The following is a 57061-nucleotide window of genomic DNA, read 5'->3' on the forward strand; positions in this document are numbered from 1 at the left end:
GCCTAATTGTATATTGATTCCATTGGCCGTGGCAACTTCTCGAATAGTTTTATTCAGCAAACCTCGTTTTAGTTGTACCGTTTCGGCACCGTATAATTCTTTTTGGTTTACATTATCAATTTCCACAATATTCTTATTCTTGGCATTGAAGAAAGTCATTTTCCCCGGTGTGAAATCGGTGAGAATGGATTCAAGCGAAATAAATTCTTTCAGGATGTTTAAGCCATTGGGCGTAATTCCTAAAAAAGCACCAGCATCATCTCTATGCTGTGTTTGGGCTTCATAAATAGTGGCTTCAATTCCGATTTGTTTGAGAAACAGCGCCATCATAGGGCCAGCAATTCCACACCCAATCAGGATTGCTTTTTTCGTGTTGATCGCCATCGATTTTCCTAGCGTTGCTGGTTCACTAACTTCTGATATTCTTCCTCAATCATCGAGCGTTCATTGCTGTGATAGACGCCCAAATAATGAGAAGTTAGGCCAATGCCCCAACCAATCATGGGGAAGAAAGGCCAGGGTAAAATAGAGCCGTAGTGCCCCGACGAACGGAATGCAAAATTGGTAAAGGCCCAGATGAGCCACAGGCCAGCATTGATGATTAGATACGTACGAAGATGAATCCGAAAGCCGACACGGGCTTTGGCTTTTTTCCAGAGGTAATTATCGCGCTCAGGCATTGTTGTCGTCGATTCCATAATCTTAAGTTTAAGTTGGTTTGACTGTCAGTGAATTAGCGTGCTGACGAAGTAAAGGTAGACGCACGTTGGTAGTGATTCCCCCGAAAATCTGACCGATTGCCTAACTTGCGGAGTAAATGACCGTTTTCTCATGACTAATTCCGAAATCGTTGACCTGCTCGAACTAACGGCCCGGTTAATGGAACTCCACGACCGCGATCAATTTAAGACTCGTACATTCCAGACAGCCGCGTTTAACCTGGATAAATCCACTGCCGATCTGGCTAACCTACCTGTAGACGAGCTGGTTAAGTTGCAGGGTGTTGGTAAATCCATTGCTCAGAAAATCCGGGAGATTGCCGAAACAGGTCGCCTGACTGAACTTGATGAACTGCTGGCTGAAACACCGTCGGGCGTGTTGGATATGTTTCGTATTAAAGGGCTAGGTGTCAAGAAAGTACGCACATTATGGCGCGAGCTGGGAATCGATAATCTTCGGGATTTACAGTTAGCAGGAGAGAACGGTCAGATTGCCAAAATAAAAGGCTTTGGGGCTAGCACGCAGGAGAAAATCCTGGCCGCTCTGGAGTTTTTGCAGGAGCAACAGGGCAAAGTTCGGATGGATAAAGCGGCTATGATTGCCAATCTATTACAGGACGAACTCGTCAAGTACTTTGAGCGTGTCGAAATTAGCGGACAAGTTCGGTTGAAAGCGCAGGAAGTTGATACGATACAATTACTCGTGCAAACCAGCGATCCCATATCGGCCATGCTGACGCTGAGCAACTTGCCAAATCTGGTTCAAAATGAACGGGAATCGTCGCCGTTTGCATGGCGCGGACAGCTTAATGGATTCGATGTACAGGTGGAAATCTTGTTTTATCCGGCCAGCCAGATCGACCAGCAATTGTTTATTCATAGCGCTGCCGAACCTCATTTGAAACAGGCTGGCCCTACGGGTGTATCACTTTTGCAGGCGGCCTACACAACGACAGATACAGCCGAAACCGCGATTTATGAACGGGCGGGCTTGCCCTACATCGTTCCTGAAATGCGGGAGGATGACTTCGCTTTTCGCTGGGCAAATCGCCATCAAAACGAAGAACTCGTAACCTGGGAAGACCTTCGCGGAACACTTCATAACCATAGTACGTGGTCGGATGGAAAGCAGTCGGTGGCGGGCATGGCGGCTTACTGTCGCGAGTTGGGCTTGACTTATTTTGGAATTGCCGATCACTCCAAAACGGCTTCTTATGCCGGTGGCCTTGATGCCGAACGGGTACAACAGCAACAACTGGAGATTGATGAACTTAACAAAGGTTTTGGCAATGACTTCCGTATATTTAAAGGTATTGAGTCAGATATCTTAAGCGACGGTTCCTTAGATTACGACGATGCCACACTGGCCACGTTTGATTATGTCGTGGCTTCCGTCCATCAAACGCTAACGATGTCGCTTGAAAAAGCAACCACACGCTTGCTTAAGGCTATTGAAAATCCATACACGACTATCCTGGGTCACCCAACCGGTCGATTGCTACTGGCACGTGAAGGCTACCCCATCGATCACCGAGCCATCATTGACGCTTGCGCTGAACACAACGTCGTTATCGAAATTAACGCCAGCCCGTACCGTCTCGACATCGACTGGCGCTGGATCGAATATGCCATGCAACAAGGCGTCATGCTCAGTATCAATCCCGACGCCCACGATCTGGCTGGTTTGCTGGACATGCACTACGGCGTGGCCGTTGGCCGAAAAGGCGGCCTAACAAAAGCCATGACCTTTAATGCGCTGACCCTAACAGAAATGAACGACTATCTGCAACAGCGACGGGAGAAGATTAAGCGATAATGCTTAATGCTTTTAGAGGATTTGTTATGGGAATATGTCAAATGGTTAAAATTTGAGAAAATTTCTCAAATTTTAACCATTTTTGGGTTATAATACTTCTTGACCTCTTTATGCTTATCGAATTCAGCGTTGGTAATTTCCTTTCGATCAAAGACCGACAGACTTTACGGTTAGATGCCTCATCGATCAGCGAACATCGCGACCAGTTGATTAATGCAGGACGATACAAATTACTACGTAGTGCGGTCATTTATGGAGCTAATGCTAGTGGGAAATCAAATGTACTAAAGGCAATGGCGGCTATGCGAGAGATTGTGACAACATCTTCGAGACATTCTTCAAGAGATACGATTGAAGTTGAACCATTTAGACTTAGTACGGAAACGGAAGAGAAGCCTAGCTATTTTGAAGTGTTATTTTGGCTTGACGACGTCCGATATCGTTATGGATTTGAGGCTGATTTGGTGGCTGTGCGGGCTGAATGGCTATTTATGGCTAGAAAGGAACAAGAGAAGCCATTGTTTATAAGAGAAAGTTATGATTTAATTGAGGTCTTTAAAGATTTTAAAGAAGGACGAGGATTAGAAGAAAAGACTCGCGATAACGCTTTATTTTTGGCTGTTTGCGACCAATTTAATGGGGAATTATCTAAGAGAATTCTAAACTGGTTTAGCCGGCTTATATCTATTTCTGGATTGTCTCATGAAAAGCTTCGTGGCCTTACCGTTAAAAATATAGAGAGAAATCCTCTCCCTGATCTAGTGTTGTTTCTTCAGCAAGTGGATGTTGGATTTGATGAAATCGGTATACATAGAAAACCTTCTAAGAATAGCTTATTAGGTTTAGAGGATTTGAAGTTTGAAGTTGAAACCATTCACCAAAAATTTGATGCAGCGAAAAAGCCAATAGGCTACGAATCCTTTGATTTAGATAAAAATGAGTCGTCTGGAACAAATAAACTATTCGATTTATCGGGGTCAATTTTTGAGACATTGGAAGCTGGCGGTATCTTAGTCGTAGATGAACTTGATGCCAAGTTACACCCCTTAATGACCCAAGCCATCATCCGCTTATTCAATCAGCCCGAATTAAATCCAAAGAATGCACAATTAATTTTTGCGACTCACGATACAAATCTTCTCTCAGGCAAGCTATTCAGACGCGATCAGATTTATTTCACTGAAAAAGACCAATATGGCGTCACATCGCTCTACTCGTTAGTTGAGTATCAGGAAGAAGACGGTACCAAGGTTCGTAAAGACCGTTCATTTGAGGAAGATTACATTCAGGGGCGATATGGAGCTATTCCGTTCATTGGTGATCTGTCGAAACTAGCATCCTGATGGCTCGAAAAGAAAAGATTCCTAATGAGATTCAAAAGCGGTTCGCCCGACAGGAAACTCGCCGGAAACAAGATATAAAAGCTAAGCGTCGATATTATCTGATCGTCTGCGAAGGCACTAAAACTGAACCCAATTATTTCAAAAGCCTCAAAAAGAACTTGCCGCCAGGAGTAATTGATACTGTTGATCTTGAAGTAGAGGGAACCGGTCACAATACACTTACAGTAATTGACGACGCTCAAAAAGCGCGGGTGCGTCTGGAAAAATTCTCAGGTAGGCTATTCGATGAAGTCTGGGCCGTTTTTGACCGAGATGATTTCCCTGAGCAGAATTTTAACAGTGCAATTTTCAAAGGACAAGCAGTTGGCATACACTGTGCGTGGACAAATGAAGCATTTGAATTGTGGTATTTGCTACACTTCCAGCTTTACGAAAATGGAATGTCTCGTACTGACTATAAAGATAAATTAGAGGGTCAACTATCATTGAAAATAGGTCGCCCGTATGCCTATCAAAAGAATAGTGAGGAGATGTTCCAACTGCTTCTACAGCATGGTGATCTGAAACAGGCTATTATACGAGCCAAGCAGCTAGAGGCTGCCTTTGCTGGCAGAACCGACTATGCTAATCACAATCCATGTACGAAAGTATACGCGTTGATGGAGAAGTTACTGTTGCCACCAACGAGTGATACACTGTAGATTTTTGAGAAGCATAGAAATGAACGACTATCTGCAACAACGACGGGAGAACGTGCGTAAGAGAGCATAAGTTAGGTTAGCTAAGGGATATTAATTATTGGTTAATAACAATATAAATAGGGTAAATCGGGTAGATTATCCCTTTTATAAGATTAACCTATCTATCGTTAGTAATATTCCTGCTGGCTAATCCACGCTTCCTAAACCTGGCTCTATGCGTTTTTTACGTTTACTGTTACTGTCGTTTTGTCTGATCAATGGGGCAATTGCCCAGCAACGAGTGAATCCTGGCGGTCCTACGTTTTCGGCAACGGGCTATGTCAAGGATGTAAAAACGGGTAAGCCTATTCAGGGAGTGAACATCGTGGTGCTGAACGTATCCAAAGGCTACGTAACGGCAAAGGATGGGTTCTACACGGTGCAGCTTCCGCCAGGGAATTACATTCTGCGGTTTTCGCACGTAGGCTATAGGTCTAAGCAAGACACGATTTCGCTGCAAAAGACGCTCTTCCGCGAAATCACGATGGAAGATGATTCGAAAGACCTGGAAGAGGTAGTCGTAACGAGCGAAGCACCGGATCGCAACGTGCGTAAGATTGAAATCGGTGTTTCCCAATTAACCATAAAAAGCATCCGGCGCATCCCGCCGTTGATGGGCGAGGTAGATATCGTGCGCAGCCTTCTGTTATTACCAGGGGTAACAACGGTAGGCGAGGGCGCCCCTGGCTATAATGTTCGTGGAGGAAGCGCCGATCAGAATTTGATTCTGTTCGATGATGCCCCTGTTTTCAATTCCAGCCACTTGATGGGGTTTTTCTCGGTATTCAATCCCGATGTGGTGCGCGACGTAACCCTGAACCGAGGGGGCGTTGCGGCTTCGTATGGAGGTCGGGCATCATCCGTACTAGATGTGAAAATCAAAGAACCGGATGCGGAGAAATGGGGCATCAACGGAGGAATTGGCATAATCTCAAGCCGCTTGGCGGTTGAAGGCCCACTGATCAAAAACAAACTGTCTTTCCTGGCGGCTGGCCGGGCGTCGTTCAATGATTTTCTGTTCAAGATAGCTCCGCCGAACCTGAGAGGAACAAAGGCCAATTTCTATGATGTGACGACGAAACTTAAGTATCAGCCAGATGAGAAAAACACGATTACCCTGACGGGTTATATCAGCAAGGATATTTTCAAACTGGCGTCTGATTCGCTATCAGGGCAGGAGATCAACGCGTCGTCGACCCAGTTCAATTATCAAACGTCGAATGCCGTATTGCGCTGGAATTACTTCATGAATAAGCAAGTCAATCTGGCCACGGCAGTTATTCTAAGTCGATATAGGGCCAATTTATCATCGCCCGACTCATCGAATGCATTCCAGCTTGAATCAGGCGTGTGGCACAAACAGATTAAATCAGATCTGACGTTTACACCCAGCGAGACGCATCAGTGGCAGGTGGGCCTTAGCGGTATTGACTACTTGATCCAGCCCAATACCCGGACGCCGGGGCCATACTCCAACGTACTACCAGTAGATATTGACCGTGAACGAGCCTACGAACTGGCGGCCTATATTCAGGACGAGTGGAAAATTAATACAAACGTAGCCTTAGTAGCCGGTTTGCGTTATTCGGCATTATTGAATCGAGGGCCTGCCACAGTACGAACGTATCAGGAAAACGGGCCTCGTCAGGATGAAACCGTCACATCGACTCAAACGTATGGAGCTGGTAAAATTTACCATTCTATGGGCGGGCTGGAGCCTCGTCTGGCAATTCGATGGTCGGTAGGTGAGGGAAAAGCTATCAAAGCGGGCTATAGCCGATTGCGTCAGTATATTCAGCAAGTGACGAATACGACGGCCGCTTTGCCGACTTCTCGCTGGCATTTGAGTGATCAGTACACAAAACCGGTTATTGCCGATCAGTGGTCGTTAGGTTATTTCCGAAATACATCAGACAATGCCATTGAAGCATCGGGCGAAGTATATTATAAAACCTTGACAAATGCCATCGACTATCGCGATGGTGCTGAGTTGCAACTAGCTCAGGCCGTAGAAACGCAGATTGTACAGGGAAAGGGGCAAGCTTACGGATTTGAAGGACTGCTACGAAAAAACAAAGGCCGCTGGACGGGTTTTATGAGCTACACCTTTGCCCGTACGTTCCTCACTATGGATAGCCCCTACACCAGCGAGCGGGTAAACAATGGAAATCCATATCCGGCGAATTACGACAAGCCGCACACACTGAACGTTCTGGCTACGCATCGGCCAACGACCTGGTTTAGCATGTCGCTCAATTTTACCTATAGCACGGGCCGTCCAACCACGCAGCCAGCCGCTATTGCCCGTGTAGCTGGGGTACTGGTTCCGATTTATGTCGACCGAAATCAGCAGCGCGTTCCTGATTATCACCGGCTCGATTTTTCGATGACGTTTGAGCAAAACCCGCTCAAGAAAAAGAAAAACCAGAGCAGTTGGGTCTTTTCCGTTTACAATGTGTACGCTCACAAAAACGCGTATTCTATCTTCTATAAACTGAGTCCTGCCTCTGCTACCGATGCGTATAAGCTATCAATTTTCGGAACAGCTTTTCCATCGCTGACCTATAATTTTAAATTCTGATGTGGTCGCGCGGCTACTTATACGCACCCTTCTTGCTGGTTTTGGTACTGGTTATTTCGTGTGTGACCGAGTATCAGCCAGACAGTATTAGTATACTGCCCGCTTTGGTTGTTGAAGGATTGATTACCGATCAACCGGGTCCCTATTTTGTGAAATTAACTCGCACCGCCAACTACTCATATAAGAGCTTAAACCTGCTCGAAACAGGGGCCGTTGTTACGATCTCTGATGACTTGGGTAACCGGGAGACACTAATAGAACAATCGCCGGGCGGAAACTATAGAACATCGAGTATACAGGGCGTGGCGGGTAGAACCTATAAACTGATGATCAAAACCCAAAATGGTGAACAATATGAGTCAGAGCCAGAACAGATAAAAGCGTCGCCACCGATTGGTCGATTGTATTACGAATATCGGTATGAATCGGGAGCATCAGATAATGGACAGGCCAATGGATGGGATGTCTACATTGACAGTAAAGACCCCGAAACGCCCGGCGATTTCTACCGCTGGGAATGGGCTCATTACGAGTTTACAAATGTTTGTAAGCTCGTGTATGTGACAAACCATTATGAAGGGATTCCCTGTTGCTCCGACTGTTGGGATATTACCCGTTGTTACATCAACTGCATCAATATTATGTCTGATGTGAACATCAACGGAAATTCAATCAGTCGACAGTTTATTACGCGAGTGCCTTATACTTCCGGCGAACAATATTATCTCGAAGTAACCCAGCAGCGGTTGAGTAAGGGTATTTATGAGTTCTTTAAAGCAGCGAGACAGCAAGTGACGAATACGGGCGGTTTGTTTGATGCAGCGCCAGGAAGTATAGTGGGAAATATTCATTCGGTTTCTGGTTCAGGAGCCGCTGCCTACGGGTATTTTGGGGCTGTGGGAGAGTCGGTTAGTCATGTATTGGTAGACCGGAGCAATGCCATTGGCCGGCCAGTATACACCAACCCGGTGTATACAATAGCATCGCTATCAGCTTGTATTGTTTGTGAGAATAGCCAGTATCGGACTCCTGTAAAGCCGCGTTGGTGGTAGGGTTCATTACGTTTTGACTAAGATGAGAAAGGCAACAATGAATAGTTTCGGAAAAGGAATCTGGCCATACGCGGTCTTGCTGCTGATGGTATTGGTCGTTTCGTGCATAACGGAATTCCAGCCCGACAGGGTCAGCATAGCCACGTCATTGATTGTAGAAGGGCAGATTACCGATCAGGCTGGCCCCTACACGGTGAAACTGACGCGTACAGCCGACTATTCCTACGCGAGTTTAAACCTGCTCGAAACCGGGGCCGTTGTGACGATCTCTGATAATCTTGGCAATAAGGAAACACTAACGGAGCAATCGCCCGGAGGAACGTACACAACGGCAGCCAATGGTATTCAGGGCGTTGTAGGGCGTAGTTACAAGCTGACGATTCAGACGAAAGCGGGGAAACAGTATGAATCGGAGGCCGAAGTGTTACAGGCAGCTCCGCCAATTACGAAACTGTATTATGAGTATTCCATCGAGTCGGGAGGGGTAAATTTTGCCCAAAATCAGGGGTGGAATGTGTATATAGATACCAAAGACCCCGAAGCGCCAGGCAACTATTACAAATGGAACTGGACGCATTATGAGTTCACGGCTGTCTGCTCAACGAAGGAAATTACTGGCCAAAGCTATTTATCAGGCCTGGGGTGTTGTTCCAACTGCTGGAATATTACCCGCTGCTATACCTGTATCAATCTAAGTTCCGATGTGAATATCAACGGACAGGCCATTAGCCGCCAGCCTATCATGCGGGTTCCCTATAAATCAACCAGTAAGTATTACCTCGAAGTGCAGCAACAAGCTATCAGTAAAGGGGCTTATGAATTCTGGAAAAGTGTGAAAGGGTTGGTCAGCAATACAGGTGGACTTTTCGATGCGGCTCCGTCTTCAGTTCAGGGAAATTTACACTGTGTAAATGACCCAGCTACATTGGTTTACGGCTACTTTGGAGCAACAGGTATAGCTGAGCAATATATCAATGTGGATCGAAGTACCGGACAAGGCACTCCCGATCTGGACCCTCCGGTTGTCATTCCCACGCCTTCTCCCTGCGTTGTTTGTGAGAATAGTTTGTATCGCACCCCTATTCAACCACGCTGGTGGCAGTTTTAAGCTAGTTTCAAAAATCGAATGAGTTTGTATAAACGAGGTATTACCGCATTAAGTAGCTTACTGGGGCTGATTGCTGTTGTGTTTTCCTGCATAACACCTTTTCAGCCCGACACACTCAGCATTCCATCGTCGTTAGTTGTTGAAGGCCAGATTACTAACCAGCCTGGTCCGTACATTATTAAATTGAGCAATACAGCCGACTATTCGTTTAAAAGTCTGAATCTGGTAGAATCTGGGGCAACGGTTAGCATCGCTGATAATCTGGGAAATCAGGAAGTATTGAAAGAGTCGCCCATTGGTACCTATCAGACTGCGGCTAGCGGTATTCAGGGCGTGGTGGGTCGACGCTATAAATTAACCATTCAGACCAAGGCAGGTAAACGGTATGAGTCGGATACCGAGTTATTATCGGCCGCTCCACCTATTTTAAATACCTATTCGGAATCGGTTTATACACCAGCGACAGGAACAACTGCGTCAAAGCAAATCTGGAATGTCTACTTAGACACGAAAGACCCTGATACCTTGGGTAACTATTATAAATGGAACTGGACGCATTATGAATTCACGGATGTGTGCCAGAAAACATACGTTTCCCGCATCAATAGTTATACAGGCATTTCCTGCTGTACCGATTGCTGGAATATTACCCGCTGTTATAACTGTATCAATATCAATTCAGATCAGAACATCAACGGAAAAGCCATTAGTCGGCAGCCGATTGCGGAAGTCCCATTTACCTCTTTAAGTCGCTATTATATCGAAATCGAGCAACAGGCGTTGAGTCGGGGCACGTATGTATTCTGGAAGAGCGTAAAGCAACTGACGAGCAATACAGGTGGACTTTTCGATGCGGCTCCGTCGTCGGTGCAGGGTAATTTGCGTTGCACAAGCAATGCCAGTGAAGTGGTCTATGGCTATTTTGGCGCTATGGGCGTTTCGGTAACTTATCTGTATGTTGATCGGAGTTCGGGTAAAGGGAATCCCTTAGTCGATTTGCCCGTCAATGTGCCTTATCCAACAAATCCTCCCTGTATCACCTGCGAAAATAGCCTTTACCAAACCCCAACAAAACCTCGTTGGTGGACTTATTAATCGGTTGGGAAGTTGTGACAAAAAAAGATAGTTTTGTATAAATAATCACAACATGAAACGACCGATAAAAATCCTGATTCTACAGTTTACATCTATCGGTGATGTTGTGCTTACAACGCCTGTTATTCGCTGTATAAAGCAGCAAATTCCAAATGCGATCGTGCATTTCTGCACACAACAGTCCTATCGGTCAATCATCGACTACAACCCATACATTGCCCAAACGCATTATAGCAACAATAGTCTGGTTAAACTAATCAAAGAGCTTCGCGCCGAACAGTTCGATTATGTGGTTGATCTGCAAAACACGCTTCAAACCCGCCTAATCAAAGCAACTTTAGGGTGCCGATCCTACAGTGTTGCCAAACAACCCTTTCGAGAGTGGCTATATATTCGATGGAAAGTGAACGCTATGCCTGAGCAACATATCGTTGACCGATACATGGCAGCAATACAACCGTTGGGCGTTGAAAACGACGGGCGAGGGCTGGATTATTTCATTCCCTACAAAGACGAAGTTGAAAGAGACTGGCTTCCCGAAACGCATCAGAATGGGTTTGTGGCTTATGCCATTGGCGGCCAAAGCCCAACCCGTCGACTGCCGGTTTTGCGTATGATTGAGTTATGCCTTAAGATCAATTACCCAATTGTCCTGCTTGGCGACGAAGCTGACCGTAAGAGGGGAAATGATATTGTAAAAGCCCTTGGTGAACGGCAGATTTATAATGCCTGTGGCCACTTCAACCTCAATCAATCTGCATCTCTATTGCGAGGAGCCCGAGTAGTGTTCAGTCATGATACAGGACTGATGCACATTGCGGCCGCTTTTCGCAAGAAAGTATATTCTATCTGGGGAAGCACAACGCCCCAGTTTGGATTTTATCCCTATAAAACGCCCCATGTCCGGCTCGAGACTCCCAGCCTGGGTTGCCGTCCCTGTTCAGCTACCAACTCGGGTAACTGCCCTATGAAACACTTCAAGTGTATGAACAGCCTCCCGTTCGATTTTGAAGTGAAAGAGTTAAGAGCAAAAAAGAAATTCGAGTAGACGATCAGAGCAAAATTTGTGATTTCACATGTAGGCGGATGTGGTAAAAGTGTTTATATTTGGGCATTCCTTTTGTGTTTGATACTATGAACCCCAATAAGCGCCTTGACCAAATTGAGCCAGTAATGGCCGATGTACTTCAAAAAGTTGATCGCCTGATTGAAGGCCACGGCCAACTTGTTGAGATGGTTGTTAGTACCAAAGCAGAACTTAAAGCTGCCGGAGAGAGCACTGCCAGAGCCGTAGCCCATCTGACTGTAACTACACAGAAACAATATGAAGAACTGAAAGCTGGCCAAGATGCGTTGAGGGCCAGCCATGAAGAGCTAAAAATTAGCCATGAAAAATTAACAGCTAGCCAAGAGAATTTGAAAGCCGGTCAAATAGAGCTGAAAGCTGGTCAGGATTTGATTTTGCAGATTTTACGTGAGAAACTTCCCTAATGCTACTGACCGAATAAGGATTGAAGAAATTAAAAAATCTGGATTTATGCATCCAGCATCTTCCGTACTCGTTCTGCCACAACATCAACTGAAATGTCATTCAGGCAGGCTAAATCACCTCGCCAGCAAGGTTTGTTCCCAAACACCGAACACGGGCGGCAAGTAAGTACATCGGTGGAAATTTGAAGAATGGCCTCATCTCCCTGACCCCAGGGGCCGAAACCAGCGTCGGGATGGGTAGCTCCCCAGATTGATAATACGGGCACACTGCTTAGAGCCGCTAGGTGCATATTGCCAGAATCCATGCAAAGCATCCCCGTCAGCCGCGAAATGAGCAATAACTCTGCCGACATTGACAGTTTACCTGCTACCAGAACAACTTGCGGAAATTGTTGGCGTAAGGTTTCGAGCTGAGCTATTTCGGCACTTCCCCCTCCAAATAGAAAAACAGTACACGGTTGATCTGCGAAGACCTTTTCAAGTAAAGGTGCGAATCGGTCGAAGGGCCACATTTTTTGCTCATGTTGGGCAAAAGGAGCGATGCCAAGCCAGGGTACGTTGGGGACGATGGTCTGGCTACTAAGAAAAGTACGCAGTTCTTCGTCGCTCGAGGTAAAGGGCGGAAACTGAAACGGTTGCGCAGGTTGAAGTGGAAAACCCGCTTTCGCAAATACCTGAGCGTATCGTTCTACACTGTGCTGTAATTGCCCACGGATTTTATTCTCTTTTCGCGTGAGGGCCTTCTTCTCCGCTCGTCCTTTATCAATAGTCACTGACGGAACCCGCACGAATCGAAACAAACTTTTCAGGACGCTTGATCGAAGATTCTGATGAGCATCAACGACAACTAGAAACGAAGCGAGCTGCCGTAGCTCATTGAATAGTCGAACCAGCCCTATAAAGCCTTTATGTTGACTATCAAAGTCGGCTTCAAGGATTCGAACGTTTGGGAACTGCTTGAAAAAGACGGCGAATTTAGCTCTCGTCACCAGTGTAATTCCCACATCTGGATACCGTTGTGTGAATGCCTGCACCACAGGAGCCAGCAAGGCAACATCACCCATGGCCGAGAAGCGGAGAAGGAGAAGATTCTTTTTCAAGAGAGGAGTATGGTATGTATGGTGTATGATATAGGATGTATTTGGCTGGACAGTTGTCATACATCCTATATCGTACACCATACATCATTTTATTTCTGTCCGTAAAGTACAGGATTCAATGTAGGATCATTGTACATCTTCATCTGGCGGTAAACTTTCATGTACCGATCGCCATTTTGAATGTCTTCGATCAGCTCATCAAAGCAACGAGCCAAATCACTTTCCTGCTCAAGTAGTACAGTCAGCTTCTGTTGTGCTTTCAGGCGGTGTTCTTCGGAAACGGACGTTCGGTCGACTTGCTCGCGGAAGTGATAGAGCTTGAGTTGCAGAATCGACATGCGGTCGAGAAGCCAGGCTGGTGTTTCGGAGTTCATTCGGGCAGTTGGCTTAGGTGTAGTATCCGAAAACAGGTTAGAAAACCAACTGTCAATCAACTCCACGGTATCGGTGCGGTCCTGATTCGACTGATCAATCCGCCGTTTGATCATCACTAACTCACTAGGTTGAATAGTTGGGCTACGAATAATATCTTCGAGATGCCACTGGACGGTATCGATCCAATTCTTTTGATATAACAGAAAGGCAATATCATTCGATGAATACGGATTTTGAATAGGGGTATCAACAAAATCGGTCAGGTGGTAATCCTGAATACTCTGCCGAAAAATGTCGTTAGCAAACGTAGCGTTCATAGGCAATTAATCGTTTGCAAAGATATAGGTTTTTGATCGGAATGCCTGTGATTACAATCAGGCTAACTCCCAATATGTCATTAGAACGGTTTGGCATATAATGCCTATATTTGTATTATTTCGCTGATTTCTTAGGTTTAAGTATTATTTTAAATAATTGTTTAAAAAAACTATTTAAAATAATTGCTTGTTACTTAAGAACAACATACTTTTGATTCGTCAACATGAAAAAGAACATGGATTGTAGCATCACCCTCCCGTCAAAGTCAACCGAAGAGCGCATTCGGGAAGCTGCTAAGCGGGTATTTCTGGAGAAAGGATTCGATGGTGCTACATCTCGGGATATTGCTGAGGCTGCTAATATTAATATTGCTTTGACTAACTACTATTTCCGTAGTAAGGAAAAGCTGTTCATGAACATTTTTGAGGAAATGCTTCAATTGTTCTTCAACGGAATGATTGATATCATGAATCATCCAATTAGTCTGCGGGAAAAAATTGCGGAGTTGATCAATCATGATTTCCAACTGATGAAAGAGAATCCAACTCTTTCGCTCTTCGTCATGAACGAAATACACCGCAATCCGGAGCGTATGGCCACTTGCATGGGTGTCATGAAACAAATTCATCACTCAATGTTCGAAGAGCAACTCCAGAAGGAAGTTAAGCTTGGAACGATCCGGGATATTAGTGCGATGCATCTCTTGCCCATGATCTTCTGTAATATTCAGTTTCTGTTTATTGGTAAGTCTATGCACATGAAAATGTGGCAGATGAGTGCCGAGCAATTCGATGAATTTGCCGACAAGCATAAGAATTTAGTCACTGACATGATTACCAACTATCTATTTGAGTACGAAAAAGCTTAAGGGCTTTTTTTTTACTCCTATTTTAAACAAATTTTTAAAATTGTCAATTAAATACGATGTTTAAAACGGATCTATTAACATCATCCATAAGACCCATTCGATGGTACCTTGCTGCTGTTCCTCTGTTTTTGGGGAGTTCGCTGGTCCAGGCGCAGGATCAGACACTTGAACAACTGATCAACAAAGCGTTGACGAATAACTTCAGTGTGCAATCGGCCCGGTTGGACGAAATCAAAACAGAAGCCCAAATTGCCGAAGTAAGAGCTAGTGCAAGGCCACAGGTGAACCTGTCGGGCGATTACCGACGCTATCTAAAAATTCCGGGTCAGGTTATTCCGGCATCCGTATTCGGTGGTCCAGAAGGGTCGTATGCGGCAGTGGCATTTGGGTTGCCGTATAACCTGTCGACTAGCGTACAGGCTACACAAGCCCTGTATAATCAGTCGTTGCTGATTGCAACAAAAGCCGCCAAAGCCAGCCGGAATTTGTCGGCGCTGCAAACACAGAAAGTTAAAGAGGATGTGGCATACAACGTATCGGCAACGTATTACAATCTTCAAACGACAGCCCAGCAAATCGCTTTTCTACGAAGTAATCTGGTTGCTACCGAGCGCCTTATTCGAATCACCGAATTACGTCGTCAGAATCAATTAGCCCAGGGTATCGACGTAGACCGACTGCAACTCAGCAAAACGGCGTCACAGACCCAGATTGAATCCCTTCAGGCGACTTATAATCAGTTACTTAATAACTTGAAATTTCTGACGGGATTGGCCCAAACCGATTCTCTGCAAGTTGCAACAGGTATTGAAAAAACGATTCCGGTTGCACCCAGTAACGAATACACAATCAATCGGACTGATTTGCAATTGATTGATCAGCAGAAAGTAATCAACGGATTAGAACAGCAAAACGTCAAATCGACTTTTGTGCCTACCGTGAATGCGTATGGTGTGGCGAACAGTTCAGTATATGCCATTGGTGGTGATAATTCATACATTAAAAATTTGCCCGGTTATTGGTTGGGTCTGCAACTGAACTGGAATGTGTTTGATGGCCTCGCTCGGAAAGCCAAACTGAGCCAGAAGAAAATCGACGATCAGAAACTGGACGTACAACTGCGCCAAACTCGTGAGTCGATTTCGATGGACATTGCCAATTCCCGTACCAAGTTCCTGGTCGAACAACAGAACCTGTCGACAAATCAAAGTCAGGTAACATTAGCCGAAAAGGTCTATACGCAAACTCAGCTCCAATTCAAGGAAGGCACGGTCGACATTACCGATGTTGTCCAGGCCGAAAACTCCCTTCGCGATGCACAAAACAACTACCTAACTACGCTGGTCAATCTTCGCACGGCCGAATTAGACTGGAAAAAAGCGACGGGTAGCTTAATCAGTCGCTAAATCAACCCCATTTACGCAACCTGTTAAAATCTTACAAACAACACCATGAAACGAATTTTGGTAGTACTTGCTCTTGTTGGCACGCTTGGCCTGACCGCCTGGACATTAGTCAACAACAAAAAAGAAGTCGAAGCAAAAGTGTACAAGCCCAACGCTGATCAAAAAGTTGGGGTGCGGACAGCCGTTGCCGAATTACGCAACCTGTCGCAGGAAACCGAGTTTTTGGGATCATTTTCACCAAATCGGGAAATTGAAATCCGGCCACAAGCGGGCGGTCAAATTATTGCGCTACCGATTGAAGAAGGCCAAACCGTTGGCGCAGGTCGATTGATTGCCAAATTAGATGACGATCAGCTTAAGTACCAGATTGAAGCAGCTCAGGTGACGCTAGAAGGTTATCAGAACGACCTCAAACGGTACGAAAATCTGGTAAAAGGTGACGCCACACCCGCCGTCAATCTGGAACGGACACAGCTTAACATCCGATCGACGCAGGCGCAAATCAAACAGCTCCAGAAACAGGTTGCTAATACGACCGTTACAACGCCATTTTCGGGAATTATCACCGAGAAAATGGTGGAGAAAGGTTCTGTTGTTTCTGTAGGATCGCCTATTGCCAAAGTGACCGACATTTCGACGCTGAAATTAGTGGTTCAAATCCCTGAAAAAGCCATCAATCAATTCCACGTTGGCCAAACACTACCAATTGAAACAGAAGTTTATCCCGATGCTCATTTCAACGGACGTATTTCGATGATTGCGGCTCAAGGCGATGCTGCTCATAATTACCCTGTTGAAATTACGGTTAGCAACTCTGGTCAAAACAAGCTTCGTGCGGGTATGTACGGTTCCATTGCCAATACCAATAAAGTGAAAAGCCAGACGTTGAGTGTGCCCCGTCAGGCCATTATCGGATCGGCAAAAGAACCACAGATTTACGTAGTCGAAAATGGGAAAGCGATCTTGAAATCAGTCCAAATTGGCGCGACAACGAACGAGTACTACGAAATTACGAAGGGCCTGAAAGCTGGTGATCAAGTGGTTACAAGCGGTCAAATCAACCTGCAAAACGGCACACTGGTCACTGCTCAATGATATGATAGAACGCTGATTTCTATGATTGTTATGATGTTTTATGATCTATAGAGAAAATCATAGCTAATCTTAAAGCTCATAAGTATCTGCGTTCTATCTCAACTAATCAGAAAAATGAAATTTGTCGAAACCATTATCAAACGTCCCTCGCTCATTATCGTACTGTTTGCGATTCTGACCATAGGTGGCTTGTTTTCATACCGGATGCTGAGCTACGAGCTGCTACCGGAATTTTCTACCCCTGTTATTACGATCACCACGGTTTATCCGGGTGCGGCTCCGTCGGAAGTTGAAACGGAGATTAGCCGAAAAATAGAGGATGCCATATCGGGTCTGGATAACCTTGACGATGTGAAAGCTAACTCGTTCGAAAACGCGTCGGTTGTTGTTGTTCAGTTTAAAGCAGGAACCGACATCGACCTGGCTTTACAGGATGCTCAGCGTGAAATCGATAAAATGGTCAGCGATTTGCCCGACGATGCCGAGCAGCCTTCGCTATCGAAAATATCGCCTAGTGACCAGCCCATCATGCAGTTACTGGCCACCTCCACCTTGCCAAACGAAGTATTTTACCAGCAGGTAGAAGATAAGTATTTGCCTATCCTTCAGCAGATTAAAGGGGTTGCCGACATCACGATGGTTGGGGGCGACAAGCGCGAAATTCGGATCAATGTCAATGACGATAAACTGAATTACTATGGTCTATCGCTGCTACAAGTAACGCAGGCAATCAACCAGGCGAACCTTGACTTCCCGACTGGGAAAGTAAAAAGCACAACGGAGAACATGACGCTTCGTCTCGCTGGGAAATTTTCATCGCTGGATGACATACGCAAACTGGTTGTTGCAACCCCAATGAATGGCAGTCCTATTCGCGTGAGTGATGTTGCCAACGTAACCGATGGCATCACCGAGCCAACCAGTATCAGCCGTTTCAACGGTCAGAACGGTATTGGTCTGTTTATCAAGAAACAATCCGATGCCAATGCTGTCGAAATCAGTAAGTTGGTTCAGGAAAAACTGGCTGTAGTTGAAAAGGAAAACGCCAAAGACAAGGTCAATTTCGCCATTGCCTACGACAGTAGCGTATTTACCTTGGCCTCGGTCGAAGCCGTTACGCACGATTTGATTCTGGCCGTTGGACTGGTGGCCATTGTAATGTTGCTGTTCCTGCATAGCCTCCGAAATGCCTTCATCGTGATGGTGTCGGTACCGGCGTCGCTGATTTCGGCTTTCCTGTTCATGTATGTAATGGGGTATTCGCTCAACCTGATGACGTTGCTGGCTCTGTCGCTCGTGATTGGTATTCTGGTCGATGACTCCATCGTGGTGCTCGAAAATATTCAGCGACACCTTGAAATGGGTAAAAACCGGTGGCAAGCTACGCTCGATGGAGTTAGCGAAATCGGCTTTGCGGCCGTTGCGATTACCCTTGTAATTGTGGTAGTATTCGTGCCGATTACGTTCGTCGATGCGGTTATCGCCGATTTATTACGCCAATTCTCACTGACCGTTGCCTTCGCTACACTGGTTAGTTTGCTGGTCAGTTTTACCCTGACACCCTGGTTGACCTCCATGCTGGCCAAGCTGGAACATTTGAATCCAAAGAATCCATTTCAGGCATTCCTGTTGTGGTTCGAAAAAGGACTTACTGCCCTGATCGCCGGGTATCATAGCAGCCTTGCCTGGGTATTGAGCCATAAACTGGCGTTCACCGGAATTCTAATCGCTATTTTCGTTGCCACAGGCTGGGTAATGAGCCTTGGTATTATTGGTTCGGAGTTCGTGGCCCAAGGCGATCAGGGCAAGTTTCTGCTCACCGTAAAACTCGATAAGAGTGTGTCGTTGCAGCAGAACAACCTTACATCCAGAGCTATTGAAAACTACCTCCGTAAGAAACCGGAAGTTCAAACGATCTTCGCCAACGTGGGCGGAGCAAGCACGGGGATCAACAGTACCGGGCAAGGTTCAACGAACCGTACCGAATTAACCGTACAACTGGCTGACGCTGCCGAACGTCCTGGTCATAAGCCAACGGAGCAGTACATGATCGATGTTCGGAAAGAACTGGAAGCTCATTTCCCGGCTATTGAATTTGGTTCGTCGGTTATTGGGATCGTTAATTCGGGTACAGCACCTATCGAAATTTTCCTGAGTGGTAACGATGTAAACCAGAATCTGGCAGCGGCTCAGGAACTGGCCAATCGAATTAGTCGGACACCCGGTGCCAACGACGTAAACGTATCGGTCGAGGCCGGAAACCCTGAAGTTCAGGTAGAAATTGATCGGGAGAAAATGGCAAAACTGGGGCTGAACATTCAAACCGTTGGCGGGACCTTACAAAACGCCTTTGCCGGTAACGATGACTCCAAGTTTCGGGATGATGGTGAAGATTACGACATCCGTGTCATGCTGGATGCCTTCGACCGCAAAAATCCGGATGATGTGAAGAACATCAATTTCTTCAGTCCATCAGCCAATCGTTCGGTGCGACTAGCAGAGTTCGCCAACGTGTCGTTAAGCAATGGTCCTTCGTTGCTGGAACGGAAAAACCGTCGCTCGTCGGTTACGGTTACCGCCAATACGTTGGGAACGGGCTCAGGAACCTTAACGGCTGTTATTCAGGCTGATCTGGCAAAGAACCCTTTACCTGCCGGTGTAACGGTGAGCTGGGGTGGTGATGCCAAAAACCAAAGTGAAGGATTTGGCTCGCTGGGTATCGCGATGCTGGCGGGTCTGATGCTGGTATACTTCATCATGGTCTTGCTCTACGATAGCTTTGTGTATCCGTTTGTCGTGTTGTTCTCGATTCCAGTAGCGGTCATTGGTGCCCTGTTGGCTCTGGCGTTGAGTTCGTCGAACATCGGTATTTTCGCCATGCTGGGTATGCTGATGCTGATTGGTCTGGTGGTGAAAAACGCCATCCTGATTGTCGATTTTGCCAACCAGCAGAAAGCCGAAGGGGTACACTTCAAACAAGCGATTCTGCACGCTGGCGAAGAACGCTTGCGTCCTATTCTGATGACGACCATTGCGATGGTTATCGGGATGGTGCCGATTGCCACCGCGTCGGGGGCGGGTGCCGAATGGAAAAACTCGCTGGCCTGGGTACTGATCGGCGGCTTGACTAGCTCGATGGTGCTCACCGTTTACCTGGTGCCGATGATGTACTACATCGTAGACCGCATTCAGGAGAAATGGACGAACTTCCGAGCTAAGTCTAAACCAGCGAAATTTGTTGAAGAAGTAGCCGTTTCTTAATTGTTTACGGTTTACAGTATTCGGTTTACGGTTGGCTGACGCGTAGTTGCTTTCGCCGATCCGCCGGTGCGGTCAGCTGACCGTAAACTGAATACCGTAAACAAGATACCACAACCCTAAAAAACTCCTCCTTTTAAAAACCATGACACTATCTCAAATAAATAACCGCTTACAGGAAATTCTTGCCAGCATTGGCATCAGCTTGACAGCTCTGACCGATCAGGCCAGTTTTGCTCGGGACTTGGGGCTTGATTCGCTCGATATTACAGACTTGATGCTTCAGGTCGAAACCAGTTTTAATATTCGTATTCCCGACGAAGACTGGTGGAAACTCCAGACGGTTGGCCAATTGAAGAGTTACCTGGCCGATGAGATGATTTTTGATTAAAAATGCCCACCTCTATGATAGAGCGCTAATTCCGATTCGGGGTTAGCGCTTTTTTTATGTATTAAATCGAATATCTATCCCGTAGGGATCAAACAGCGTAGCGTCGGTAGATCAAGTAATCTTTTGAGTCTGCAAACGTGCCGTCAGGTACGTAACTAGCCGCGTACCTGACGGCACGCCAAGAAAGGATCGGGACGATATTTACTACCAACGCTTCGCTGTTTAATCCCTACGGGATAACTCCTTGGCGTCTAATAGCGGATGGCTCAAAATGTCCGGTGATTGGCCATTGTAAACGAAAATAGCCTTGTACTTTTACGGTCTAATTCAGTGATTCAATGGCTCGTAGTGCACAAGTAATTTTTGTTGTACCGCCACGCGTACACGTTCTTGACCTGACGGGACCGATTCAGGTTTTTTACGAAGCTAGGGAATATGGGGCGCCTTATCAACTGACCTATTGTTCTTTTCAAAGCTCTGTTACCAGTTCGGCAGGCTTGAATTTCGGTGCTGTATTGCCCTACAATGAGGTCCAAACCCATCCGGGAGATTACATTTTTCTGCCGGGTATGGAAATGGAATATATTCGGTCGGAGCTAAAAGAGGAGACGATTTTCTTTGATTGGCTTCAGCAGCAACAGGCAAAAGGCGTGTACCTGTGCTCGGTGTGTACAGGCGCTTTTATCCTGGCACAAGCCGGATTGCTTGATGGCCGAAAATGTACGACGCACTGGAAACGGATTGATGAACTGCAGGCAACCTATCCGAAATTGATGGCCCAAACTGACAGGTTGTTTGTGAAGGATGGAAATCTCTATACCAGCGCAGGCATCACAGCAGGTATCGATCTGGCTTTAGCAATTCTGGAAGAGCAGGAGGGGCCGTTGTTTGCCACGAAAATAGCCCGCGAGTTAGTCGTATATTTTCGGCGAGGGGCTGAGCATACGCAGAAAAGCGTTTACCTCGATTACCGAAACCACATGAACGTGGCTATTCACCAGATGCAGGACTGGCTGATTGCCAACCTGGAAGCCAAAGCAACGTTGGAGGATCTGGCCGAAATCGCTAATATGAGTACCCGTAACCTGACGCGAACCTTTCGCAAAGAAACCGGTATAACCATCCACGATTACACAACCCGATTACGGTTGGAATTGGCCCGAACGCTACAACATAATCCGGGCATGACTATGGAAGCTATTGCCGCTAAATGTGGCTTTCAGGATGCACGCCAACTCCGCCGAATCTGGCAAAAATCGAATAATACAGCTACTGTAAGACAGTCATTTACCTCCTAACAATTATACTAATGAAGCTCCTAATCAATTACACCCGCTACACGTTGTTGACTTGCTTGCTGGCAATGCCTCTCGATTACACGTTCGCTCAGAAATCTGGAAAGAAAGAGGTATTAATGGCTTATTATTGTGAACCTTGCAACAATGTCTGCGATCTGGAACGGCATGACGGACCGGGTGTGTGTAAGCATTGTGGCATGCCCCTGGTCAAACGCAGTGTTGCCCTGATGGACTCACTTCGGAATAATCAGAAAAAGTCGACGAAGCGCAACGTGGCTATCTTTATTCACAACGGCGTTGAGGTGCTTGATTTTTCGGGGCCAAGCGAGGTATTTGCCTCAACAGAAGGTTTCAATGTGTATACAGTTTCGCTTACGAAAGAGCCTATTACCAGCCAGGGTTTCATCAAAATTGTACCCAACTATAGCCTTGCCGACTGCCCAAAGCCAGATATTGTGGTGTTGCCCGGTGGCCAAACCGGCCCGTTTATTGAGAATAAAATATTGATCGACTGGATAAAAGCCTGTTCGCAGGATGCCGAAATTATGCTGTCGGTTTGTACAGGAGCTGGTTTACTAGCGAAAGCGGGCTTGCTGGATGGTAAACAAGCTACCACTTTTCACAACTATATCGACAACCTGCAAAAGGCAACGCCCAAAGCCAAAATACTCCGTAACACCCGCTTTGTCGACAATGGTCAAGTGATCACAACGGCTGGCGTATCGGCTGGTATTGACGGCGCGCTCCACGTCGTGGCTAAATTGAAAGGACTTGCTGTTGCTACACAGACAGCCCGTTATATGGAGTATGATAAATGGAAACCTAACGAAGGGCTGGTTGTTGCGCAGACGGCAAAATTAGAAACAGGGAGAAAGTAAAGCTGTTTAGGGCTATTTACAGTTGTTTTTTTGTCATGCTGACGAAGGAAGCATCTTAATGCATCCAAACACATTATTCAGGAAAATTTAAGATGCTTCCTTCGTCAGCATGACAAAAAAAGCTGTATACGATTCAAGTTCCTACTGCAATGTTTCCCAAACTTGAAAACTATCGCCCACACCAAATTCTGACTGATTGGGGGGGAACTCCATAAAGCCATCGGCTGCCAACAAGTTAGCAAAGTCGGCAGAACCCGAGCCTGGTAATGGATGGGCTAACGTCCGACCATCCATTTCGGATGTTAGTCGAACGGGCAGAAAATAAGTCATATTCGGTTTAAATGTCACAGATTCAGCTAATTGAGCATACCGAATTGTCGCAGGAGCTAACCCAAGTGATGCGCGCAGATAAGGCAGGACATATCGATATGCGCAGAGTACGGTTGAAACAGGATTTCCGGGTAGTGCAAAGACCGTTTTGCCGGATGCCGATGTGCCAAACCAGAGTGGTTTGCCTGGGCGCTGGTCGATCTTGTGAAAATGCTTTTGGACACCCAGTTTCTCCAGTGTATCAGGCACAAAATCAGCTTTGCCCGCCGAAACTCCACCGCTAAGAATCAACATATCGTTAGTCACGAGTAAGTCTTCTAAGCCTTTTTCTAACTGCTCTTCATCATCCACAATATGATGTAAAGTGGCCTGAATACCCAGCGACAGTAGTGCTGCCTGAAGCATATAAGTATTCGATCGGCGAATTTGATAGGGTAGGGGCGTATCGGAAACGTCAACTAATTCGTCGCCGGTTGAGACGAGAGCAACACGAGGCAGTGCCGTAACCAGCAACGTGGATTGACCTACCGAAGCGGCCACAGCTAATTCGGAAGGACCAAGACGTGTACCAACAGACATGAGTTCGTCGTTCGCCCGACGATCGGTAGCCTGCGGGTGAATGTGCATACCCATCTGAATTGGGCCAAAAGGCGTGTTTTCAACAACAATGCTTGCCTGCCCATCCACAATGCGAATTTCTTCATAACGGGCTATCGTATCAGCGCCAATAGGCAACATAGCCCCCGTCATTACTTCCAGACAAGTACCCGAATCCTGTAGCGTTTGCTGAGGCTGACCCGCACGTTGCATACCAATAACCCGAAACGTACGTTGCCCCGCTGCGTAATCGGCAAATCGAATGGCAATTCCGTCCATCGCTACTCGATTGAAGGGAGGAAAGTCGCGGTCGGCTCGAACAGCTTCACGTAGAACGCGGCCGTTGGCATCGAGAAGCGAAACGGTTTCGGTTGGGAGTGAAAGCAGGTGTTGTTGAGTAATAGAGAAAGCGTCGGAAACGGAAAGCATAAGGATTTACGATTTACGGGGTATGATTTACGATTTATTGCCGACGAAATTAGGATTCAGTTTATGAACCTCAATGCAGAATGTAATCCAGTTAAACTCGATGCAGGGTAGTTGTGCCTAATTTATGCTTATATTTGTCATGTACGATTAACAAGAACTAACGGATGGCCACGGAAATTGTTAGTAATTATAAAAATCTGGTCGCTCATATCGGAAGCCTTATTGACGTTGCCGGTTATCGAAATGATTACATCGCGAAGAAAATAGGAATCTCGCCAGTTAGCTTTGCTACGAAAAAAAAACGAAATAACTTTTCTGTTGATGAAGTGGAAAAGATAATTCAGCTAATTGAAAACGAGGATGTTGATGATTATTTGATGGCTAAGATTATGGAAGCTCGCGCCGATGAGCCAATCATCTCTCTGGCTGACTTAAAAACCCAGATGGGATGGAAATAACTGTTCGTAAATCTTTCGTTAAAGAACTACAAAAATTGCCATCTAAAATTCAGCAATCTGTTCGAGAGGTTTTAGACGAATTGGAGAAGGCTACTGATCTGGAAAGTTCTGGTGTCGATTACAAATACTTGGAAGGGCAGAAAAAAGATCAGAATTATTACCGGATTCGGATTGGTGGCTGGCGAATGGGAGTGGAGTATATGCCCCCGGCCAACGAGCAAACTGCCGCTGCGATTGTCATTACAATTTTGAGTAGAGGAGATATTTACAAGAAATTTCCACCTAAATAAGGGATTATCTTTTATGAGCGAATTTTCGCATCTCAATGCCGAAGGAAATCCGGCAATGGTCGACGTAGGAGCGAAAATCGTTACTCGTCGAACCGCCCGCGCCCAGAGTATCGTTTCATTGGGGCCAGATATTATGCAACACCTAACAGGCACCGATATTTCTACGAAGAAAGGTCCCGTATTTCAGACAGCTATCATTGCGGGGACAATGGCGGCCAAACGAACCGACGATCTGATTCCACTTTGTCATTCGCTTGGCCTGGATAATTGCCAGATTACAATCACGACCGAAGGAACGGATGCTATTGTGGATTGCCTGGTTTCGACCGAAGGCAAAACTGGAGTCGAAATGGAAGCGTTAGTAGGGGCATCGGTTGCGGCTTTGACCATTTACGATATGTGCAAAGCCTTCTCGCACGACATCATTATCAAGGAAACCAAGCTCATGGAAAAAACGGGCGGTAAACGCGATTTTCATCGTGAGTAAGCTAAATGGACTTGTCTTAGCTGGTGGTCGAAGCACCCGAATGGGTCAGGATAAATCGCAGTTGGTCTATCATAGAAAACCCCAACGTGAGCACCTGACCGAATTGCTCAGGCCCTATTGTAGTGTGGTTTTCTGGTCGGTGAATGCAATGCAGGCCAATGAACTGATGGATTCTGATCAACTTCGGATTGTCGACGCGTTTGATATTCCAACGCCACTCAACGGAATTTTGTCGGCGTTTCAATACGATGCCGAAGCGGCCTGGTTCGTTGTAGCCTGTGATATGCCCTTATTGACTGTTCAATCGCTCGATGCACTTGTAAAAGGCCGGAACACGGCAAAAAAAGCGACGGTTTTCTACGATTCGGATGGGCAATTGCCTGAACCTCTGTTGGGTATTTATGAACCTGCTTTTGGGCCAATTTTACATCAGGCCATTGCTGATGGAGTTTATTCGCCACGACAATTGCTTCAACAAAATGATGTCCAGCTACTGACTCCGCCAGAAATTCGGGAATTAACCAATATCAATGACCAAGTGGCCAGAGCGAAGTTGGGTTTATAAAACATCGGTCTGGAATTCAGGTTCATACTTAAAACCAGTTGGTATGAACCCACTTCGACATCTCCTGCTGACTGCTGGCTCGCTTCTATTGGGGAGTGCGGCCACAGCCCAGCGCCAGTCTCCTCCGCCCGAATTAAGCTCGTTTAGCGAACAGCGGATTAAACATCAAAAAACTCTGGGATTAACATTGGGTAGCTTTGCGCTTGCCAATATTGCGGTTGGAGCTATAGCCTCTGGACAGACAACGGGCGAGACGAAGTATTTCCATAAAATGAATGTATATTGGAATCTGGTCAATCTTGGCATTGCTGGGGCTGGTTTGCTAGCATCGCGGAAACGGCCGTCGAATGGCGAAACGATAGCCGATGCCGTTCGGAAGCATGAGAACATGAAGCAGATTTTGCTCGTCAATGCTGGTTTAGATGTTGCCTATGTGATTGGTGGGGCTTATTTGCGGGAACGTGCCGAATCTCATCCCGATAAGGCCGATCAATTGCGAGGCTATGGCAAATCCATTATGGTGCAAGGCGGTTTTCTGCTGGCGTTCGATTTAGTGAACTACTTCATTTTCAAAAATCGGGGCGATAAGCAGGAGCGACTACTACTCTCCGTCAGTCCAGCAGGCGTTGGGGTAGTTTTGCCGATTCGGTAAATGAATAGATTGATATACTGTCCGAACTAATCCTGATACGGAGCCGTTCTGCGATAATTTACTAATCGCACCGGCGACCCGGCGCTACTGAGCAATGCAGGCCCATTTACAACCCTTTCAAACATTCATTACCAATGCGCTTGTCTATATTCAACAAGACCCCGACGCGATTGGATTAGCGGCTGGTGGCTCATGGGCATCGGGCGAAATCGATGCTTACTCTGACCTTGATTTGGTATTGGTGACAGCCCAGAAAATTGCACCCGACGTTGAAAAGATGCAGGCGTATGCAGCAAAACTTGGACCCGTATTGGCCTCTTTTCGGGGCGATCACGTAGGCGAACCCCGCTTATTGATCGTTCTCTACGAAAACGCGTTGCTGCACGTTGATATTAAGTTTCTGACACCCGATGAATTTTATCATCGTGTTGAAGATCCAACCATACTTTGGGAGCGTGATCAGGCATTGAGTACAATTATTCAGGAATCAACGGCGCAATACCCACCTTTTGATTTTCAATGGGCCGAGGATCGATTCTGGATTTGGACACACTATGCCGCGCTTAAAGTAGGGCGTGGGGAGTTTTTTGAGGCTATTGATTTTCTGGCCTTTGTCAGAAATGCTGTATTGGGGCCAATGCTGCATCTTAAAAATGAAAGCTTGCCTCGGGGAGTTCGTCGGGCCGAAACGACCTTTGGCTCGCTTGAGCTTACGAAGCTTCGTAAAACGGTGTCAATGCCTGATCGAACAACGTTGCTGAGTAGTTTATGGGAAGTCATGTACCTCTACGAATCGCTGCGAGACGCGCTGGTCCCTGATACATTTCAGAAAAACAGAGCTGCTCAGATAGCGGTTACCAAGTATCTTGCTGCACTTTAAAAATGGTCAGGAATAGTCAGGTGGTTGTCAAGTATGGTTAGGTAATTGTTACCGAAAAGCAAGCAAAATTTGACCATTTCTGACAACAACCTGACTATTCCTGACAACCCTTGACAAAAGTAATTATGACTAATCAAGATGAGTATTTTTTGCGTGAAGCTATTCAACTGGCTCGCGAGGGTATGACAACAGGCAAGGGTGGGCCTTTTGGTTCGATTGTGGTTCGGAATGGTGAAATTGTTGGGCGTGGCTGTAACCAGGTTACTTCAACAAACGACCCGACAGCTCATGCCGAAGTCGTAGCCATTCGGGATGCCTGCCGAAATCTGGGCACATTTCAGCTCGATGATTGTACCTTATATGCGTCCTGCGAACCCTGCCCTATGTGTTTGGGAGCTATCTATTGGGCGCGTCCCAGCCGAATCGTGTACGGAGCCTTTCATTCTGATGCAGCAGGAGCCGGTTTCGACGATCAGTTTATCTACGAAGAATTAGATAAGCCCCGCGAGGAGCGCCATATTCCGATGCATCAACTTTTGCACGAAGAAGCCGGAGCCGTTTTTCAGGAATGGATTGCCATGGAGAAACGAATTCTGTATTAATCGCGTACCAATCTAAAAGGGTGTAGGACAAGTTTATTTTTCTGACAGGATTGACAAGATTTACAAGATGCCCTATGACTACAATCCTGTAAATCTTGTCAATCCTGTCAGAAAAAGAGAAGACGCAATCTGCGTCCATCTAAAACGAAGTATTCGTTCTCGGTGTAAAAGCCGTACTTTTGCAGAAAAAAAGTCGCTTCTGATTATCTGATTGCTGAAGCAACTAACTAAACTAGTCTACGTCATGCCAGGAATGGAATTTTTTGGAGCGGCCGAGCGCAAGGAAATCAACGATGTGCTTGAGACCGGTATCCTGTTTCGGTATAATCACGAAGCGCAACGCAATAATATTTACAAAGCCCGTGAGTTTGAGGCTGAAGTTGCTAAGGTAGTTGGTGCCAAATACGCCCATGCCGTATCGAGTGGCTCGACGGCGGTTTTGTGTGCGTTGGCCGCTGCCGGAATCGGTGCTGGCGACGAAGTTATCGTGCCGCCTTTTACCTATATCGCTACGGTCGAAGCCGTATTGATGGCCGGTGCTTTACCCGTTTTCGCGGATATCGACGAGACCCTTTGCTTAAGCGCCGAGGGAATTCGGAAAGCCATTACGCCGAAAACCAAAGCGATTTGTCTGGTGCATATGTGTGGCCAAATGGCGAACATGGATGACATCATGGCTATCGTGAATGAGCATAATCTGGTGCTGGTTGAAGATGCCGGTCAGGCAATGGGCGCGAGCTATAAAGGTGTTTCAACGGGCCTTTGGGGAAAAACGGGCGCTTACTCGTTCGATTTTTTTAAGATTGCTACAGCGGGTGAAGGTGGCATCATGGTTACGAACGACGAGACGGCCTACAAACACGCCGATTCCTACTCTGACCACGGTCACGATCACGTTGGTACGAACCGGGGGATGGAGCAGCACCCAATTCTGGGCTTTAACTACCGAATCAGCGAGCTTCATGCCGCTGTTGGTCTGGTGCAAACGCGCCGGGTTCCCGAGATTATCAAGAGTAACAACGCACACAAAAAACAATTGATGGAAGCGCTGGGAACGGTTCCAGGGGTATCGTTCGCAACGATTCCTGACGCCGATGGTGACTCGGCTACCTTCCTGAACCTGTTGATGGCCGATACCGATTCCGCGCAACGCACTGTTGCCGAGTTAAATGCGGCTGGTGTAGGCGGTTTCAATTATTGGTACACCAACATGTACCATTTTATAAACCAGTGGACCCACATCAAAGAAATGAAGACGGCTGCGCCCTTAGCCATCGAGAAGTTTGGGGCTCCACAGGATTATAAAAACCTCGATATCCCAAACGCACAAGCGACAATTGGTCGATTGATTTCGTTCGGCATTCGGGCAAGCTGGACGGCAGAAGAAGTGGCGACCTTGGCGAAAAACATTGAAGCCGCCGTTCGGAAAGCAACACTGGTAGAAGCGTAATTTTTAGCCATTATGGCTTGACAATACAATGGTAGCAGCACCAATACAAACCACGCATAAAAATTTCAAAGGCATCGAGAAGACAGTTTTCGGTCGGGGGAGTTTTTCACAACTCGACGAAATTCTGGCTCCACGTCGGGCCGATAATGAAGGTTACTTCGTTTTTCTGGTCGATAATTATTTCAAAGGCAAAACCCTGGAAAGTCAGGTTCCGGCTCATGCCGAGGATTTGACTTATTACATTAGTGTTGAGGAGCACGAGCCAACCACCGAACAGATCGACCAGCTTCGCGATGAGATTCTGGCTAAAAAAGGCTTGCCATCGGGGGTTGTTGGTATTGGTGGCGGAAGCATCATGGACATTGCGAAAGCCTTGTCGCTCATGCTAACCAACGAAGGTTCATCGACGCTTTATCAGGGCCTGAATCTGATTAAAAAGCCGGGTGTTTATCACGTGGGTGTTCCAACGATTTCGGGAACGGGGGCTGAAGTATCGATGACGGCGGTGTTGACCGGCCCCGTTAAAAAACTGGGCTTGAAGTGCGAATGGACCGTTTTCAACCAGGTTGTCCTCGATCCTGACCTGATTGCCAGCGTACCTCGCAACTGGTGGTTCTATACAGGTATGGATACCTATATTCACTGCATTGAATCGGAGAATGGGCGAATGAACAATGCCTATTCGCACGCGTATGCCGAGCAAGCCATGAAACTTTGCCGGGAGGTTTATCTGGGCGAAAAATCGGGTCAGACACCGGAGAACGACGACAAACTAATGGTGGCTTCGTTGATGGGTGGTCTTAGCCTGACGTATTCTGAAGTGGGCGTTTGTCATGCGTTGAGCTACGGCCTGTCGAAAATTCTGGGAACTCGGCATTGTTATGCCAATTGCCTGATCATGAATCATCTCGAAGACTACTATCCGCAAGGAGTAGCCGAGTTCAAGGAGATGGTCGCCTATCACCAGATTGATTTGCCACAGGGTTTATCGAAAGATTGGAGCGACGACATCATCACCCAAATGGCGCATGTATCGTACAATCTGCCGCACATGTGGTTGCACGCCATCGGCGACAACTGGCAGGAAGTTATTACGATTGACTTGCTGAAAGATTTGTTCCGCAGATTGTAGGCCCAGGTTTTTTGATAACTGATCGATGAAAAACATACTTAGAATCCTGCTCATTGTACTGACCGTATCGGTGAATATTGGGTGCGATCAGGTGTCAAAAAATATTGTGAGAACGAAGGTAAACTACGGCGAAAGCATTCCGCTATTGGATAGCCATCTAACGCTCACGAAAGTGGAAAATACGGGGGCTTTCCTAAGTGTAGGCGAGTCGTTACCACCGATGCTAAAGAGCTTGCTACTACAAATTTTGCCCTTGCTGGCTATCGTGCTGGGTTTTGGTTATCTGCTATTCCGATTTAATACGCCCCGGCTGTTTGTGGCAGGCGCTTGTTTTATCATTGGCGGTGGCATCGGGAATCTCATCGACCGAATGGCGTATGGGTCGGTGACCGACTTTTTACATATCAGTTTCGGTATTTTTCAAACGGGTATCTTCAACATGGCTGATGTATCGGTTATGGTGGGTGCCGGGTTTATTCTGCTTAATTCCTTCCTGAAAAACCAGAAGGATGACGGCCAATTAAGTATATGATAAGTAGGGTTGCTATTGATTCTGCCAAACTAAAAAGAGAATCAACGTATCCTATAGCATCAATAGAAGCTTAAAATAACAAAGTAATGTCTCAGAAAATCGTTCGCGTTGGCGACATCGAATGTGGGTCGGATGAGTTATTCCTCATCAGTGGCCCCTGTGTTATTGAAGATGAAAAAATTATGATGACGGTTGCCGAGCAACTCCGCGAAATCCAGGAGCGCGTAGGCATCAAGATCATCTATAAATCATCCTTCCAAAAGGACAATCGGTCCAGCCTGAACTACTACAATGGTCCCGGCATCGACAAAGGCATGAAGATTCTGGCCAAAGTGAAAGAGCAATTCGGTTTCCCGTTGTTGACCGACGTTCACTACCCAGATCAGTGTGCACCCGTTGCCGACGTGGTTGACGTTCTGCAAATTCCGGCTTATCTGTGTATGCAGACGATGCTGGTGGTTGCTGCGGCTAAAACGGGCAAAGTGGTCAACGTGAAACACGGGCAGTTTCTGGCACCGGAGAACATGAAGCACCCGGTCAAAAAAATCGAAGATTCGGGCAACGAACAGATTATCCTAACCGAGCGCGGTTTCACCTTTGGCTACAATGACTTAGTAGTTGATCCTCGCGCGTTCTACCACATGGCGCGTACCAATTACCCCGTTGTGTTCGACGTAACCCACGCCATTCGGAAGTACGGTATTCCGTCGGCCGATGCCAAAGGTGGTGCTCGCGAATACCTGCCTGTACTTGCTCGTGCGGGTGTCGCTGCGGGTGTCGATGGCCTGTTTGTGGAAACGCATACCTGCCCATCCGAAGCGCTTTGTGATGCTGCCAGCCAGTTGGATATTCGCTACCTGGAAGAATTCCTGAAACCCCTGCTGGAGCTACACGCCGTAGAAGTTAAATACCGGAATACATTGCCAGAACTGGCTTAATTAGAATGTATGATATAGGATGTATGATGTATGATGTAGCTGGCGCAAAAGCCATATATCATACATCATACATCATACATCCTTATGGCTGACATAGAACAAATCTTCACCGCCCTCGGTGGCCAGTTTATAACTCCCATCGATGCACTTACCGAAAAACTGAAAGCTGTTCGGGCTATCGTGTTTGATTGGGATGGTGTTTTTAACGACGGTATCAAAACCGAAGCCGGGAGCAGTTCATTTAGTGAGGTGGACTCGATGGGGACGAATCTGCTTCGATTTGGGCTTTGGCTGCATCATGGTGGCCAGTTGCCAGTAGCTGCAATTATTACCGGTGTGATTAATACCCTCTCCGAAACGTTGGTTCGCCGGGAGCACTTTCATGCCAGCTATTCGCAGGCGAAACATAAGATCGACGTACTCCACCATTTGCTGGAGCAACATAATTTGCAACCGCACGAAGTTGCTTTCTTCTTCGATGATGCCCTGGATTTATCTGTGTCTGAAGTCGCTGGGGTGCGGATTATGATTCGTCGAAATGCCAATCCGCTGTTCATGCAGTACGTTATTCAAAACGGTCTTGCCGATTATGTAACAGGTAGCCAAAGTGGCCAGTTTGCTGTTCGCGAAGGCTGCGAACTCTTGCTGGGACTGCTTGGTCAGTTCGATAACGTCATGAATGAGCGCCTACGTTACTTCCCTGCTTACGACCAATATTACCAGCAACGGCAGGCTGTTGAGCCGACTTATTGGGTGATAGAAAAAGATGGACCCGTTCGGAAATAGTAAAGACTCAAACAGTAACTCATGATAATCGGTATTATTCCTGCCCGCTACGGATCAACTCGTTTTCCGGGAAAACCACTGGCTGATATTGGTGGGAAATCAATGATTCAGCGTGTGCTGGAACAGTGCAAGCAGGCTAAATCATTAGATAAAGTCGTGGTAGCGACCGACGATGAGCGCATTGCAGAAGCTGTTCGGCAATTGGGCGAGGAAGTGGTCATGACCCGTACCGATCATCCCAGCGGCACCGACCGTTGTTGGGAAGCCTACGACCGACTCATTGGCGATGGCCTTATTCCGGGTGATTCGTCAGATTATATTCTCAATATTCAGGGTGACGAACCGTTTATCGATCCTGCACAGATTGACGAACTCGCGGCCATTCTGGACGGAACCGTAGAACTGGCTACGCAAATGGCATCAGTCGATTCGGCAGCTATATTGCATGATCCTAAGGAAGCCAAGATTGTCGTCAATTCACAAAACGAAGCACTTTATTTCAGTCGCTCGGCTGTACCCTATTTGTGGGGGATTGAACCCGATCAGTGGCACGCGCATCATGCTTACCATCGCCATGTAGGACTGTATGCCTATCGTGCCGATGTGCTTGAAAAGATTACACAATTGCCGCCTTCATTACTCGAACAGGCTGAGTCGTTAGAACAACTACGCTGGCTGGAAGCAGGTTATCGAATTAAACTCGTATCGACGAACTTCCAGACGCCCAGCGTGGATAGTCCGGCCGATATTGAGAAAATACTACAAAGTGGGCTGTAACGATTGGCTGGCTGAATTCGGTTGTGTCCAGATTTGGTATTGCACCCGCGCCCATACCAGCAAACACGGAACCGCTTTGATATTGTAGGGCTGGAAAAACTCTCGCTGTATAATGGCCGGAAAAATATCGGTGGGGGAAAGCGAGGTGAAGATAACAACCAGCGCCAGTAAAATACGATCAAGCTGGGTAGGTTGTTCGAGCGAAACCCACCATAAAGCCACACCCGTAACGGCCATCACGTAGGTTGGCGATTCGGCCATCTTGTTGAACACGATCATAAACAGGAGGAAGTAAGCAACCATCCGTCGCTGAAACAATCGATTCTGCCAAAGGCTAAACCGGAGGAATGGCAGCAGAAATAGCGTAGCGCCTATGGCTTCGATAACGCGGTAATTGGCGTCGGTTTTAGGCATTCCGAACCAGGCTTGCGCAATGCCCATTACGGAAACCTGCAAACCTAATTTACTCTCAACAATCACGGCAAACCACTCGCGATACTCAGACGCTAAATGGTCGGGGGGAATCATCGTGAGTGGTGCAATGGCGAATAGTGCCGTCCAGACGATCATGGCCAGAATGAATTGTGGCTTCTTTGGATAGAACAAAAAGAACCCGGCAGCCGCTACGCCATAGAATTTAATAAACAGGCAAAGTACAAAGAAAAAAGCCGCCTGCCATACCTTTTCGTTGCGGAGGAAATACAAACCCAATAGGATAGACCCCACAATGAGGTTATTACTTTGTAGATTCTGAGCAGTGATCAGGGCTTCCAGAATAATGATGAGGAGCGCTACCTGACGTGCACGAGCCGGGTTTTTCTCGTCGGATAAGTAAAACCACACGCCTGCTAATAGCACCACGGTGTTCAGCACGTTCCACAGAATCATACCCAGCAGATTCGGCAGGTAGTAGAAAGGGCCCATCAACCAGGCGAAGGTTGGGCTGTATTTATAGTTATCGAAGTACAGATTGGGGTGGTATCCGTAAATGCTTTTGTCCAGAAGCAGGTTATGAAACGGCTTGGCGAACATCAGGTAATTGTTGTAATTACCATAGCCCAGCAGATAATTCTGAAGTGCCGCAGCAATGAACAGCACGATGTATAAACCCAACAAGCGCGGAAGGCTTAGAAAGCGAAGAAGGCGTTGCAAAGCGTAATAGATTCGTTAGCAAAAACAAAATTAAGCAGGATTCATCCGAATTGCCCATTTATCTTTGTTAACTATGTCATCTCATCATATTGTTCGCGAGAAACAGGAGCCCGCTCTTCTGATTGCCAACGGCGAAGCCTGTGACCCCGAATTACTAGGTCAGCTTTTGGAGTGGAGTCCAACGGTTGTTGTGCTCGATAGTGCCATTTGGCGGGTACTCGATCTGGGCATTAAAGTGGATGTACTACTCGGTGATTTTGATCGGGATTTGGACCTCGATAGCATTCGGGAGCAGCAATATCCGCTGGAGATTATACATACACCCGATCAGGAGAAAACCGATCTTGATAAAGGCATTGAATACCTGATTGAGCGTGGTTACCCGGCGGTCAACATCGTATGGGCAACTGGTCGCCGGGCCGATCATACCATTGTCAATATGACCAGTATTGTTCGGTATAAAGATCAGATTCGGATTACCATGATCGACGACCATTCCAAAATTTTTCCGCTTGTTGGCAAATTTGAAAAGTGGTACGAAGCAGGAACGCCCATCTCATTGATTCCGGTTGGAACCGTAACCGGCTTTACATCAGAGGGGCTGAAATACAATTTACAGGACGCCACCTTAACATTGGGGTATCGAACCAGCAGCAGCAATGAAGCCGCCGAAGATGGCTTTGTGCGCATTGAGGCTAAGACTGGCGATTTACTGATAATGGAGTGCTGGGATTAATTTCGTGTAGGTATTGATGGAGTATTCGACAATTTTAACGCTTTGTAGTTTTTCATTTCTAGCCGGTTTTATCGATGCCATTATAGGTGGGGGAGGACTGATTCAAACGCCCGCTATTTTGTTTACCCTACCACAATACCCCGTTCCGACCTTGATTGGCACGACTAAGATTCCTTCACTGAGCGGGAGCCTGATGGGGGCGTTTCAATATAGCCGCCGAGTAGCTGTGGCCGGACGATTCATTGGTCCCATGATGGCCATCGCTTTTGGAGCGTCCTGGTTGGGAGCTTGGACGCTGACAAGGGTGCCCAACAGCTTTATGAAACCCTTTGCACTGGTTATTCTGGTCGCTGTATTCATCTATACACTTACCCAGAAAAGCTTTGGGCAGGTATCGCATCGGATCGTGACAGCACAGCAACAGCGGGTACGCATGTGGCTGATGGGGGCCATAATTGGCTTCTACGATGGCTTTTTCGGACCGGGGACAGGCAGTTTTCTGGTTCTAGGTTTTATTACGTTGATCGGCTTCGACTTCCTGAAAGCCAGTGCGCACGCCAAATTAGTGAATGCCGCTACTAACCTGTCGTGCGTACTATTTTTTGCGAATAGGGGCCTCATACTTTATTCGTTCGCTTTTCCGATGGCATTGGCAAATCTCTCCGGAGCATTTCTGGGGGCTCGTTTGGCCATTCTGAAGGGGAATCGTTTCATTCGAGTGTTCTTCCTACTGGTCATTGCTGCTACCATTCTGCGGTTTGCGTGGGATTTGCTAGCGTAAGCCGGGCAATCTCAAAATTTTACTTGATTGATGGTTAAGTGAATGGACCATGAATAATTGATAATGAAAAATGGTGAATTATTGTTTTTTAGCGCATAGCCATTCTCCATTTTGCATTGTCCATTTACTTAACATACACGAGGTGTCTAGACGTTATAAATTGATCTATGGGATTGCCTGTGGTTAGGGAGATAGCATAAGTTTGAAATTTATAAGTGATTGAGTTTAGGCGATTGTTGGTTTTTGTGATACCGCGTGCCTGCATCAGAGAGGCAGCCGGACCGTGTTTATGGCGGGTGTAGGACATGTTTAGCGTATGGGCTTGTAAACTGTTTTTTTGACAGGATTAACAGGATTTTCAGGATTTATTTTACCAATAGTTAACGCAATAAATCCTGAAAATCCTGTTAATCCTGTCAAAAAAAGAACTTGTCCTGCACCCTTTATGGCTGGCTAAAAGTGGCTTGGAATCCAAGCCGCTACATTTTGTATTTCCAGCGCTTGCATCCCCGAACTTTCTGACGTAATCTTGCATTAATTAAATTGAATCTAAATAAGCCTGGTGGTCTATATGGCCAGGCGCCTGCCGGCACATGAGTAAACGGAGTGTAGCTGATTTGAAAATTGGAGAGAAGGCTGTAATTCAGTCGTTTAGTGATCAGTTGATGTCGCTTAAATTGCTCGAGATGGGCTGTTTGCCAGGAGCACAGGTATGCTTACAGGCTAAGGCTCCACTTGGTGATCCGATTTGTCTGAGTGTATCGGGCTATTGTTTGGCGCTACGAAAATCCGAAGCGGCCACTATTCTGATTGATAATTAATAGGGGTGATGAATTAGATAAGCTCATCTACATGACTCATTATTAATTAGCTATTATTGTTTTTCGTCTTGAAACTGTCTCCGTCCATTGCTCTGATTGGCAACCCAAATGCCGGTAAATCGTCCTTGTTTAATCAACTGACAGGACTACGTCAGAAAACCGGGAATTTTCCTGGAGTTACTGTCGATAAAAAATCAGGCCCCTGGTCGATTAATGCCGAAACAGTTGCTACCATTGTTGATTTTCCCGGTATCTATTCAATTTACCCGAAGTCTTTAGACGAACAGATTGTTACCGATATTCTGGCTAATCCTGCCCATACCGATTATCCAGATGTAGCTGTAGTCGTTGTGGATGCTTCTAACTTGCATCGGAACCTGCTGTTATTTACGCAGGTAGCCGATCTTGGCGTTCCCGTTGTACTCGCCTTGAATATGCTCGATGTAGCCAAAGCAGAGGGGAAAGAAGTCAATGCGGTTCGATTAGCGATGCGGCTAGGTGTGCCTGTTGTGCGCATCAATGCGCGTACGGGAGAAGGCCTAGACCAACTAAAGAAGGCTGTTCTGGGGCAAATTAGAGAACCCGTATTATCAGGTAAATTGTTTTTCGATCCGGCCGACGATGCCGATGGCCTCATTACCGATACCCGAAACCAATACCAACTCGACAACAATTATCTCGCGTTACAATACCTCATTCAACACGATGGGTTCTCGTTTTTGAGTCGCTCCCAGCAGATTGGTCTGGATGCACTTATCGACAAATATGCGTTCAATGAACAGAAGTTCCAGGCGGGTGAAACCATTACGCGCTATAAGCGTATTGCGACGATTACAGCAGAGGTCGTAGCTAACCAGCGGCCAGTCAATCAAGCTACCTGGACGCAGAAACTTGACCGGATATTATTGCATCCCGTTTGGGGCTATGCCATTTTCGGATTCATACTCCTACTGATTTTCCAAGCTATTTTCGCCTGGGCTCAACCCTTCATGGACGGGATCGATGCGGGTGTGGCCTGGATCAATGGTCAGTTAAAAGAAAGTTTGCCCGCTGGCCCACTGACCGATTTGCTAACCGATGGAATTCTGGCGGGAGTAGGCGGTATTTTAGTGTTCATTCCACAGATTGCTTTTTTGTTTTTTCTGGTAGCCCTGCTCGAGGAGTCGGGTTATATGTCGCGGGTGATGGTCATCATGGACCGGATCATGCGCAAGTTTGGGCTCAATGGTCGGAGTGTAGTGCCATTGATTTCAGGGGTTGCTTGTGCTGTTCCCGCTATTATGGCAACACGCAGCATCGGTACCCGGCGTGACCGGCTCATTACGATTCTGGTAACACCGTTGATGAGTTGCTCGGCTCGATTGCCTATTTATACCATTCTTATTGCGTTAGTAGTTCCTAAGCAACGAGTTCTGGGCTTGTTTAATCTACAGGGGCTGGCGCTAATGGCCTTGTATTTGTTGGGGCTTCTGAGCGCTTTGCTAGCTGCATATATCCTGAAATTGCTTCTTAAAACAAAAGAGCGAGGGTATTTCATTATGGAATTGCCAACGTTCAAAATGCCTCGCTGGAACCACGTCGGGCTGACCGTCTGGGAAAGTGTTCGGGCGTTTGTTTGGGAAGCAGGCCGGGTTATTCTGGCTATTTCGATTGTCCTTTGGGTATTGGCCAGTTACGGTCCCGGCGACTCAATGGATCAGGCAGAAGCGCAGGTTCGGCAGAATAACCCAACGATGGCGGCCGATGAGTTAGCAAATCGTGTAGCGTCCGACCGACTCGAAGCGTCCTATGCGGGGCAATTTGGCCATTTTATCGAACCCGTCATTCACCCCCTTGGTTATGATTGGAAAATCGGTATTGCGCTGTTAAGCTCATTTGCCGCCCGCGAAGTCTTTGTCGGGACCATGTCGACGATCTATAGCATTGGTAGTGGCGATGACGAAGAGGGTGTTACTATTCGGGAACGACTACAACAGGAGCGGAACCCTAAAACGGGTGGACCAATGTATACACCAGCCTTAGCCTGGTCGTTATTGATCTTTTATGTATTTGCCATGATGTGTATGAGCACTTTAGCGGCCACACAACGCGAAACCAAAAGCTGGAAATGGCCTGCTGTGCAACTGGTATACATGATGGGATTAGCTTATATAGCAGCCTTCTTTACCTACCAGCTCATGCAATAAAGAGTTTGTACACGCTAAACATGACAAGAGCTAAACGGATGCCCGTTTAGCTCTTGTCATGTTTAGCGTGTACTTTCTATTACCAAAGTAACCCATTCGAAATCAATGGGTAAATGTGGTAGACTATGTAGGCTAATAAGGCTACTGTCAGACTTCCTAAGGCGGTAGTTTGATCGAAACCTGTCCGTTCTCTTCGTGAGGGACGGCTACCCTGCCAGGTTCGATTCGTTACTTGTTTCATCGGTGTGTTAGTATGAGAGTTGGTTATATCCCGGTACAAAATTGGCGCTTGATTAATCTTTATAACAGCGCAAAAACCCGGATTTTTCTGATGCGTATAACTACCTGATCTTGCTCTAACAGGTCAATATTCTGGTAGCGTGTTGATAAGACATCACCTCATACCTAAAGTAACGGAGTTCGTAAACTTTTTTTATGGATTTACTCCCAACGGAGCGCTTCGATTATATCAGTAGCCACCATGCCAATTTGCCCTCGTTGTGCAGCTACACGATCGCCAGCTAGTCCATGAGCAAATACTCCCAGTACAGCGGCTTCGACAGAATCATAGTTCTGGGCCAATAGAGCTGTTAGTATGCCCGTCAGTACATCGCCAGTACCGCCTGTGCTTAAGCCAGGGTTGCCTGTTGAGTTAAAATGGACATCTCCTTCTGGGGTTGCTATGGCAGAGTTAGCCCCTTTTAAGACCACAACGACCCGATATTTCTGAGCAAATTCTCGAAGAATATCTAATTTCTGATAGTCGTTATCCCACTTTTGCGTCAGCCGCTCAAACTCTTTCGGGTGAGGTGTCAGAATACTATTGGGTGGAAGCTGCTTGAGCAACTCTCGGTTTTCTGAAAGCAGATTCAACGCATCAGCATCGATTACCATCGGCTTTTTCAATGTCTTAAGCAATCCTTTTAGCATATCCAGCGTTTCAGGAGCCTGCCCAATCCCCGAGCCGATTCCAACTACAGCGTAGTCGGCAGGCGTGGGGCTACCTAATTCACTGGCCCCTCGGTCGGGTGTGCCGGTTAATACATTCGGATTACCATCGGGCCGGCACATAGCTTCGGGGACTGCTATCTGTAAGATGTCATACCCGCATTTAGGTACATGAACCGTCAGTAAGCCAACCCCTGATCGCAGACAGGCTTTGGTTGCCAGAACAGCTGCACCCATTTTTCCATAGCTACCAACCATGAGCAGGGCATGGCCAAATGACCCTTTATTCGAGAATTTATCCCGCTTACGTAACAACAACCGAGCATCCCGCGACTGCGTATAATAATAAGGGGTGGGAGCCAGATCGATGTAACGCTTGTGTAACTGGATGTCAACAATGTGCCAATCGCCTACATAGCGGCTATTTTTGGGAAGCAGGAAGGCCAGTTTGGGCAATTGAAACGTAATCGTATAGTCAGGTTCAACAATCGTATCGGTAGGGGCATTGGGTTTGTCAACATACAAACCACTGGCAATATCTACCGCCACAACCGTTGCTGGTGACCGATTGATAACATCGATAACATTTTTAACAATGCCCTCGGTTGGCCGCGAAAGTCCCGACCCCAGAATTGCGTCAATGATGACCTCATTGTGGCGGAGACCCGGAATCTCCTGGGCTAATTCAACATAGCGAATGTGTTCGGTAAGTAGTTTTAGGCGACGATGATTATGCATGAAATCGTCTGACTCCCGGCGGGCATACCGTACCACGTACACTTCTATCGGAAATTCCCGTTCCAGCAGTAAGCGGGCAATCGCCAGACCATCGCCCCCATTGTTCCCTAACCCACAGAATAATTTGACGGGAGTGGTATTTGGAAAATGATCGACAAACCAGTCGACAAAAGCAAGCGATGCACGCTCCATCAGATTGATGGGGGCAATAGGTTCATGCTCTATTGTCGATTGATCAAGGGCGCGGATTTGGTCAACGTTTAAGATCTTCATAAAAGTGTCGCAATGTACTCAAGGTAATTTTACAAAAGTATTTTCTCTTACTGATAAATTTGCTATCTTTGCGGCTCATTTCGCAAATACTTATCTGGCGATTTATATACGGTCATGAGCGAGTTAATTAAATTAGTGGAGGCAGACAACGCGCAGCGTCGCAGTGAATTGCCCACATTCCGGGCCGGCGATACGGTGAACGTACACGTTAAAATCCGCGAAGGAAATAAAGAGCGTATTCAGGTCTTTACGGGTACGGTGATCCAACGCCGGAACCCAAGCAGCGGTGGTGAAACATTCACCGTTCGCAAAGTGTCTAACGGTATAGGTGTTGAACGGATTTTCCCGCTTCTGTCGCCTAATATCGACAAGGTTGAGGTTGTACGTCTTGGTAAAGTTCGTCGGGCTCGTTTGTTTTACCTACGTGGTCGTCAAGGTAAGGCAGCTCGTGTTAAAGAGCGGAAACCAAAGGCAGTTGCAGCAGCTTAATTGTCTGTTTGCCCCAAAAATCAAAAGCTGCCTGAGAAGGTGGCTTTTTTTATGAGTTCTACTGTTGTAAAGCCATAGAGTTGAACTATTTGAGACTTCAGTGCCTACAACTATACAACCTTATAACTCTACAACTGCATAACTTACCATCATGACTCTCGATTTTTTTAAATATCAGGGGACCGGCAACGATTTTGTATTGATCGATGACCGAAACGAAACTTTCCCTGCTTCTGACCAGGCACTTGTTGAGCGTCTTTGCGACCGGCGATTCGGTATTGGAGCTGATGGACTCATTTTGCTTCGTAACGATCCTCAGTATCATTTTCGAATGGTCTATTTCAATGCCGACGGTGCCGAAGGAAGCATGTGTGGTAACGGTGGCCGGTGCATTGTTCGGTTTGCGCATGATTTAGGCTTATTTGAGCGAGAAACCCGCTTTCTGGCTGTAGATGGGGAACACATTGCCTTTGTTACGGAAGAAACTGTTTCGCTGAAAATGAGTGACGTGACTGGTATCGATAATCGAGGTGGGCTTACATTTCTGAATACAGGCTCACCCCATGTTGTTCAGTTCGTCGATGACCTGGAATCCCTTGATGTTGTTAAAGAAGGTCGTGCTATTCGGTATGATGTGCGTTTTCAACCGGGCGGAACAAATGTCAATTTTGTGCAGCCGATTGATGGTAACACATTGTTTGTCAGGACGTATGAACGTGGGGTAGAAGATGAAACGTATTCCTGTGGTACAGGCGTAACAGCCGTTGCTCTGGTGGCTCATCAACAGTTAAATATGCCTGATCCGGTGTTGATTAAAACACTTGGTGGTAATCTTCGGGTGTCGTTTAATGCTAAAATACAAGAACAGTTTGATTCCATTCATCTAATTGGACCAGCCAAGCGTGTTTTTGCTGGCACGATAACCGTTTAGGCTTTAGACTGGTTAACTTGGCAGCAGAATACTGATCCAATCAAATGATTCTTTATAAGAATAAAGGAATACTGCCATCCATCTGGCATTTTCATACAGGTCCTACCGCCAAATCGTTACTCCGTCGATTAGTCGTGGTTGGGATCTATGTAACTGTTGTTACAGTTGCTGAAATGCACTATACAGATCTTCGGTTGAAAGATACACCCGGTTCATTCCTGGGTGCTATGGGTATTTTGCTCAGTCTGTTGCTGATTTTTCGGACGAATACGGCGTATGATCGCTTCTACGAAGGGCGGCAGGCATGGGGTGAATTGGTGAACAATTGTCGCAATCTGGCCATTTTCTTTAATGCCGTTTTGCCAGAGGGTGATAAAGACAGTCGCCTATTCTTTGCCAAGGCGATCTCTAACTTCCCGTTTGCGCTTAAAAATCACCTGCGCGATATGTCGAAGATGAATGAGAATGAACTGGATATTGTGGAAGAAGGCGAGCGTCGCGACTTAAGTAATTTTGATCATAAACCAGCCGGAGTAGCCAATCAACTCTGGGTGAAGACCGAGGCACTCTATCGGGCGGGGCACATTTCTGAATCGCAACACATTAATCTGAATCAGCACCTGACAACGTTGATGGATGTTTGTGGTATTTGTGAGCGGATAAAAAGCACGCCGATTCCGTTCTCGTACATGCTGTTTATCAAGCTGTTCATCATGCTCTACGTTGCCCTATTGCCATTTACGGTGGTTACTGCGTTTGGGTATCTGACTATTCCGGCCGTTGTATTAACATCGTACATTCTGGTAGGACTCGAAATGATCGGTGAAGAGATTGAGGAACCGTTCGGAATGGAACGTAACGATTTGCCATTGAATCAATTAAGTCAATTGATTCGGGTAAACGTTCATGATATTTTGCAGATATACCTGCCACACGTCGAAAAACAGGCCGCTAGACCTGGGTTTACAATTGTGACGTAAGGATGTATGATATATGAAGTATGGTGTATGGCCTTTTTAGATCATACACCATACTTCATACATCTTCTACAAAGCCTCCGTGCAAATGATAAATCGTTTTGTTCTGCAGTTCGGGCTGGCGTAGTATATCTTTAGCGGCTACACGACTGCGAACGCCATTTGTACAAATCACAATCAGGGTGTCGTAGGGGAGAAGCTCCGCTTTTCGGGTGCGAATGTCCGGCAACGGGATATTCAGCCCACCTATATTGAACTCGTCAAACTCCCATTCATCGCGTACATCAATCACAGCAGTATGAGGCTGTTGACGCAGTAGTTTGAGTTCAGCTAACGAAACATCGGAGTAAGAATTGGTTGGCACAGGAGTCTATTTAAGCCGAATTGCTTGTACAACATCTAGTGAAACGCCTGCCAGATGGGCAATCTTTTCGTTAGAAAAATCGGTTTCAGTCAGTAAATTTTTCACCAGTTGTAACTGAGCTCTGGTTTCTCCTTCTTCCGCGCCTTGTAAGAATCCTAGATTACGCCCCTTAACATAAAAGGGATCATTTTCCTCGTTTACGTATTTAGTTAGGTTATCCATAGCGGCTTCTAGTAGTGGTTGAAAATTACGCAATTGAACTAAAACCCGCAATTGCGCTATGTATTTCTGAAACACCAGCGGCCCTCTGGCAGTTTCATCCAACTGGCGAAGAACCTGATTTAAGACCATAGGAGATTCCTGAGGCTTAAAATTGGCTAATACCGTAAGCAGAATTTCCTCTGGGGTATTTGATGTCAAAAATAGTTGATAGTCAAGGTCTTGAAAACTGATTAGCATATAACGAAACGATAAATCACCAACATTGAGACTCGTCGCCATCTTACTGGCAGTTGGGCCTAAATAAAAAACATACTGTCGGATGGGGATTTCATACAATTCCAGCAACATGGCACAATAGTTATGCATTCGATGCACCATTTTCGGATCATTTGCCAGTTGAAATTCTAGGTGGAGTACAAAGGTCTGCCCAGATTGATCTGTAATACGTTTGAGAGCATCGGGCTTTCGTTCTTTTGTGTGCTGTAAATCGTCTGGTAATTCTTCTGACAAAATAGGATGTATACCGAGTACTTTTTCGATCAAACCAGGAATTGTAGCCTCCAGATTTTCTTTAAGGATTTTATCGTACTGGCTAGATTGTTTTGAATGACGGGCTTTCATCGACGCAATGTAGCTAAATTTAAATAATTGCCTATAAAGGCAAACTGTCAATCTGTCAGACCTGGCTACACTGGAACAAGATTTGACGAATAATCAACTATTATACTTACTCTAACTATACCATATGGAAGCCGTACAGAACGAGAAAGGGCAGATTTCGATCCATACCGAGAATATCTTCCCGATTATCAAGAAGTTTCTCTATTCCGATCATGAGATTTTCCTGCGAGAACTGGTCTCTAATGCTGTCGATGCAACCCAAAAACTGCGTCAACTTTCGTCATTTGGCGAGTTTGGTGGCGAATTAGGTGATCTGAAAGTGACAGTTTCGCTGGATGAAGAAGCCAAAACCATTACCGTTAGTGATAATGGTATCGGTATGACTGCCGATGAGGTTAAGAAATATATCAATCAGATTGCCTTTTCGGGAGCAACTGATTTTCTGGAAAAATACAAAGACAAAACGGACGACAAAGGCCAGATCATTGGTCACTTTGGCTTAGGTTTTTATTCGGCCTTTATGGTCGCTTCGACTGTTGAAATCGTATCGAAGTCGTACCGAGACAATGCTGAGCCAGTTCGTTGGGTTTGTGATGGCTCAACCGAGTTTGAATTGACAGCTGCCGAAAAAGCTGAGCGTGGAACAGATATCATTCTGCACATCGCTTCCGACTCAGAAGAGTTCTTAAATAAAGGGCGTTTACAGTCTATATTGGACAAGTATGCCCGTTTCCTGCCCGTATCGGTTGAATTTGATGGTAAGATCGTCAACAACACGGCGCCAATCTGGACGAAGTCGCCTTCGGAATTGACCGACGAGGACTACAAGAACTTCTATAAGGAGTTGTATCCGATGAGCGAAGAACCTCTGTTCTGGATTCATCTGAATGTTGATTATCCGTTCAATCTGACTGGTATTCTGTACTTCCCACGGATTAAAAACGAACTGCGTTTCCAACGGGAGAAGATTCAATTGTACAGCCGTCAGGTGTTTATTACTGATGAGGTGAAGGATGTTGTTCCCGACTTCCTGATGATGCTTCACGGCGTTATCGACTCACCCGATATTCCATTGAACGTATCGCGGAGTTTCTTACAGGCCGATTCGAACGTTAAGAAAATCAATGGATATATCACGCGGAAAGTTGCTGATAAGCTGAACGAATTATTCAATGCGGATCGGAAAGCGTTTGAAGACAAATTCGATGATATCGGTCTGTTTATCAAGTATGGTATTCTGAGTGATGAGAAGTTCTGGGAGAAGGCCAAAAACTTCGTGTTGCTTAAAAATACCGATGGCGTTTATACGACACTAGACGAATATCGCGAGAAAGTTCAGGCCAATCAGACCGATAAAAATGAGACGTTGGTGATTCTGTACACCAGCGATCGCAAACAGCAACACTCCTACATTGAATCGGCGACTCGTCGCGGATATGATGTGTTATTGATGGATAACGTGATTGATTCACACTTTATCAATGCACTGGAGCAAAAACTTGAAAAAGTACATTTCCAGCGTGTAGATGCTGATTCGATTGATAAATTGATCGACAAAGGGCTGAACAACGAAAGTGTACTATCGGAGGCTGATCAGACTAAGTTGAAAGAGGTGTTCGAGCAGGTTTTGGATAACAAAATGCTCAACGTGAGCGTAGAGGCACAGCCAACCGATGAATTGCCTGTAACGATTACGATGCCTGAGTTTATGCGTCGGATGAAAGACATGGCGGCTCTTTCGGGTGAGCAATCTTTCTATGGTAATTTACCTGCGACCTATAATGTGGTTGTGAATGCAAACCACCCGCTGATCAATAAAATTCTGACTGAGGCTGATGGCGATGCTCAGAAATTGTTGGTGAAGCAGCTTTATGATCTTGCGTTGCTTTCGCAAAACATGCTCACTGGCGCAGAGCTAACAGCGTTTGTACGCCGGACGGTGGAGAAATTGTAATCCGAACCGGGATTTTTGTGATTTAACTGACCGACTATGATTTTTAAAATAGCTTTCAGAGAAAGCAGATTCACAGTCGGTCAGTTAAATCACAAAAATCCCGGCTTAGACCTTTTTAGTAAACCATACCTTTCGCTTGGCTACTAAGCGGCCAAGAATAAAAATTAAGATAAGGACGATAATTACGACCGTCAGTAAAGGCAGAAAAATACTGAACAGAGATAGTCCAAAAGAGGCTACATTTTCACTGGTGGCAACAATTGGGTTGCCTACTCCGCCGGTTGTGGCTGTTGTGCCTATCCGAAGTAAACTGGTCCCCGCCTGAATAATTCCAGCTGAGCTTCCTCCCAGAATTAAGCCCAGCCCCCAGTGTAATAAGGGATTGTCAATCTGTAGAAACGAAGTGCTCAGTAAAGTTCCGGCAATAATTGATGTGGGAGTCGCAAGGGCATCGAGTGCATTGTCGAGCCAGGGAATATAATAAGCTCCGATTTCAAAGACTGTTGCAACGGTTAAGCCCACAATGGCTGGCCAACCACTAATCCATTCAAAGCCAGTTACTACACCAACAAGACCAAGCTTTGTGGCTACACTGGCAATCAGCAAGGGTACAAAAACCCGGAAGCCACAACAAGCGGCTAAACCAACGCCAATGCAGGCACTCATAATCCATTCGAAGGACATAATTAGTGAACGTTTTAAGTATTCGGTTTATAGCTGGGGCATAGTTGTGTCAGCCTGTGTAAACTGTAAACTGAATACGGTAAACCGTGTTCAATCTAATTAAAAAACTGCGGATTGAAATTCATCAAAAACGCTTCATCAGTCGCGCGGGTCAGGGCGGTATAGAGCCACCGGACAAACTCATCGTTTACCTGCCCATCTGGTAGGAATCCCTGATCAACAAACACCGCACTCCATTGTCCACCCTGTGCTTTATGGCAAGTAAGAGCATAGGCAAATTTCACTTGTAGTGCATTTAAGTACGGATCTCGCCGAATAGCCTCAGACCGCTCCTTCTTACTTTTGATGTAGAAATAATCTTTTGCAACACTCTCATACAGAGCTTTGTATTGTTCTGATGTCAGCGACGGTACGGGCGAATGCAGTGTATCGAGCATGATTTTAGCGTCAAAATCGGGCTGCTCTTCATAATCGACTAATCGAAGCGTAACCGTAGCGAACCGAAAACCATGCATTTCTTCTTTATTTCGAATTTTCTGCACTTCGGCAAACTCGCCATTCGCCAGAAAGCCTGCGGGAGAGTCTTCATCAAGAACCGTATAATTATTTCGGGCAATCATAAGCATGTCGCCTGCATCAAGTTCTTCTTCGCACTGATCAATCATCCGCCGAACAAACTGATTGTACTGAACGGCGGTTTTGTTTGACCGGCAAATAATGGCCGTATTCTCGCGACCATATTTGTCGTAGGCATATCGAATGCCATCTTCCAATTTGGTTAATGGCATCTTATAGATATCCGTGAACGACCGAACATTCAGGCGAATCTCGGGCGAATCTGTTGGCGTCATTGTAGGCTTATCACTCAGAAGCGCATCAAAGCCAACTGCCTTAGGGGTAGGTGTGCCGTTTTCCATGAGCAACATTCGCAGCCCAGTTGCATTGTAAAGAATTCCCGACTCTTCATCCTGTCGCATTACTTCCGTAAGCTCTTGCTCATACACGGTCATATCGAATGCGCTGGCCAGAAATCCACGGTCTAGTGCGGGGCTTAAATCACGACCAACAGGGGGGAGCTGCGCCGTGTCGCCCACGAGCATCAGTTTGTTGCCGGGACCTTCGAAGACGAAATCGATTAGATCGGTCAATAAACCTTTTCCACCAAAATCGGCTTCATCGGAAATCATGGAGGCCTCATCGACAATAAAAAGGGTGTCTTCGTGATAGTTTTTCTGTCGTTGGAATGCCAGCGTTCCAGAACCGGGATCGGCCACTTGCCGATAAATTTTTCGGTGAATCGTCTGTGCTGATTTCTTGGCGTAATTGGTCATTACTTTAGCCGCCCGGCCCGTAGGGGCCAGCAAGACCGATTTATATCCAAAGCGGGGAAGCACTTTAATGAGTGTACCAACAAGTGTAGTTTTTCCCGTACCTGCGTACCCTCGCAGTAAAAAGCAATCGCGATAATGTTCAACTTCTTCCTGGGCGATGAACGCACCAATTTGTTCGAAAAACTGGGTTTGGCCAGACGTAGGCTTAAAAGGGAAACGTTTGGCCAGCAAATCAGCCGCCGTTTGGGTATCGTTCATGCTTCTAAATTACAAAAAAAGAGGCTAAGGAAAAAGTAAAAACATAGCCTTCTTTAAAGCTAAAGAAGGATGATTTTAAGAAAATTTTAACCCTTTCTGCACATTCCCTTTTACCCCTTGTGCTTTTTTGTTATTTTCACACAACACTAAATCCTTCTAACTCAGATGAAAATTCGTCAAATTCTTCAGGGTAAACCAGTGAACGCCCTCTATTCCGTTTCGTCGGATCAAACCGTTCTGGACGCGCTTAGGCTTATGGCCGAAAAGAATATTGGCGCGGTACTTGTTATCGATAATGGAGTACTTACCGGAATCTTCTCCGAACGAGACTATGCACGTAAGATTATTCTGAAAGATCGGCACTCCGATGATACGACCATTGCTGATGTTATGACAGCGAATGTAATTACCATTGGGCCCGATCAACGGATCGAAGAGTGTATGCAAATTATGTCCGACAAGCATATTCGGCACTTACCCGTGATGGATGAGGGTGAATTAATGGGTATTATTTCGATTAACGATGTCGTGAAAGCGATTATCGTTGACCAAAAGACCCGCATTGACTCATTGGAAAGTTATATTTCGGGAAGCCCGTATTGATTTACGAAATACGATGTACGAATTACGATTTAGGCTGACTTATAAGCAAATCGCAATTCGTACATCGTATTTCGTAAATCACCTGTACCTTTGCGTCCCCAAATACCGATTATACCATGACGCAAGTAATGGATTTGCCTGGCCGATTGGAAGATCAGCCTACATCTGATTCTGCCAGAGCAGTGGATTCAACCCGCGAAGAGGTACAAAAATTGTATGGAAATCGCCTTCGTCTGCGGGTTTGTGGCTTATATTGTGAAGGTGATCGCCTATTAATGGTTCGCCACCGAGGCATTGGTTTAACCGATACCTTCTGGTGTCCGCCGGGAGGTGGCCCACAGTTTAATGAAACGGCCCCTAAGGCGTTAGTCCGGGAGTTTATGGAGGAAACGGGGTTAGAAGTGGAGATTGGTGAAATGTTATTCGTAAATGAATTCATACAGCCACCGCTTCACGCTATGGAGTTGTTTTTTGCTGTTCGGGCTACAGGCGGTTCCTTACGGTTGGGGATCGATCCTGAAATGAGCCTTGATGGACAAATAATTGAAGAAGTCAGGTTGATGAGTTTTGAGGAGATTAAACGCTATCCACCCAACGAGGTTCATGCGTTATTTCAGTATTGCAATTCACTCGACGATGTATTCCGCCTTCGCGGCTATTTGCAGTAAATGAAAAGGTACGCCTGGTATTACCGACGAACCGTTTAAACCAAGTTAATATCAGTTTAGTATTTATTTCTTCATCTGTTAGCTCGCTGAATTTGTGCAAATCGCTGTGACCCTCGCACCTACTGTTACCATACATGCCAACGCGTTTGACCCGAGGCAGACTGATAAATCGGTCTTATGCCTCGAAGTTGGACGGGATCGGTTTCAATTGCTGGTACAGGATAAGCGCGGTCGGGCAGTGTATTTGGAGGACTACATGTTTCCGTCTTTGCTGACGGATCGTCCGTTGACGAGCATTTTACCCGATGTATTCCGGGACCATGCGGTGTTATCGGCAGGTCCGTGGCAGGAAATTCGGATTGGGGTCAATTCTCCGTCGTTTACCCTGATTCCACAGCAGCTTTATCGTAAAGAATACGCGGGTAGCTATTTAGCGCTCATGCGAGGTAATTCCCTTCCTGCTCATGAATTTGCTCAGGCGTATGCTCACGATGCCGAAGGGTTCTTTACCGTATTTAATCTGGAGCATCCTCTGGCCGATTATTTTTCGGAAGTGTATCCACTTCAACCGTTAACATTCGTCCATCAAACCAGCGCACTCATACAAGCAACAGTCGATTTAGACCGTGTTTCTCTCGCTCCCAGTACTGTTTACTTGTATTTCGAAGATGAGTTTGTGACAATCTTATGTCGAAAATCACATCAATTATGTCTGTGTAATCGCTTTGGCTATAAGAATGTCCAGGATTTGGCTTATTATATTCTCTACGTACTTAATGAACAAGGCTTAACGCCAGATACGGTTAGCCTTTCGTTATACGGGGCGATTACTCCTTTTGCTGAAGCGTACACAGAGTTAAGCCGGTTTCTGCCGAATCTATCATTTGGCCAAGCACCTCCTGGGCTATCCTTGGCCACTGAATTTGACGATTTACCGGCCCACCGGTATCTGAGTTTATACGGATTAGGCTTGTTGAGTGAATGATTAGGACTAGAGTTGGCAATTGCTGAAATTTACCGCGCTTACGGTCTGATTAATCAAAACCTGCTCATTCGCCAACTCAACAGTATGAAGCGTATTGCTCTATTCCCCGGTTCATTTGATCCATTTACCAAAGGTCATGAAGATATTGTGTTGAGAGGCCTACGGCTGTTCGACGAAGTTGTGATTGGTATTGGACATAATACGCGGAAGGAGCGCTATTTCCCTTTGGAGCAAATGATCCAGTTAATTGAAGGAGCATTTGCGGACTATCCAACTGTGCGTGTTATTAGTTATGAAGGGCTGACTGCCAATGTAGCTCGGGAGATTGGTGCAAAATTTCTGCTTCGTGGCTTGCGTAACACGACCGACTTTGAGTACGAAAATGGCATTTCGCAGGTGAATCGGTACGTTTATGAGGATGTTGAAACGGTTTTTTTAATTACGTCGCCCCATCTTGCCCCAATCAGCTCAAGTATTATTCGAGACCTACATCGCTATGGGCAGCACGTTGACGAATTTTTACCCTATCAGCTGGAGAAAGCGAAATGAGATAAGCGAGGCTATTCCTTTTCTAAAGCACGTATATCAGCAATAAGGTTTTGCATAGCAGGTAAGCTCAAGCCATTGTAGATACCACGGATGCGCCGTTTTTTATCGGTTAACACAAAGTTTTCAGTGTGTAAAAAAATGTCGCTGTTTCTTTTTTCGCCAAGATCCTCTTCAACGAAATAAAATTTTCGTCCTAGATTATAAATTTCTTCTTTGTTCCCCGTAAGCAGGAGCCATTTGGTAGCATCGACCTTTTTGGATTTAGCAAACGCCTGTAATCGGGCCACGCTGTCCTTATCTGGTGTTACTGAGTGGGAAATAAGTTGAATGTTTTTATCGACCAGAAAGGTGTCCTGTAATACCTTCATATTGACAGTCATACGGGGGCAAATACCCGGACAGGTCGAAAAAAAGAAATTAGCTACACATATTTTCCCGTCCATATCTTTTTCAGTGAATGCTTGTCCTGTATGGGCAGTAAGTGAAAAAGGGCGGATGCGATGGAAATTGTCCGATACGTCTTTTTCAAAATGGGGCGTAAAGTCGGAGGTATTATAATAGGGTAATTTTCGTTCTTCTGGTTGTTCGCATGCCGTAAACAAAACGATGAATACAGCCAGTGAGCTAGCCTTAATGCGTAGTAGGAGCGGAGTTAACATCGTTTACTAAACTGTATGACCTGACTGAATGGCCCAGTTAACGGGCTTTTATTTTCTGTTTGATGAGTGTATAGCAAAGCGCAGATTGCTGCAGGCCGTATCGATGCCCATCCTTTGCTACATAGTTCAGGTATAACTTCCCATTCTCCCGCCATCCCCGTTGCAGGCCATCCTCATGATCGTCAGTATAATTGGTAAATAAGTAAGGCTTACCGTTTTTGTACCATCGTTTTTGTAAACCTTCTCGTTTTTCCTCAAAATAAGTATAATCAAACTTAAGAATTCCACCTTCCGGCCAGTAACCATAATGCCTGCCTGTACTCAGGTTATTTCGGTAAAGCCGCACCTCATAAGGGTGCCCGTTTTCATAGAAGCTTTTATAAAGGCCGTGTAGCATTCCCTGAAATATAGACGCATATGTTTTTGTCGTACCATTCGGGTAAAGCTCTTTTAGAATGCCGGAATATTTTTGGTTGCCCAGCCAGTAAACTCCGTTAATCAGAGCCAACCGTTGGTCGCTGCCTACCACAATCGTATCGGGTGGAATGCCGCTAGTATCAATGGTATAATCCTTTACCCGAAGGGGGGTGTTAGTTGAGGCATTATGGCAACTGCTTATTGCCATCCAAAGGCAGCAATAAGTAGTTGCAAACAAAAAGACTCTATTGAGTGAATGTGCCCTTTGTGCCATAATAACTACCCGATTTAAGGATATAATAGCCTGTATTTAGATAGTTCTCATTCCGGGTATGGTAGTGGTATATACCATTTGGGAATTCGGTTGTGGCAGCCGTATGGCCGTTATAGGCATCAAGGTTGCTTGGGTACGTACCATCTTTATCCTTACGTCCGTATAAGGGAAAGCCATCACGTAAAAAGCCTACCAGATTAGCATCGTCGGTGGTTGTATACGTGCCGGTAACGTGATAATGGTAATCGCCTGCTTGAGCTGGGTGGGCTCCTGCAGCATCAAACGAGGTGATGGTGCCTGCATTTAAGGCTACATTACCGCCCTCGTTATTATTAAAAATTGGCGCGCCAGTGATAGCCAGACCAATAGCGCCAAGCGATGTTTCCTCATGGGTGCTTGCCGCAGCTGGTTTGGCGGGAATAGTCATGGTATAGTTTTGCGCAACCATCGTGTTCGGATTGGCGGCATGACCTGATGGAAAGGGTTCGTACAAGGCGTTACCAACACCCCAGTAAGGCGATTTATGGTTGGGCCTGCCATCACACTTAAGGATGATGTTGTCGCCACTGGTGGTAATGGTAACCCCGCTTGCAAACTTTGCCTTTACCACACTGGTAATATCCACGCTGCCCGTAGTAGTGGTGGGATTGGTTGTGCTGGATGCGTCGTCGCTCTTGCTACAAGCCAGTAGACTCAATAGCAATACTGGAAAGATTAGTCTCTGCATTTTAGTTTACCTGTTAGGTATTGATCGTTAATTGTGAGATTAGACGACCCATTGCAAAGACTCCTACGGCTCAGACGTGATTTTTTAGCCGGTTACCCAATTCAAGATTTGTTCGCCATGCCAGATACTATGCCGATAAGGTAGGCATAGTATCTGGCATGGCGAAAATAGTGGCTAATGCAGCCTCTATTTAGACTTTGTACCCTTTGCCGGCTTCGTCAATTACATACCGAATTGAGCTAAACGAATTGGTAAGCGCCAATTTTGTTTCGCGCCGATCGAGCCAGGCCAGTTTTTCAATGTCTTCATCAGCCTGAGGTGTCATCCGGCTGTCGTCCAGGACACCCATTCGGTACCATTTCGTCCGTTTCAGAATCCGATTGCCATTAAGGTTGTAGGTATGCCAGGTGGTGCAGATACGCTCACTAACCGATACGCGAACACCAGTTTCCTCTTCTACTTCGCGGGCTGCTCCCTGTTTCGACGATTCGCCAAGATCAAGTTTACCTTTTGGTAAATCCCAAACTCCGCGTCGGAACATCAGCAACATTTTGTCGCCTTTAAAAACAACACCACCAGCCGCTTTAATAATCTTAAATGGTTTTTTGATGGCCTCTTCGCAATCTTCTTTGTCAAGACAACCCAGCGTAATGGAGAGCAAATTGCTGGCATCTGATTTTTGGAGCAACCCCAGTAATTTACTTACCGTGGCAGGAGTCGTGTTCAGGATCAGTAGATGACCATGTAGTGCATCGGCTTTAAGTGTCTCTAAGCGAGCATCTACCACCTCATCATAATCTGCAAAGGTCGGGGTATTACCCGCCCCTGAATTAGTTAGTTGAGCAGCGGCTTTAGGGCCAACGAGCCGAATTGGGCGGTCGTTAATGAAAACAATCATCAGGACAAAGGTCGGTTCAAACCGTAAAAGTAGTAAAACTGATGGTCTGTCGCACAGTCAATGCTGTTGCAAACCAATTCAGTTTCTATATTTTTGCAACAGGTCAACTTTCTTCCTTTGTGGAACTCCTTATAATTCTGCTATTGACGATCCTGAACGGCGTGTTCTCGATGTCAGAAATCGCTTTAGTTTCGTCCCGTAAGTCTAAGTTAGAGTCAGCCGCCAAGAACGGCGATCGGCGCGCGCAGGTGGCGCTTGATTTGTCGAACTCACCCAATCGGTTTCTATCGACAGTACAAATCGGTATTACGCTGATCGGCATTTTGTTAGGTATTTTCTCCGGCGATAAACTGACCGACGATGTTCAGAATTTCGTGGCTCAAATCGAGATATTACGGCCTTATGCCAATTCGATAGCCGTTGTGTTGGTGCTTTTTCTACTGACCTATCTCTCGCTGGTATTTGGGGAATTAGTGCCGAAGCGGATCGGCTTGTCGAATCCAGAGGGCATTGCCAAAACAATGGCCGCTCCGATGATTTTCCTCTCTAAGTTGACGTCTCCCTTTATCGCGCTGCTTACTGTATCGAGCGATTTGCTACTCAAAATTCTGAATATCAAGCCAAACGAAAGTGCAGTTACGGAGGAAGAAATCAAAAGTTTGATTCAGGAAGGAACCTCGGGCGGGGCCATTGAAGAAATTGAGCAGGAAATTGTTCAGAATGTTTTCCAACTGGGTGATCGGAAAATTACGTCGCTGATGACCAATCGGCAGGAAATCGTCTACCTTGACCTGGAAGACGAACCCGCTGAAAACAAGGCTAAAATTCTGGAATACAAGCACTCGATATATCCGCTTTGTAACGGAGGGGTCGATGAGGTTGTTGGCCTGATCTACTCAAAAGATCTGCTCGGCAAAGATCTTGATACCGAAATTCTCCGCCTGAACGACATGAAGCGGGATGCCTTATTCGTTCCTGAAAACAACAAGGCTTATCAGGTATTGGAGCGCTTCCGGGAACGGCGGCAGTACGTAGGCGTTATTGTTGATGAATATGGTGGGGTTCTGGGTGTCATTACCCTCAATGATATCCTGGACGTGCTGGTAGGCGACATCAATGACGACATTAATTCAGATTATGAAATCCGCGAACGCGAGGATGGTAGCTTCCTGATTGATGCCCAATTGCCATTTGAGGATTTTCTTTCTTATTTCTCGCTAAATATAAATACCCAGACTCGCCGAGAGTTGACCGGGTTCGACACATTGGGTGGGTTTGCGCTGCATATCCTGAAAGATATTCCCAAAGCAGGCGAAACCTTTGTCTGGCACCGGTATCAGTTCGAGATTGTGGATATGGATAAAAGTCGAATTGATAAGATTCTGGTGAAGAAATTAATCGAGGAATAATTTTTCTTTCTAAACAGCCAGGCCTTGTTGCAGGTTATTGATGAAAACTAATTCATCGATAACTATGCGATATCTGATGCCCAACCTTAGCGAATTAACCGGCGCAGACTCCAGTCATGTACCAACTGGTATGGAAAACGATCCTGCTGCTGATGAAGAAGTTGTCAGCCAGAAGGATGGTGAAGTTTACCCGCATTCAGTTGAGGAGCAACCAGTAAAAGAAGCCAAACTTGCTCCCGATAACCTGGCCGAGTCCATTGCTTACGCTCTCGACGGTAGTGGCCCTGGCCCGACAAATGCCAAGCCTAACGTTTCGGGGCATGATGTGATTACTGAAGGGACCTCTGGGGCTGGACCCGAAGAAGAGGAGCGGATTTTCGGGAAGTAACCAATTTAATCCTCGACTACAATGCCTTCGTCATCAAGATAACGAGCAATGTTGAAGGTGTGACCATCCATTAATTCGATATCCGTGTTCCATTCGCGTACCTGCCAATCACGGTTAGGTTCGATGACCGTAACTGTTTTGGTGTTAATCATGATCCAGATCACACGCTCGACACCAAAAT

The 57061-nt window shown here is 46.2% G+C and carries 60 protein-coding genes (2 of these 60 cut by a window edge); 43 read left to right on the forward strand and 17 right to left on the reverse strand.

The window, feature by feature from the left end; translation table 11 throughout:
• Positions 1–384 carry the 5' end (the start) of an FAD-dependent oxidoreductase gene (locus tag ACYVGR_RS07085; RefSeq protein WP_460954969.1) on the reverse strand. Its footprint begins 813 nt before the window's first position, so 384 of the gene's 1197 nt are visible here — the first part of the coding sequence; its start codon is at positions 382–384; its stop codon lies off the left edge, out of view.
• An 8-nt stretch (positions 385–392) separates the two neighbouring features.
• Positions 393–698: a 2TM domain-containing protein gene (locus tag ACYVGR_RS07090; RefSeq protein WP_460954971.1), complete on the reverse strand. Its 306-nt coding sequence runs from the start codon at positions 696–698 to the stop codon at positions 393–395.
• 133 nt (positions 699–831) lie between these two features.
• On the opposite strand from ACYVGR_RS07090, the gene ACYVGR_RS07095 reads away from it, so the two are divergent.
• The 9 genes from ACYVGR_RS07095 to ACYVGR_RS07135 all read left to right on the forward strand — a co-directional run bounded on the left by ACYVGR_RS07095 (position 832) and on the right by ACYVGR_RS07135 (position 11945).
• Entirely contained in the window at positions 832–2535 is a 1704-nt protein-coding gene (locus tag ACYVGR_RS07095) for a helix-hairpin-helix domain-containing protein (RefSeq protein WP_460954973.1), read from the forward strand.
• Between the two features lie 110 nt (positions 2536–2645).
• Positions 2646–3878, forward strand: coding sequence for an AAA family ATPase (locus tag ACYVGR_RS07100; protein WP_460954975.1), 1233 nt, complete (start codon positions 2646–2648; stop codon positions 3876–3878).
• The gene (locus ACYVGR_RS07105) at positions 3878–4579 is read left to right on the forward strand and encodes an RloB family protein (RefSeq protein WP_460954977.1); all 702 of its coding nucleotides are present in this window, start codon (positions 3878–3880) and stop codon (positions 4577–4579) included. Before ACYVGR_RS07100 ends, ACYVGR_RS07105 begins: the two co-directional genes overlap by 1 nt.
• A gap of 214 nt (positions 4580–4793) precedes the next feature.
• The gene (locus ACYVGR_RS07110; RefSeq protein ID WP_460954979.1) at positions 4794–7199 is read left to right on the forward strand and encodes a TonB-dependent receptor; all 2406 of its coding nucleotides are present in this window, start codon (positions 4794–4796) and stop codon (positions 7197–7199) included.
• Positions 7199–8251, forward strand: a complete 1053-nt coding sequence (locus tag ACYVGR_RS07115; RefSeq protein WP_460954981.1) for a DUF4249 domain-containing protein — start codon at positions 7199–7201, stop codon at positions 8249–8251. Before ACYVGR_RS07110 ends, ACYVGR_RS07115 begins: the two co-directional genes overlap by 1 nt.
• A 22-nt stretch (positions 8252–8273) precedes the next feature.
• On the forward strand, positions 8274–9359 hold the full coding sequence (locus ACYVGR_RS07120; protein WP_460954983.1) for a DUF4249 domain-containing protein: 1086 nt from the start codon (positions 8274–8276) through the stop codon (positions 9357–9359).
• A gap of 18 nt (positions 9360–9377) precedes the next feature.
• Entirely contained in the window at positions 9378–10454 is a 1077-nt protein-coding gene (locus ACYVGR_RS07125) for a DUF4249 domain-containing protein (protein WP_460954985.1), read from the forward strand.
• A 52-nt stretch (positions 10455–10506) separates the two neighbouring features.
• Positions 10507–11502 carry a glycosyltransferase family 9 protein gene (locus tag ACYVGR_RS07130; RefSeq protein WP_460954987.1) on the forward strand — a complete coding sequence of 332 codons (996 nt, stop codon included), beginning with the start codon at positions 10507–10509 and terminating at the stop codon, positions 11500–11502.
• 86 nt (positions 11503–11588) lie between these two features.
• Positions 11589–11945, forward strand: coding sequence for a hypothetical protein (locus ACYVGR_RS07135; RefSeq protein ID WP_460954989.1), 357 nt, complete (start codon positions 11589–11591; stop codon positions 11943–11945).
• A 44-nt stretch (positions 11946–11989) separates the two neighbouring features.
• On the opposite strand, the gene ACYVGR_RS07140 is transcribed toward ACYVGR_RS07135, so the two are convergent.
• A complete protein-coding gene (locus ACYVGR_RS07140; protein ID WP_460954991.1) occupies positions 11990–13045 on the reverse strand; it encodes a glycosyltransferase family 9 protein in 1056 nt (351 codons plus the stop codon).
• 89 nt (positions 13046–13134) lie between these two features.
• Positions 13135–13737 carry a DUF4254 domain-containing protein gene (locus tag ACYVGR_RS07145; protein ID WP_460954993.1) on the reverse strand — a complete coding sequence of 201 codons (603 nt, stop codon included), beginning with the start codon at positions 13735–13737 and terminating at the stop codon, positions 13135–13137.
• A 224-nt stretch (positions 13738–13961) separates the two neighbouring features.
• Here ACYVGR_RS07145 and ACYVGR_RS07150 point away from each other — a divergent pair, with 224 nt between their 5' ends.
• From ACYVGR_RS07150 to ACYVGR_RS07180, 7 genes are all read left to right on the forward strand, one after another.
• Positions 13962–14606 (forward strand): TetR/AcrR family transcriptional regulator, encoded by a 645-nt coding sequence (locus ACYVGR_RS07150; RefSeq protein WP_460954995.1) that lies wholly within the window; start codon positions 13962–13964, stop codon positions 14604–14606.
• Positions 14607–14662: 56 nt separating this feature from the next.
• Positions 14663–16012: a TolC family protein gene (locus ACYVGR_RS07155; RefSeq protein WP_460954997.1), complete on the forward strand. Its 1350-nt coding sequence runs from the start codon at positions 14663–14665 to the stop codon at positions 16010–16012.
• A 45-nt stretch (positions 16013–16057) separates the two neighbouring features.
• Positions 16058–17107: an efflux RND transporter periplasmic adaptor subunit gene (locus tag ACYVGR_RS07160; protein WP_460954999.1), complete on the forward strand. Its 1050-nt coding sequence runs from the start codon at positions 16058–16060 to the stop codon at positions 17105–17107.
• A 114-nt stretch (positions 17108–17221) separates the two neighbouring features.
• Positions 17222–20368 (forward strand): efflux RND transporter permease subunit, encoded by a 3147-nt coding sequence (locus ACYVGR_RS07165; RefSeq protein WP_460955001.1) that lies wholly within the window; start codon positions 17222–17224, stop codon positions 20366–20368.
• Between the two features lie 142 nt (positions 20369–20510).
• A complete protein-coding gene (locus ACYVGR_RS07170; RefSeq protein WP_460955003.1) occupies positions 20511–20756 on the forward strand; it encodes an acyl carrier protein in 246 nt (81 codons plus the stop codon).
• 338 nt (positions 20757–21094) lie between these two features.
• Positions 21095–22054, forward strand: coding sequence for a GlxA family transcriptional regulator (locus ACYVGR_RS07175; protein ID WP_460955005.1), 960 nt, complete (start codon positions 21095–21097; stop codon positions 22052–22054).
• 11 nt (positions 22055–22065) lie between these two features.
• Positions 22066–22932 (forward strand): DJ-1/PfpI family protein, encoded by an 867-nt coding sequence (locus ACYVGR_RS07180; protein ID WP_460955007.1) that lies wholly within the window; start codon positions 22066–22068, stop codon positions 22930–22932.
• A gap of 141 nt (positions 22933–23073) precedes the next feature.
• Here the strand turns inward: ACYVGR_RS07180 and ACYVGR_RS07185 are convergent, their stop codons facing one another.
• Entirely contained in the window at positions 23074–24288 is a 1215-nt protein-coding gene (locus ACYVGR_RS07185; RefSeq protein ID WP_460955009.1) for a molybdopterin molybdotransferase MoeA, read from the reverse strand.
• 164 nt (positions 24289–24452) lie between these two features.
• Between ACYVGR_RS07185 and ACYVGR_RS07190 the strand changes: the two genes are divergently transcribed.
• From ACYVGR_RS07190 to kdsB, 13 genes are all read left to right on the forward strand, one after another.
• The gene (locus tag ACYVGR_RS07190; RefSeq protein WP_460955011.1) at positions 24453–24746 is read left to right on the forward strand and encodes a hypothetical protein; all 294 of its coding nucleotides are present in this window, start codon (positions 24453–24455) and stop codon (positions 24744–24746) included.
• Positions 24737–25036, forward strand: coding sequence for a type II toxin-antitoxin system RelE family toxin (locus ACYVGR_RS07195; RefSeq protein WP_182463508.1), 300 nt, complete (start codon positions 24737–24739; stop codon positions 25034–25036). Before ACYVGR_RS07190 ends, ACYVGR_RS07195 begins: the two co-directional genes overlap by 10 nt.
• 13 nt (positions 25037–25049) lie before the next feature.
• A complete protein-coding gene (moaC, locus tag ACYVGR_RS07200; RefSeq protein ID WP_460955014.1) occupies positions 25050–25523 on the forward strand; it encodes a cyclic pyranopterin monophosphate synthase MoaC in 474 nt (157 codons plus the stop codon).
• Positions 25516–26088 carry an NTP transferase domain-containing protein gene (locus ACYVGR_RS07205; RefSeq protein WP_460955016.1) on the forward strand — a complete coding sequence of 191 codons (573 nt, stop codon included), beginning with the start codon at positions 25516–25518 and terminating at the stop codon, positions 26086–26088. Before moaC ends, ACYVGR_RS07205 begins: the two co-directional genes overlap by 8 nt.
• A gap of 43 nt (positions 26089–26131) precedes the next feature.
• Complete coding sequence (locus ACYVGR_RS07210) at positions 26132–26740, forward strand: DUF6992 family protein (protein WP_460956076.1); 609 nt, start codon at positions 26132–26134, stop codon at positions 26738–26740.
• 94 nt (positions 26741–26834) lie between these two features.
• Positions 26835–27620, forward strand: coding sequence for a nucleotidyltransferase domain-containing protein (locus ACYVGR_RS07215; protein ID WP_460955018.1), 786 nt, complete (start codon positions 26835–26837; stop codon positions 27618–27620).
• Positions 27621–27745: 125 nt separating this feature from the next.
• On the forward strand, positions 27746–28222 hold the full coding sequence (locus tag ACYVGR_RS07220; RefSeq protein WP_460955020.1) for a nucleoside deaminase: 477 nt from the start codon (positions 27746–27748) through the stop codon (positions 28220–28222).
• 244 nt (positions 28223–28466) lie between these two features.
• On the forward strand, positions 28467–29672 hold the full coding sequence (locus ACYVGR_RS07225; RefSeq protein ID WP_460955022.1) for a DegT/DnrJ/EryC1/StrS family aminotransferase: 1206 nt from the start codon (positions 28467–28469) through the stop codon (positions 29670–29672).
• Positions 29673–29700: 28 nt separating this feature from the next.
• Positions 29701–30804: an iron-containing alcohol dehydrogenase family protein gene (locus tag ACYVGR_RS07230; protein ID WP_460955024.1), complete on the forward strand. Its 1104-nt coding sequence runs from the start codon at positions 29701–29703 to the stop codon at positions 30802–30804.
• Positions 30805–30829: 25 nt separating this feature from the next.
• Positions 30830–31336, forward strand: a complete 507-nt coding sequence (gene lspA / locus ACYVGR_RS07235) for a signal peptidase II (RefSeq protein WP_460955026.1) — start codon at positions 30830–30832, stop codon at positions 31334–31336.
• Positions 31337–31422: 86 nt separating this feature from the next.
• Positions 31423–32274, forward strand: a complete 852-nt coding sequence (gene kdsA / locus ACYVGR_RS07240) for a 3-deoxy-8-phosphooctulonate synthase (RefSeq protein WP_460955028.1) — start codon at positions 31423–31425, stop codon at positions 32272–32274.
• An 84-nt stretch (positions 32275–32358) separates the two neighbouring features.
• Entirely contained in the window at positions 32359–33060 is a 702-nt protein-coding gene (locus ACYVGR_RS07245) for a phosphatase (RefSeq protein ID WP_460955030.1), read from the forward strand.
• 21 nt (positions 33061–33081) lie between these two features.
• The gene (gene kdsB, locus ACYVGR_RS07250; RefSeq protein ID WP_460955032.1) at positions 33082–33837 is read left to right on the forward strand and encodes a 3-deoxy-manno-octulosonate cytidylyltransferase; all 756 of its coding nucleotides are present in this window, start codon (positions 33082–33084) and stop codon (positions 33835–33837) included.
• Here the strand turns inward: kdsB and ACYVGR_RS07255 are convergent.
• A complete protein-coding gene (locus tag ACYVGR_RS07255) occupies positions 33820–34989 on the reverse strand; it encodes a glycosyltransferase family 87 protein (protein WP_460955034.1) in 1170 nt (389 codons plus the stop codon). The two genes, kdsB and ACYVGR_RS07255, sit on opposite strands and share 18 nt — an antisense overlap.
• 73 nt (positions 34990–35062) lie before the next feature.
• Here ACYVGR_RS07255 and ACYVGR_RS07260 point away from each other — a divergent pair, with 73 nt between their 5' ends.
• The 4 genes from ACYVGR_RS07260 (at position 35063) to feoB (ending at position 39513) form a co-directional block, all read left to right on the forward strand.
• Positions 35063–35725 (forward strand): thiamine diphosphokinase, encoded by a 663-nt coding sequence (locus ACYVGR_RS07260; RefSeq protein ID WP_460955036.1) that lies wholly within the window; start codon positions 35063–35065, stop codon positions 35723–35725.
• Between the two features lie 16 nt (positions 35726–35741).
• A complete protein-coding gene (locus ACYVGR_RS07265) occupies positions 35742–36506 on the forward strand; it encodes a sulfite exporter TauE/SafE family protein (protein ID WP_460955038.1) in 765 nt (254 codons plus the stop codon).
• 593 nt (positions 36507–37099) lie between these two features.
• Positions 37100–37327 (forward strand): FeoA family protein, encoded by a 228-nt coding sequence (locus ACYVGR_RS07270; RefSeq protein ID WP_460955040.1) that lies wholly within the window; start codon positions 37100–37102, stop codon positions 37325–37327.
• A gap of 68 nt (positions 37328–37395) precedes the next feature.
• Entirely contained in the window at positions 37396–39513 is a 2118-nt protein-coding gene (gene feoB, locus ACYVGR_RS07275) for a ferrous iron transport protein B (protein ID WP_460955042.1), read from the forward strand.
• Positions 39514–39592: 79 nt separating this feature from the next.
• On the opposite strand, the gene ACYVGR_RS07280 is transcribed toward feoB, so the two are convergent.
• Positions 39593–39754 (reverse strand): hypothetical protein, encoded by a 162-nt coding sequence (locus ACYVGR_RS07280; RefSeq protein WP_460955044.1) that lies wholly within the window; start codon positions 39752–39754, stop codon positions 39593–39595.
• 200 nt (positions 39755–39954) lie between these two features.
• Positions 39955–41472, reverse strand: a complete 1518-nt coding sequence (locus tag ACYVGR_RS07285) for an NAD(P)H-hydrate dehydratase (RefSeq protein ID WP_460955046.1) — start codon at positions 41470–41472, stop codon at positions 39955–39957.
• Positions 41473–41586: 114 nt separating this feature from the next.
• On the opposite strand from ACYVGR_RS07285, the gene rplS reads away from it, so the two are divergent.
• The 3 genes from rplS to ACYVGR_RS07300 all read left to right on the forward strand — a co-directional run bounded on the left by rplS (position 41587) and on the right by ACYVGR_RS07300 (position 43872).
• On the forward strand, positions 41587–41961 hold the full coding sequence (rplS, locus tag ACYVGR_RS07290) for a 50S ribosomal protein L19 (RefSeq protein WP_182463490.1): 375 nt from the start codon (positions 41587–41589) through the stop codon (positions 41959–41961).
• A gap of 151 nt (positions 41962–42112) precedes the next feature.
• Positions 42113–42892 carry a diaminopimelate epimerase gene (gene dapF / locus ACYVGR_RS07295; RefSeq protein WP_460955048.1) on the forward strand — a complete coding sequence of 260 codons (780 nt, stop codon included), beginning with the start codon at positions 42113–42115 and terminating at the stop codon, positions 42890–42892.
• Positions 42893–42936: 44 nt separating this feature from the next.
• Entirely contained in the window at positions 42937–43872 is a 936-nt protein-coding gene (locus ACYVGR_RS07300) for a bestrophin family protein (protein ID WP_182463488.1), read from the forward strand.
• A gap of 55 nt (positions 43873–43927) precedes the next feature.
• Here ACYVGR_RS07300 and ACYVGR_RS07305 read toward each other — a convergent pair whose 3' ends face one another.
• Both ACYVGR_RS07305 and ACYVGR_RS07310 read right to left on the reverse strand, forming a co-directional pair.
• Positions 43928–44233, reverse strand: a complete 306-nt coding sequence (locus tag ACYVGR_RS07305; protein ID WP_460955050.1) for a rhodanese-like domain-containing protein — start codon at positions 44231–44233, stop codon at positions 43928–43930.
• A gap of 6 nt (positions 44234–44239) precedes the next feature.
• Positions 44240–45076, reverse strand: coding sequence for an RpnC/YadD family protein (locus ACYVGR_RS07310; protein WP_460955052.1), 837 nt, complete (start codon positions 45074–45076; stop codon positions 44240–44242).
• Between the two features lie 124 nt (positions 45077–45200).
• Here ACYVGR_RS07310 and htpG point away from each other — a divergent pair, with 124 nt between their 5' ends.
• Positions 45201–47030 carry a molecular chaperone HtpG gene (htpG, locus tag ACYVGR_RS07315; protein ID WP_460955054.1) on the forward strand — a complete coding sequence of 610 codons (1830 nt, stop codon included), beginning with the start codon at positions 45201–45203 and terminating at the stop codon, positions 47028–47030.
• Between the two features lie 105 nt (positions 47031–47135).
• Here htpG and ACYVGR_RS07320 read toward each other — a convergent pair whose 3' ends face one another.
• Both ACYVGR_RS07320 and ACYVGR_RS07325 read right to left on the reverse strand, forming a co-directional pair.
• Positions 47136–47714: a DUF4126 domain-containing protein gene (locus tag ACYVGR_RS07320; RefSeq protein ID WP_460955056.1), complete on the reverse strand. Its 579-nt coding sequence runs from the start codon at positions 47712–47714 to the stop codon at positions 47136–47138.
• Positions 47715–47809: 95 nt separating this feature from the next.
• A complete protein-coding gene (locus ACYVGR_RS07325) occupies positions 47810–49303 on the reverse strand; it encodes an ATP-dependent DNA helicase (RefSeq protein ID WP_460955058.1) in 1494 nt (497 codons plus the stop codon).
• A 165-nt stretch (positions 49304–49468) separates the two neighbouring features.
• Here ACYVGR_RS07325 and ACYVGR_RS07330 point away from each other — a divergent pair, with 165 nt between their 5' ends.
• The 4 genes from ACYVGR_RS07330 (at position 49469) to coaD (ending at position 52108) form a co-directional block, all read left to right on the forward strand.
• The gene (locus ACYVGR_RS07330) at positions 49469–49906 is read left to right on the forward strand and encodes a CBS domain-containing protein (RefSeq protein ID WP_182463482.1); all 438 of its coding nucleotides are present in this window, start codon (positions 49469–49471) and stop codon (positions 49904–49906) included.
• 116 nt (positions 49907–50022) lie between these two features.
• Positions 50023–50574 carry an NUDIX domain-containing protein gene (locus ACYVGR_RS07335; RefSeq protein WP_460955060.1) on the forward strand — a complete coding sequence of 184 codons (552 nt, stop codon included), beginning with the start codon at positions 50023–50025 and terminating at the stop codon, positions 50572–50574.
• Positions 50575–50680: 106 nt separating this feature from the next.
• On the forward strand, positions 50681–51559 hold the full coding sequence (locus ACYVGR_RS07340) for a DUF3822 family protein (RefSeq protein ID WP_460955062.1): 879 nt from the start codon (positions 50681–50683) through the stop codon (positions 51557–51559).
• An 84-nt stretch (positions 51560–51643) separates the two neighbouring features.
• Positions 51644–52108, forward strand: a complete 465-nt coding sequence (coaD, locus tag ACYVGR_RS07345) for a pantetheine-phosphate adenylyltransferase (protein WP_460955064.1) — start codon at positions 51644–51646, stop codon at positions 52106–52108.
• Between the two features lie 11 nt (positions 52109–52119).
• On the opposite strand, the gene ACYVGR_RS07350 is transcribed toward coaD, so the two are convergent.
• From ACYVGR_RS07350 to ACYVGR_RS07365, 4 genes are all read right to left on the reverse strand, one after another.
• Positions 52120–52767: an SCO family protein gene (locus ACYVGR_RS07350; RefSeq protein ID WP_460955066.1), complete on the reverse strand. Its 648-nt coding sequence runs from the start codon at positions 52765–52767 to the stop codon at positions 52120–52122.
• Positions 52768–52804: 37 nt separating this feature from the next.
• The gene (locus tag ACYVGR_RS07355; RefSeq protein WP_460955068.1) at positions 52805–53392 is read right to left on the reverse strand and encodes a toxin-antitoxin system YwqK family antitoxin; all 588 of its coding nucleotides are present in this window, start codon (positions 53390–53392) and stop codon (positions 52805–52807) included.
• 37 nt (positions 53393–53429) lie between these two features.
• Complete coding sequence (locus ACYVGR_RS07360; RefSeq protein ID WP_460955070.1) at positions 53430–54185, reverse strand: YHYH protein; 756 nt, start codon at positions 54183–54185, stop codon at positions 53430–53432.
• A 190-nt stretch (positions 54186–54375) separates the two neighbouring features.
• The gene (locus ACYVGR_RS07365; protein WP_460955072.1) at positions 54376–55083 is read right to left on the reverse strand and encodes an NUDIX hydrolase; all 708 of its coding nucleotides are present in this window, start codon (positions 55081–55083) and stop codon (positions 54376–54378) included.
• A gap of 119 nt (positions 55084–55202) precedes the next feature.
• On the opposite strand from ACYVGR_RS07365, the gene ACYVGR_RS07370 reads away from it, so the two are divergent.
• A complete protein-coding gene (locus tag ACYVGR_RS07370) occupies positions 55203–56492 on the forward strand; it encodes a hemolysin family protein (protein ID WP_460955074.1) in 1290 nt (429 codons plus the stop codon).
• Positions 56493–56556: 64 nt separating this feature from the next.
• Positions 56557–56880 carry a hypothetical protein gene (locus ACYVGR_RS07375; protein ID WP_460955076.1) on the forward strand — a complete coding sequence of 108 codons (324 nt, stop codon included), beginning with the start codon at positions 56557–56559 and terminating at the stop codon, positions 56878–56880.
• Positions 56881–56885: 5 nt separating this feature from the next.
• On the opposite strand, the gene ACYVGR_RS07380 is transcribed toward ACYVGR_RS07375, so the two are convergent.
• A protein-coding gene (locus ACYVGR_RS07380; RefSeq protein ID WP_460955078.1) for a Uma2 family endonuclease crosses the window boundary here: on the reverse strand, positions 56886–57061 show its end. Its footprint extends 445 nt past the window's final position; only the last 176 of its 621 coding nucleotides appear in the window; its start codon lies beyond the right edge, outside the window; its stop codon occupies positions 56886–56888.

The sequence above is a fragment of the Spirosoma litoris genome, from assembly GCF_054776755.1.

Coding starts and splice junctions, on each gene's coding strand:
- ACYVGR_RS07105 (WP_460954977.1), top strand. CDS start 3,878: ATGGCTCGAAAAGAAAAGATTCCTAATGAGATTCAAAAGCGGTTCGCC.
- ACYVGR_RS07335 (WP_460955060.1), top strand. CDS start 50,023: ATGACGCAAGTAATGGATTTGCCTGGCCGATTGGAAGATCAGCCTACA.
- ACYVGR_RS07190 (WP_460955011.1), top strand. CDS start 24,453: ATGGCCACGGAAATTGTTAGTAATTATAAAAATCTGGTCGCTCATATC.
- ACYVGR_RS07150 (WP_460954995.1), top strand. CDS start 13,962: ATGAAAAAGAACATGGATTGTAGCATCACCCTCCCGTCAAAGTCAACC.
- ACYVGR_RS07365 (WP_460955072.1), bottom strand. CDS start 55,083: ATGATTGTTTTCATTAACGACCGCCCAATTCGGCTCGTTGGCCCTAAA.
- ACYVGR_RS07155 (WP_460954997.1), top strand. CDS start 14,663: ATGTTTAAAACGGATCTATTAACATCATCCATAAGACCCATTCGATGG.
- htpG (WP_460955054.1), top strand. CDS start 45,201: ATGGAAGCCGTACAGAACGAGAAAGGGCAGATTTCGATCCATACCGAG.
- ACYVGR_RS07280 (WP_460955044.1), bottom strand. CDS start 39,754: ATGAAACAAGTAACGAATCGAACCTGGCAGGGTAGCCGTCCCTCACGA.
- coaD (WP_460955064.1), top strand. CDS start 51,644: ATGAAGCGTATTGCTCTATTCCCCGGTTCATTTGATCCATTTACCAAA.
- kdsA (WP_460955028.1), top strand. CDS start 31,423: ATGTCTCAGAAAATCGTTCGCGTTGGCGACATCGAATGTGGGTCGGAT.
- ACYVGR_RS07090 (WP_460954971.1), bottom strand. CDS start 698: ATGGAATCGACGACAACAATGCCTGAGCGCGATAATTACCTCTGGAAA.
- ACYVGR_RS07180 (WP_460955007.1), top strand. CDS start 22,066: ATGAAGCTCCTAATCAATTACACCCGCTACACGTTGTTGACTTGCTTG.
- ACYVGR_RS07165 (WP_460955001.1), top strand. CDS start 17,222: ATGAAATTTGTCGAAACCATTATCAAACGTCCCTCGCTCATTATCGTA.
- ACYVGR_RS07265 (WP_460955038.1), top strand. CDS start 35,742: ATGGAGTATTCGACAATTTTAACGCTTTGTAGTTTTTCATTTCTAGCC.
- ACYVGR_RS07350 (WP_460955066.1), bottom strand. CDS start 52,767: ATGTTAACTCCGCTCCTACTACGCATTAAGGCTAGCTCACTGGCTGTA.
- ACYVGR_RS07325 (WP_460955058.1), bottom strand. CDS start 49,303: ATGAACGATACCCAAACGGCGGCTGATTTGCTGGCCAAACGTTTCCCT.
- ACYVGR_RS07135 (WP_460954989.1), top strand. CDS start 11,589: ATGAACCCCAATAAGCGCCTTGACCAAATTGAGCCAGTAATGGCCGAT.
- ACYVGR_RS07185 (WP_460955009.1), bottom strand. CDS start 24,288: ATGCTTTCCGTTTCCGACGCTTTCTCTATTACTCAACAACACCTGCTT.
- ACYVGR_RS07320 (WP_460955056.1), bottom strand. CDS start 47,714: ATGTCCTTCGAATGGATTATGAGTGCCTGCATTGGCGTTGGTTTAGCC.
- ACYVGR_RS07285 (WP_460955046.1), bottom strand. CDS start 41,472: ATGAAGATCTTAAACGTTGACCAAATCCGCGCCCTTGATCAATCGACA.
- ACYVGR_RS07115 (WP_460954981.1), top strand. CDS start 7,199: ATGTGGTCGCGCGGCTACTTATACGCACCCTTCTTGCTGGTTTTGGTA.
- ACYVGR_RS07260 (WP_460955036.1), top strand. CDS start 35,063: ATGTCATCTCATCATATTGTTCGCGAGAAACAGGAGCCCGCTCTTCTG.
- ACYVGR_RS07215 (WP_460955018.1), top strand. CDS start 26,835: ATGCAGGCCCATTTACAACCCTTTCAAACATTCATTACCAATGCGCTT.
- ACYVGR_RS07245 (WP_460955030.1), top strand. CDS start 32,359: ATGGCTGACATAGAACAAATCTTCACCGCCCTCGGTGGCCAGTTTATA.
- ACYVGR_RS07195 (WP_182463508.1), top strand. CDS start 24,737: ATGGAAATAACTGTTCGTAAATCTTTCGTTAAAGAACTACAAAAATTG.
- ACYVGR_RS07100 (WP_460954975.1), top strand. CDS start 2,646: ATGCTTATCGAATTCAGCGTTGGTAATTTCCTTTCGATCAAAGACCGA.
- ACYVGR_RS07225 (WP_460955022.1), top strand. CDS start 28,467: ATGCCAGGAATGGAATTTTTTGGAGCGGCCGAGCGCAAGGAAATCAAC.
- ACYVGR_RS07210 (WP_460956076.1), top strand. CDS start 26,132: ATGAACCCACTTCGACATCTCCTGCTGACTGCTGGCTCGCTTCTATTG.
- ACYVGR_RS07095 (WP_460954973.1), top strand. CDS start 832: ATGACTAATTCCGAAATCGTTGACCTGCTCGAACTAACGGCCCGGTTA.
- moaC (WP_460955014.1), top strand. CDS start 25,050: ATGAGCGAATTTTCGCATCTCAATGCCGAAGGAAATCCGGCAATGGTC.
- ACYVGR_RS07310 (WP_460955052.1), bottom strand. CDS start 45,076: ATGAAAGCCCGTCATTCAAAACAATCTAGCCAGTACGATAAAATCCTT.
- ACYVGR_RS07375 (WP_460955076.1), top strand. CDS start 56,557: ATGCGATATCTGATGCCCAACCTTAGCGAATTAACCGGCGCAGACTCC.
- ACYVGR_RS07270 (WP_460955040.1), top strand. CDS start 37,100: ATGAGTAAACGGAGTGTAGCTGATTTGAAAATTGGAGAGAAGGCTGTA.
- ACYVGR_RS07355 (WP_460955068.1), bottom strand. CDS start 53,392: ATGGCAATAAGCAGTTGCCATAATGCCTCAACTAACACCCCCCTTCGG.
- ACYVGR_RS07230 (WP_460955024.1), top strand. CDS start 29,701: ATGGTAGCAGCACCAATACAAACCACGCATAAAAATTTCAAAGGCATC.
- ACYVGR_RS07220 (WP_460955020.1), top strand. CDS start 27,746: ATGACTAATCAAGATGAGTATTTTTTGCGTGAAGCTATTCAACTGGCT.
- ACYVGR_RS07330 (WP_182463482.1), top strand. CDS start 49,469: ATGAAAATTCGTCAAATTCTTCAGGGTAAACCAGTGAACGCCCTCTAT.
- ACYVGR_RS07160 (WP_460954999.1), top strand. CDS start 16,058: ATGAAACGAATTTTGGTAGTACTTGCTCTTGTTGGCACGCTTGGCCTG.
- ACYVGR_RS07145 (WP_460954993.1), bottom strand. CDS start 13,737: ATGAACGCTACGTTTGCTAACGACATTTTTCGGCAGAGTATTCAGGAT.
- dapF (WP_460955048.1), top strand. CDS start 42,113: ATGACTCTCGATTTTTTTAAATATCAGGGGACCGGCAACGATTTTGTA.
- ACYVGR_RS07300 (WP_182463488.1), top strand. CDS start 42,937: ATGATTCTTTATAAGAATAAAGGAATACTGCCATCCATCTGGCATTTT.
- ACYVGR_RS07175 (WP_460955005.1), top strand. CDS start 21,095: ATGGCTCGTAGTGCACAAGTAATTTTTGTTGTACCGCCACGCGTACAC.
- ACYVGR_RS07130 (WP_460954987.1), top strand. CDS start 10,507: ATGAAACGACCGATAAAAATCCTGATTCTACAGTTTACATCTATCGGT.
- ACYVGR_RS07120 (WP_460954983.1), top strand. CDS start 8,274: ATGAGAAAGGCAACAATGAATAGTTTCGGAAAAGGAATCTGGCCATAC.
- ACYVGR_RS07110 (WP_460954979.1), top strand. CDS start 4,794: ATGCGTTTTTTACGTTTACTGTTACTGTCGTTTTGTCTGATCAATGGG.
- ACYVGR_RS07360 (WP_460955070.1), bottom strand. CDS start 54,185: ATGCAGAGACTAATCTTTCCAGTATTGCTATTGAGTCTACTGGCTTGT.
- kdsB (WP_460955032.1), top strand. CDS start 33,082: ATGATAATCGGTATTATTCCTGCCCGCTACGGATCAACTCGTTTTCCG.
- lspA (WP_460955026.1), top strand. CDS start 30,830: ATGAAAAACATACTTAGAATCCTGCTCATTGTACTGACCGTATCGGTG.
- ACYVGR_RS07125 (WP_460954985.1), top strand. CDS start 9,378: ATGAGTTTGTATAAACGAGGTATTACCGCATTAAGTAGCTTACTGGGG.
- ACYVGR_RS07170 (WP_460955003.1), top strand. CDS start 20,511: ATGACACTATCTCAAATAAATAACCGCTTACAGGAAATTCTTGCCAGC.
- rplS (WP_182463490.1), top strand. CDS start 41,587: ATGAGCGAGTTAATTAAATTAGTGGAGGCAGACAACGCGCAGCGTCGC.